Here is a 57,671-nt window from a genome sequence, read left to right on the forward strand (position 1 = left end):
CATGATTCATCTCTCCTTATCTTATGTGCCTATCAGTATACATAAGTCCAAGCAGCAAAGTCTACATTTGCGGTGCAGTGGAGAAATGAAAAAAGAGATACCTTTCTTCCAGGCATCTCTTTATCCTTACACCATAATTTTCGTGAGACGTTCGCGTAGCTCCAACATCCATTTTTCATCGCCAAGGGACTGCGCCAACAAAAACAGATCCAATAGCTCGTTGACTTTTTCACCAAGTAATTCTCTTACGGTCGAATTCACCTTCTCATTAGCAATCAATACCAATAAGTTGGATAACTCTGACATTTCTTCGAATTCGACTGCCTTGCGCTGCGGATGTTGGCCCAGTTCCTCCATGAGTGACTTCAAATCATCCTTAATCACATCTACCACTTGGGAATGGTCACAGTCTTCGTCCACGCAGACGTGTACAGGTACATTCATAATTTTAACCCGTTTCCGGTACACGACGTTGCGCAGCTCGATCTCCATTTCGTTCCCGCAGCGGCTGCATCTCTTTTGCACGGTGTTCACCCCTATATCTACTTATGTATGCCTCTCATACTATTCGAGAAGCCTCCTTTCAATCCTGCTAAAGAACAGGTGGTACTTGGTGGATATAGAGTCAGATATAGACTAGAGTCAACATAGTGGAGGAGAAGAAAAAGCACAGTTCTCTTCGACTCTGACACGCCAGCATGGGGGGAACTGTCCGTCTACACTTAAAAAAGGGGACCGTCGAGCCAAAGCCACCCTACGGGCGGAAGATTCTCAAGGAAGAAGTGTTCGACAAGCGTGGTCCCCTTTTTTAAGTTCCGACTGGGTAGGCGTTGTCAAGGTCTACGAGCCCTGTGCTTTTTCTTCTCCACCAGCTTTGTGCGTTCATCGGTACCTTTGAAAACTAGCAACAACTTAAACATACTAAAAAAGACGATGCTAGCAAGCAGCATCGTCTTTCCTTTGCGATCAAACTTCAATCTCACGCGTAGATAGCGTTTACTTTTTCACAATGCGGACAAACAGCGACTTTCCCTGCTTTTCCGTCTTCATCTTCTACACGATAGCCAGTAATTTGCTCGGAAAAACAAAACAGACATTCTGTATTGAAGTCCATATCGTACTGCGCTTTCCACACAATGGATTTAAAGTCTTCGCCAACATTAATCGTAATTTGGACCAACTCATGCTGCAGGCTCGATAATGATCTTTGCATCACATAAACATCCTTTCATACTTGCAAAGTCTTTTGGTATCCTCTAGCTTTTCCTGCTTTTCAGAATAATAAACATCGAGAACTGCAAGAGTATGAAAAAGAGAGATTCCCCAAACAATTTTCTTAAAAATGGGCGGATGCCCGGTTCGGTCCTATGCGATCACCCATATGTTGTAGATGTAAGCACAAGAGGCTTAACACACATATGAGGAGGATGTTTATTCGATGAGCGGCATCTTTAATGGAGAATTCGACGGCTTCACTCTGGTTTTGATTCTTTTCATCCTGCTGGTTATTATCGGGTGCAGCTGCGACTAATCTTTCTTCCCCGAAGATATAGCCATATTCAGCAGGTCCTTGCATATACATGAAATACCGAATCCTTCAAGCGCGTTTCCTCCGCAAGCTACCCTCGCCAGTGGGTAGCTTTTTTCTGTTTGAGTTGTGTACAATGGATATGAATGATATGGAAAGCGAGGGATCCCCTTCCTATGAAAGATCCACGAATTGAAAAACTGGCTGACGTCCTCGTCAATTATTCAGTGACTGTCAAGCCTGGTGAAAACGTTTTAATTTACTCCATTGGCAACGTTACCGATTTGACAAAAGCCGTGATTGCCAAGGTATACGAAGCTGGGGGAAATCCGTTTGTTCAACTGATCGACCAATCCGTTCAGCGTGAACTTTTGATGGGTGCCAACGAAACACAATTGGGTATCATGCGTGAAGCAGATGTGGCTTTCATGAAGCAAATGGATTGCTACATTGGCATCCGCGGCGGCGACAACATCAGCGAGCTCTCTGATGTGCCTGGAGACAAAATGCAGCTGCACTCCAAGCTGCTAGCGCGTCCTGTACTGGATATTCGCGTACCGCATACCAAATGGGTCGTGCTTCGCTATCCAAATGCATCTATGGCTCAGTTGGCTAACATGAGCACCGCTGCTTTCGAAGATTTCTATTTCAAAGTGTGCACGCTTGATTACGGCAAGATGGATAATGCCATGGACAGCCTGGTCGAGCTGATGGAGAAAACCGACAAGGTACGTATCGTAGGGCCAGGCACCGATCTGACCTTCTCCATCAAAGATATTCCTGCAATCAAATGTGCAGGCGAAGCCAACATCCCTGATGGAGAAGTATTCACTGCTCCTGTCCGTGATTCTGTCAACGGTACGATCGCGTACAACACGCCATCTCCTTACCAAGGCTTTACATACGACAATATCAAGCTGACCTTCAAGGATGGCAAAATCATCGAAGCAACTGCCAACGATACAGAAAAGATTAATGAAATCTTTGATACCGATGAAGGTGCCAGATTCGTTGGGGAGTTTGCGATTGGTGTGAATCCGTACATCCAAAACCCGATGAAAGACATCCTCTTCGACGAAAAAATCGATGGAAGCTTCCACTTTACACCAGGCCAGTCATACGATGAAGCGTTTAACGGAAACAAATCCTCCGTACACTGGGACTTGGTCATGATTCAACGCCCTGAGTGGGGCGGAGGAGAAATTTGGTTTGACGATCGCCTGATCCGCAAAGACGGACGTTTCGTTGTACCAGAGCTTGAATGCCTCAATCCAGAAAACCTTAAATAAATGAAAATAAGCGAAGGGCTCATTGTTCACAAGACATGAGCCCTTCGCTTTATGTGGCTAAACGGAATAAGCTGGTTGTTTCATCAAGGAAGTCATTTTTTGTTCCATAAAAGAAATCGTTGACTCCAGATGATGAATGGTATACTCCCAGCAAAAACGTTGATATTCGTCAAAATTCACTTCCAGCTTTTTATAAGAGGCCTTACTTTGTTGGAGCAATTGACGTTGCGTATCCAAACAGCCCTCTAGCAAATCCTTTTGTTCGTCGATCGTGCGGCTCTTGCCGAAGAAAATCTTAACCAGCATGTCTGAGCGCAATACTGGCGGCAAGATAGGCGTCTGGATTTCTTGACGGAAAGATTGTTTTCCGGCTTCTGTAATACGGTACAAAATCTTGTTCGGCTTGCCAGACTGAATGATTTCTTGCTTCGTCACGAAGCCTTCTTCCTCCAGTTTGCGCAATGCTGGATAAATAGCACCAAAGCTAGCGTCATAAAAGAATCCAATGCTGTTTGTAAACGCTTGCTTAATATCGTAGCCACTCATTTCCCCATAGCTTAAGAAACCCAGTATGATCGTTTTAACATCCATCTCTTCGCATCCTCCGTTACCGTTCTTTTTCTCTCTCTAGCGGCTAGGACTTAGCCTTTATGTTCAAAATATTCTTTAACTACATGTTATTATAAATGGATTTAAATAATTATACCAATGCTATTTCTTTATTATATCAATCAAAATTAATGATATATCCTTCACGTGACTAGAAATTGGGCGTCCCTTCCCACTCCACTCCCCATAAGATGATACATACCTATCTGCTGTAGGGGGAGAGATCGGTGAAAAGTAAAAAATGGTCCCAATATACGCGGGTAAAGTACCCTGTGAGCAGCAGTAGTCTGCACCCATTCAATTTCTTCGTTCCCATTGTCGAGCGAGTTCAAGAAGGAGTAGTCTCCATCGTGACCGAGGATGCTCCCCATTCCAAAGACGTGGATTCGTTAATTCGCAGCCTTATTGATCAAGAGGATAATTCTCCACCCACGGAACGAAGCTTTGGCTCCGGATTTCTTTTTCATCCGAAAGGGTATATCTTGACGAGCGAGCATGTCATCGGTAAATCCAAAAACATTTTCGTGAAGCTATATAACGGTAGAGTGTTTGAAGCCAAACGCATTATAGCTGATCGAGTCCGGGATTACGCCGTCATCAAAATTGATGCAGACTGCAAGCTATATCCACTGCCACTAGGCAACTCCTCTCATACAAAAGTAGGAGAATGGGTCATCAGCGTCGGTTCACCATTTGTGTTCAAAGAGACAAAAAACGAGCCTGGTTCCGGGCCAAATACAGCGCAAATTGAACGGGACGAGCGATCGCCTTTTTGTATAATCCCATGTTACCCATCTGGCGAAAAACCTCTCTCCCCGGCTTGGGGTTCACTTCGATTAACCACGAACGTCCGTCCACATCCACCCCAATATCCAGACCGAATTCCATCATGCGACCGAAATAATCCTCGAGCGTGTTTGCTACTTCGAAAGCAAGCTGATAACATTCCTGCTTGATCAGCTCTCCCCGCTCCTCTCCAAATCGCTTGAACATAAACCATTCAAAGGGAATCGCTCTGCCTCCCCCATGCAAATTGGAAGTAGCACTGCCGTTCTCCCCCATACGTACTGCGCAGCCTGTCACCACCCACTCCCCACGCTCGTCCTTTTGAATCAATAACCGTACATCGGCGACATGCTTGCGTAGCAGCCCCAGGTTCAAACCTTGCTGCACCAGGAAATTGCCATCGCGAATACGCTGTTCCGCCACCCACGTTTTGACCCATTTTTCCACGCCTTCCACCGTATCAATCCGAGCTACATGATGGTTATGTTTTTTGTCACGTCCGGAGAGGCTATAGTCCTTGCCGCTGCTCTTCACTCTGAGGATACTTCTTCCCCCTGTGCCATTGCCTGGCTTGACATAGACGAGCCCATGACGTGCGAGCATGTTTCGGACCAAGCCTTTTTCGTAAATATGTGTCTCCGGAATCCAGCGTTTGACACGATCATCGGAAGCGAGTAGATTCGTCACTCTCCATTTCTTACTGAACGGACTGTTTGCAAAGAAAAACAGATCGCTATTCCGCAGCCGGATATACTCTTTTACCCTGCGTCGGTACCGATCGATTACAACTTGTGGCCAAGGGAAAGATTTACTTATCCAGCCCCCGTTCGGTTTGGGGATGAAGCCCTTGATCTTTCTTGCGGAAACATTGACGTCCTGATGCGAAAACAGGTAGATTACTGCGCCTAGCTTTTGCCCTGTTTGAACCAACCTTCGCAAATAATCTGGTTCCTCAAAGCGTACACCCTCCCGCCAGGTTAAAATACCGATTACCCGTTTAGAAAGCATCGTAACACCCTCTTCGCTTCTTATTTCGCGATTAGTGTATGTGTGGACACCTTATAGGGAAACATTTGTCCATGAAAACGGGCTTGACTACTCAACCATTGACAAAGTGTCATTCCAACTTTTCGTTACTTACTTTTTTCAAGCTAATCTGTTAGAATAAAGGGCAACAATAATGCTGCTAGATAGAGGTGACGCCGATATGAGTCAAGATTTTTCTGGCGAACACATGTGTCCAAAATATGAATGTGCAATAAACGTCCTTGGAAAGCGCTGGACCGGCCTGATTATTCATGTGTTGCTACGTGGTACTGTACGATTCAAAGATATCCGCGAAATGGTTCCGCATATGAGCGATAAAATGCTCTCTGAAAGGCTGAAAGAGCTGGAGGAGCTGGAAATTTTGGAGCGAAAAGTGTACCCAGAGATCCCGGTTCGCATTGAATACGAATTGACCGAAAAAGGAAAAGATCTGCGTCCTGTCATTGATTCCATTCACGAATGGGGCCAAAAATGGATGTAGCATAACCCCACTTGTCCAAGACGGATAAGCGGGTTTTTTTATGTGCGGTCAGGCATAAGCTCCTCCCTTTTGCTGTACACTCTAGCAACCCAAGGTGAAGGGAGGGCGGGCGATGCGAACGGCCGTCTACATTCGTGTCAGTACAGAGGATCAGGCACGTGAAGGATTTTCGATTCCCGCTCAAAGGGAAAAGCTGCTCTCGTACGTTCACTCTCAAGGTTGGGAAGTCCATGCCGTCTACGCAGATGAAGGCGTGAGTGCCAAAGATACGAATCGCCCCGCACTCGGTCAGCTCCTGCAGGATATCCGAACGGGTGAAATCGATGTCGTCCTCGTCTATCGACTCGATCGACTCACTCGCTCTGTCCTTGATCTGTATCAGCTCCTGCAGGAGTTCGATCGACATGCGGTACACTTTAAAAGCTGCACCGAGGTATACGATACGACTACGGCAATTGGGCGACTGTTTATTACCTTAGTGGCTGCCCTCGCACAATGGGAACGAGAAAACTTGGCAGAACGGGTCAAGCTGGGAATGAGCCAGATGGCAAGAGAACGAAAACGACCAGGAGGACCTGCACCGTATGGATACAATCTGGTGCGAGGAACGCTGGTCGTGAATCAAAGGGAAGCAGCTGGCGTACGCAGCATGTTCGAGCGCTATGATCGAGGCGAGTCCCCGCGCCAAATCGCTGAATGGGCGAATCATTCCGGATTGCGCGGGAAAAATGGCGCTTCATGGAGTGCAAGTGCCGTACTTCGACTGTTAAAAAATCCCGTCTATCATGGTGCGTTGCGTTGGAATTACACCGACGCCGATCAACAACGCAATGACCCGGAGGAATGGATTATCGAAGAGGCGACTCACCCAGCCATTATCGATCAGCCATGTTTCTCGCGAGTGCAGGAGCGGATGAGTGCTCGCGGAACAAGCCATCCCCGCGTTCTCAGCTCCCGCTACCTCTTTTCCGGATTGCTGTACTGCTCGCGTTGCGGCTCCTCTATGCGCGGGAAAACAACCACGATTACGGGAAAAGGAGAAAAACGTTACACGCACCGCTACTATTTATGTAAAAACAAGCTGGCTGGTACGTGTGATGCTCCTGCTATACGTGAGGATCGCTTGGAAAAAGCCATTGTGCACGAGCTGATGCAGCATTCGCCAGAATCAATCGCTGCGTTGAAGGAAGTGTATCAGATTGTGTTACAGACGAATTCCCGCGCTCCCGCGAAAGAAACCGAGCAACAGCTGCAAATTCGGAGGCAGCGCTGGGAACAAGCTTATGAAGATGGATTCCTTACTCTCCCTGCCTTACGAGAGAAAATCAGTGCGTTGGAGAGAGCTGCAAAAGAACAGGAACGCGCTTACTCCTCTTTTTCAAAAGGACAACGGCTGGATCTAGATGCGCTTTCCAATTGGAAACTGATTTGGACGTATGCAAATGAAAAAGAACGGCGAATGCTCGTTTGCACACTCATCCAACGTGTTGATGTGGAAGCAACAGACACTGCCTCTGGTCATAAAAATCGAGAGGTCTGCCTGCATCTATTGTCTTTTCACTAAAATTGCCCCTGATTTTGCCTGTATGGCGACAGGTGGTTCCCCACTTGGTTTGGAAAATTCTGTGACAGCGGGAATCATCAGTGCCAAAAACCGCCGCTTACAGGTTGCGAAGCGAATGTACGAAGAAATTTTTCAGACGGATGCTGCCATTAACCCAGGGAATAGCGGAGGTCCACTCATTAATTTGAATGGGGAAGTCGTTGGCCTCAATGCATTCATCATTCAATCCAGCCAATGCTTGGGCTTCGCCATCGGGATTGACGCCCTCAAAATGCAACTGGAGCAATACGTATTCAAGTGAGAAGCAAACGATTCAACAAAAAAACCCCGTCTAGGAGGACGGGGATTGCTTCTCTAATGCAATAAGATATACATTTGGACCTTCTGTGTTGATTTGTTCTTCTGCCTGTTTTAATTGTTGCAGCTGAGCGGCCGTAAGCTGTGCGATAGGCAGTTCACTCAAACGATTCTGTTCCATGCGTCATTCCTCCGTTGGTGTCAGACTCACGAACGTAGTCTGCCCGTTCTGGAGAGTATGTATTTACGCAGTGAGATCAAAGGCTTTGGCAATCGCAGAACACGAACGCTTGCAGAATACGATGGGCAGCTCGCGATCTTTGGCTTGGTTTTTCACCGTTTTGGCTAAGTTGTGATTGACGAAATCAGTCAACACCAAAATCATGTGGATACCAGCTGGAATTTTCACCCCGGTTTGCGAGCTTTTCCGTCCAGTTACGTGGTGAATATCCTTGAAGCCTTGCCCTTGCAAAAGTTCGATAATATTGCCCAGGCGATCTCCGCCTATTACTAAAATGGATGACATAACTTGTTACCTCCTTAAATTTAGGTAATGTAGGATTTATGTTTTCTTCTCAGAATGCTAATTGATAATGAATATCACTCTTATTGATAAATATTATCATTCCCAATTGACTTTGACAATACTCTCCATGATAACTTTTTTGTCAAAAAACAAAACTAGAAACGAAGCCTCTAGGCAAAGCCACGGCGCTCTAGTGCTCCCGCCCTCTTTTCCAAATTACACCGCACCATATTCTTCGTAATCATAAGAAAATGTACATAGGTGTTGCCCGGGTGTTTTTTCCAACGGTATAATGAAAAAATAGATTGTAATGAGGAGGTGGCGTAGGGTGCAAGAAATTACACAGCTGCACGCCATTTTTGATCGCACCAGAGGTTATATCAACAGCTTCATGGGCGTTATCCAGCCGATTATCGACGCGGCAACGGACGAGCATACTCGTCTTTACTACCATCATATTTTGGAAGAAGAAGAACAGCGCATGGGTCGCTTGCAGGAATTGGTTCCCTACCTGGAGAAGGTCTCCTCAGGAAAAAGCCTGGATCAGCTAAGTGATCGCGACCTCTCGCAAATGCTGTCCGATGTGAATCTGGAACGTTTTGGACTGCACAATTTCCGCGAGCATCTGGAGCTCTCTCTGTATGAATTCAAGGATGACGAAACACGTCAGCTTCTGGATGGCATGCGTGAAAAGACGCATACAGACTATTTGACAGTCAAAGAGATCATGGCGAACATGAGCCAACGATTCTCTGATGCGGCTCATCCTGATCTCACTGATCACGATGAGGGGCACGACATTCACCAGGTAGATCATTTGAAAGCTTCGGCTTCCGCTCCTCACGGTGTTGCTTCCGTGGTCAAGCATTCCGCTCCTGCAGTTTCTGGCAAAAAAGGACTGACAGTTGGCAGCTTGAAAGGAATGTAAAGAATCGGAAATCCTGAAATAACATGGAGGTTACACTATGGACAAGCTTCGTAAATACCCAGACTCTCCCTTGACGACTGAAGAATGGAACCAGTTGGATGCAACTGTCGTTGACATGGCTCGCCGCCAGCTGGTAGGACGTCGTTTTATCGATATTTATGGACCATTAGGTGAAGGTATCCAAACCATTACCAACGATGTATATGAGGAATCCCGTTTTGGCGGTCTCTCCCTGCGCGGAGAATCACTGGAAATGACACAGCCTAGCCGCCGTGTCAGCATGACGATTCCAATCCTGTACAAAGATTTCATGCTCTACTGGCGTGATGTTGCCCAAGCACGCACACTGGGCATGCCTTTGGACATGAGCGCGGCTGCCAATGCAGCTGCTGGTGGTGCACTGATGGAAGACGATCTGATCTTCAACGGTGCTGCTGAATTCGACCTCCCAGGTCTGATGAACGTAAAAGGCCGTCTCACTCATCTGAAGAGCGATTGGATGGAATCTGGCAATGCGTTTGCTGATATCGTGGAAGCACGCAACAAGCTGTTGAAAATGGGCCACAGCGGTCCGTATGCACTGGTTGTTTCTCCTGAGCTCTACTCACTCTTGCATCGCGTGCACAAAGGCACCAACGTGCTTGAGATCGAGCATGTTCGCAATCTCGTTACAGATGGTGTCTTCCAATCTCCTACCATTAAGGGCCGTTCCGGCGTATTGGTAGCGACTGGCCGCCATAATCTCGACCTGGCGATTGCAGAAGACTTCGACTCCGCATTCCTCGGAGACGAGCAAATGAACAGTCTGTTCCGTGTTTACGAGTGCGTTGTATTGCGGATCAAGCGTCCAAGCGCAATTTGCACGTTGGAAGAAACAGAAGAATAGGAAGCCCTTTGGCACACCCATTGACGATTCTCGTTGTGGGTGTGTTTTTTCATCCTTGAAATATGTAACAGATCCCTTATAATAAGAACGTACGTTCCAAACTTTCGAAACAATCTGACACAAATGTCGTTGGGGGGATTTATATGAGATGCGAGGTCAATGGGGTTAACCTTTATTATGAGGAGATCGGAAGCGGTTTTCCTGTCGTGATGATTCACGGTTTTTCACTTGATCACCGCTGCATGACTGGTTGTCTGGAACCAATTTTTGAGAAACGCTCAGGATACCGACGACTTTACATAGACCTGCCTGGAATGGGACAAACGGAAAACTACGAACATATCCACACCACGGACGATATTCTGGAGGTTGTCCTTGCGTTCATCGATCAGCTCATTCCAGGTGAACCCTTTTTCATTGCGGGTGAATCATACGGCGGATATCTTACACGAGCAGTTATCGAGAAGCGCCGGGATCGAGTGAAGGGCGCCCTGTTCATCTGCCCGAACGTCATTCCTGAAAAAGCAAAGCGCACACTGCCGGATAAACCCGTCTTAATAGAGGAGCCTTCTCTCTGGGAGAAGTTGAGTGAGACGGAACGAGCAGAGTTTGAGTCGATGGCGGTAGTAGCTACCAATTATACGTGGAACCGCTATAAAAAAGAGATTGTCGACGGCTACATGCTGTCTGACCCTTCTTTCCTCAGTAAAATCAGACAGTCATACGGCGTGTCCTTCCCATTGGATACGGCTCCCTTCCCTCACCCGAGTCTTTTTGTTGTGGGCAAACAAGATCATTCTGTCGGCTATCGCGATATTTGGGATATTATTGAGGGCTATCCCCGCTCTTCTTTTGCCGCACTCGATTGTGCGGGACACAACTTGCAGATTGAGCAGCCACTTTTGTTTACGGAGCTTGTGAATGAATGGCTGGATCGGGCGCAAAGGGAGCTTTCCCTGTAAATATGCATCAAAAAAGACAACCAGCTCCAATGGCAATGGTTGTCTTTTTGCTTCTATTAAACATTTGTCACGAGAGATTCACTGTAGGCGTGGAATGCTTTGCCCAATCTCGAAATCGCAAGCTCCGTGTCTTCCCGGTTCAAGAGTGTATAATTCAAGCGCATCGTATTAACTTGAGGCTCAGCTGCATAAAACGGCTTCCCTGGTACGAATGCGACGCCTTCCTGTACGGAACGGGCCAGCAGCTTCTCCGCATCGATATGCTCCGGCAGATTCACCCAGAGGAACATCCCGCCTCTTGGTTTTTCCCACTGTACGCCCTCCCAGTTTTGCGCAACCAAGAGCTCATGCATCCATTCCATGCGCGCTTTGTAAGACTCGCGAATCTTCTCAATGTGGCGCTCCAGATCAAAGCGGGACAAAAGCTCATACAGAGCGTACTGGTCGATTGTGCTTGACTGCAAATCAACTGCTTGCTTCGCCTTCACCATCATTTGAATCACACGTGTATCTCCGATGGCCCATCCGGTACGCAAGCCTGGCGCGACAATTTTGGAAAAGGTACTGGTGTACACCACACAGGAATCAGTCGGATGCTCATCCAGTGAGAAAATCGAGCGGTACGGTGCTTCCCCATCGAATTGGATCTCTCCATATGGATCGTCTTCCAGGATGAGAATGTTTTGTGCCTTACATTGACGAAGCAAGCCGAGACGGCGTTCGAGACTCCATACCTTTCCTGTCGGATTGGCAAAGGTAGGAATGACGTACACCATTTTGGGGCGGTACTGGGCAATTTTTTTCGCCAGATCGTCCAAATCCATCCCATCGGCGTCACCGTCTACAGGGATCGCTTTGATTCCCCGGAATTGAAATAACTGAACAGCTGCCAAATAAGTAGGGTTTTCAACGAGAACGACATCGCCTTCGTCTAAATATACACGACACAACAAGTCTACTGCTTGCTGAGAGCCCGTTGTGATGATCATATTATCTACACCGACGTTCATATGCTTTTGCTTCATGCGGGATGCAATCCACTCACGAAGCGGCAAGTATCCATCAGTTAATCCGTACTGAAGAGCTTTTGCTCCTTGTTCAAATGCGCGGTTGAACGCTTCACGCATCTCTGCGATTGGAAAAGAATCCTCTGCTGGCAGTCCACCTGCGAGCGAGAGCACTTGATTGCCTTGGGTCAGCTTCAAGATTTCCCGGACTGCCGAGGAGGATAATGCTTCGACAGATTTTGAAAATGAGTACTCCATGTTCCGTTCCCCCTTGATTTTGCTTATCCTTGTTTTATCACTCTCCCTCTCGTAAGTCCAATCCTTGGTAGCTATGAGTGGATAGGTTTTGACTATGTCGAGCGGTTGTTCAATCGTTAGTCTTGACACACTGCATGCAAAAAACCCCTCTTCGTCTCAAACGAAAAGGGGTCCAATATGTATGGGCTATATCTTCCTAGGCGATGCGAAACACACGCGGTTTCTCTGTGTGTGGGAGGAAAGAGAGGTCTACGTGCGTGGACGCTTCTTCCATGCCAATATCGTTTGCCAACAGCAATGCCTCTTCCTGGAAGGTCGGCGTACAGCTGCCTTCATTCAGTTCACAGAGACGTTTCAATCGCTTCAGTCTCTCTGCGGATTTCTCCACTCTCATGCCTTCATTCGTCAGCTCACAAACGTTGACGTGACGAGCATCAGCGATCATACTGATATCATTCACATGGACAATCAGTCTTTTGCCTTCTTCCGTAACAAAACCGATCGAGCAAAAATGCGCACCTGACATTTCCAAACGAGTGAGAACAGCATTGGCGTAAACTTCTCCCGTCCGCAGGCGAATTTGGCCTGCTTCAATGGCTCCGCCGATTTTCCGCTCGTTGGCGATCACCGTATACATATCCGTGTAACCGTTAATCTGATAGCGCATGGTACCCTCCCGCTCTCGATGAGACTAATTATCATTAACAATGCCATCGTATAATGAAAATCATTATCTGTCAATAATGAGAATGATTTTTATTCTAGAATAAAAAAGCCACACTCCATTTGTATGGTAGTGTGACCCAATTACCTCGCCTTTATTTTGTTTTCGTAAATAACCCCAACCGCTCAATTCGCTGAACCGCTTCTGCGAGACGCTCTTCATTTGATAACAAAGCCGCTCGCACATAACCCTCACCTGTCGGACCAAAGCCATTTCCTGGCGCTACGACGACATGCGCTTTTTCCAAAAGCAGGTCAGAGAACTCCACGGATGTGAAGCCGCTTGGAACAGGAAGCCAAGCAAAAAACGACCCTTGAGATGGTGGCGCCTGCCAGCCAATCCGATGCAGATTGGAGTACAAGGCATTGCGGCGGCTTTCGTAGACAGCGACGAGATCGCGAACGCACTGCTGTGACTCCGTCATCGCTTTGGCTGCCGCCATCTGTACCGCTCCGAACAGACTGACGAAGTAATGGTCCTGAATGAGGTTAATCAGACGAACCAGCTCGCGATTTCCTACCATAGCACCAACACGCCAGCCTGCCATGTTGTACGTTTTGGACAAGGTATAAAATTCTACACCCACTTCTTTTGCACCCGGAACCTGCATGAAGCTGACTGGCTTTTTCCCGTCATAGCTGATCGCCCCGTAGGCGAAGTCGTGGCAAACAACGATTTCATGTTTTCGAGCAAAACGAATGGTTTCCTCATAAAACTCGAGTGGTGCATTAACTGCTGTCGGATTGTTCGGATAGTTGAGAAACATCAGTTTCGCGCGATCCAAATCAGCTTGGGAGAGCTGGCTGTAGTCTGGCAAGAAGTCATTTTCCGCCTTCAATGGCATCATGACCATTCGTCCATTTACGACTGCAACCCCCGACCAATAATCCGGATAGCCTGGGTCTGGAACCAGTGCAACATCGCCTGCATTCATAAGGACTTGGCAAATCTCTACGAGTCCGGTTTTGCTGCCGAACAATATCGCTACTTCTTCCTCCGGATCGAGGTCCACATCAAATTCTTGCTTATACCAATGAGCCACTGCCTGCTTCAGTTCCACGCGTCCCTGAAAAGGCGGATATTTGTGATGGAGTGGTTGTGCCGCTTGCGCCTGTAATTCTTCAATAATGTGTGGCGGTGTCGGCAAATCAGGATTGCCCTGCCCTAGGTTTATGACGTCATGGCCTTGCGCAATGACCTTGTTTACTTTTGCCACCAGGGTCGCAAAAAACTGGGTAGGGAGTCGATCAATCATGTCGGAGGGTTGAATGCGCATCTTTCTTCCATTCCTTTCTTGGGCCCAATACAGTAAAACCCCCTTTTTCCATACAGAAAAAGGGGGAGATCAGCTTGGTCACGTCCTTATCTGTCAGGAAAAAATCCTGCTGGAATTGGCACAGCATCTGTCCATCGCATAGAACAGATCCGCTGCCGGGCTTCATAGGGCCAGTCCCTCCACCTCTCTGAATAAGTCAAACACACGGAATATACTGTTTTTTCGTCTATATCATACTACTTGAGCACGTAAACCGTGTCAAGATGCTTGATTCTGTAAGGGTACCTGATGCCTTCTTTTTTGAAAAGATGTGTGGAAGGCAAAGAATGCGACAGACAACAGACACAAGCCCGCCATCACGAACAATAGTCCCTGCGCATGAATCGATTGGAAAATGAAGGCGCCAAGAAGTGGTCCGAGCATCCTCCCAGCAGATCCAGTCCCTGCAATCAGACCTTGAATGAAGCCTTCTCGTCCCTCTGGCGTAAACTGTGCCGCTACTGCCGGCACCGCTGGCCATACGAGCATTTCTCCCAGCGTCATGATGAACATGCCTGCAACAAAGCCTGCATAAACCGTTGATTGAGACAAAATCAACATCGACATGGCAAAAATATAAGCGCCCAAGAGCATTTGTGCTTTTAGCGTACGGGCAAAGCGTCGTATGACCCACGCAATCAATGGTTGACCAAACAGGATCAAACCGCCGTTCAGCGTCCACAACAGACTGTATTGACGGAGTGAAATGCCCAGGGATTGCATGTAGGTCGACAGCACCGTTGTCCATTGTACATAGACAATCCAGCTAATGAGCAATCCTCCGCATAAGAGCAGCAATGCTCCCCATACAACCTTGGTCTCTTGCTGTGGTTCTCGTATAAGTTCTCCCTCTGCTTGTTCGGGAGCAGTCGTCTGCAATTGACGTTTTTGCTCTGCCAGTTTTAACTGACGCGGCAAAATGAGCATAAACATCGTCAGCACAATTACTTGTGTGATCGCATTTCCGAAAAACGTCCAAGCAAACGAAACGCTTGCCAAGAAGCCGCCTAAAGCAGAGCCGGCAGCTACACCCACATTGAGGGCGACGTAAATCAGATTGATTCCTTTACGGCCTCCCTCCGGCCATAAAACCACTGCCAGCGCATTCATAACGGGAGAAAGGGATCCATAAAACAGACCATTCAATAATAACAGTAGGACATATACGGTAAAATCTTGTGTAACACCTAAACAGACCGAAATAATCATTCCACCGATGGAGCCTACAACAATGGTGCGCATTTTACCCCAGCGGTCAAACATCATCCCGCCGACAATACTCCCGATCAGGAATGCGCCTTGATTTAAAAGCAACAAGAAGCCGGCTACAGTCAGCGGCTTTCCGAGATGGTTGTGAATATAGATCGTGACCAGCGGCCAAATACACGCCATTCCGGTAGAAAAAATGACGGCAGCAATCGCCAATAAACGAATGCTGCTCGGATAGGATTCCCACTTTTGCCTCATGGCTTACTTCTCACCCCGATGGAAATCGCCGCTTTTTCCGCCTGTTTTGGATTGCAGACTGGTCGGACCGATTATCATTTCTTTATCCATGGCTTTGCACATGTCATACACCGTCAAAGCCGTTACACTGACAGCGGTCAACGCCTCCATCTCGACGCCTGTTTTCCCTGTCGTCTTCACGGTTCCTGTAATCGCAAGCGTCGTTTCATCTACAAAAGCAAATTGTATGTCGATGCCAGTCAATGGCAGCGGATGACACATCGGGATGATTTCCCACGTCTTTTTGGCAGCCATGACACCTGCTACCTGCGCAACTGCGAGTACATCGCCCTTTTCGATTCGACCTTCACGGATTCGGGCGAGTGTTTCGGGTTTCATGCTGATTTGGCTCTCGGCTACAGCCACCCGTTTTGTGACGTCCTTCTCAGACACGTCCACCATCCGCGCTCGATTTTGTTCATTAAAATGTGTTAATTGATCAGTCATACGAGTATCTTTCCTCCTCTATCTTCTCCTACCTTACTCCCGCAGCTGGATAAAAGCAATGGGAATGTAGAGGACATCGTTTCGTTATCTTGCTCATCCACTCCCAAAAACGTACGAAGAACAGGTGCTGGAGGTATACTGTGCGTACACAGCTCAAAGGAGGCGTATGGAAATGGAAACGATGAAGGATCAGACGGTACGTTGGTCAATGCTTGTGCATGGTGATTGGACTATTTATTTGGCTGCAACGGCTGCCGGACTTTGTTATGTCGGCTCAGTCAACCAGCCTTTTGCTGAATTGGAAGCGTGGGTTGAAAAGCATCGCCCACAAAGTGCACTGGTGCAAGACGACCCATGGCTAAAGCCTTTTGCAACAGAACTGATGGAATATATGCAAGGAACGCGCGAGCATTTTTCCATGAATTGCGACCTCTCTGGAACGCCTTTTCAGCTCGCTGTCTGGGAAGCACTCCGTCAAATCCCATACGGTCAAACGGCATCGTACACCGACATTGCAAACATCATTGAAAAGCCTGCTGCTGTTCGTGCAGTCGGTGCAGCAATCGGTGCCAATCCGGTTCTCATTACAGTCCCCTGCCACCGCGTTGTCGGTAAAAACGGTTCACTGACTGGCTATCGTGGAGGACTGCCCATGAAGACAACTCTGCTTGATCTGGAGCAAAAGTCGAATCGGGGTGTGAAGCATGGCTAGTTCACTGACAGAAAGGATCGCTGCACTTGACTGGCATTCCCTGCAACAGAAGTTGGACGAACAAGGGTATGCAGCTTTTCCTTCCTTAATAGGCTCGAATGCGTGCGAAGAATTAATCGCTTCGTATGGACAGGATGATCTTTTTCGCAATACGATCCAGATGGCACGGTACCGTTTCGGTGAAGGGGAGTATCGTTATTATCAGGCTCCCCTTCCCTCACTTTTGCAGGAGCTTCGCGAAGGCTTTTATCCGATGCTTGCGCAGACTGCGAATCGGTGGCTCGAAATGCTTGGACGTGAAGCTATTTATCCTGCTACCCTCCCTGATTTTTTGGCGCAATGTCACGACCAGGGGCAGCTGCGCTCTACTCCATTGATTTTGAAATACGAAACGGGTGGCTACAATTGTTTACATCAGGATATGTACGGCGAGGTGTTCTTCCCGTTTCAAGTCGTGTTTGCCTTGAATCAGAAGGAGAAGGACTACACTGGCGGAGAATTTCTGCTGATGGAGCAACGGCCGCGCGCGCAGAGCCGGGGACATGTGATAACCTTGGACCAAGGCGCTGGACTGATTTTCCCGACATCCTATCGTCCTGTACAGGGAACGCGAGGCTTCTATAAAAACACGCTGCGCCACGGTGTCAGCACGATTACCTCAGGAAAGCGCTACAGCCTCGGAATTATTTTTCATGATGCAAAGTGAGGAACGCACAATATGAAGAGCATCCTTTCCTATAAAATGCCGAAAACCCTCCTCAATAAAGGAAGCGGATTTCTTGCGGATTACACCCACTCGCTCAATCCGTATACGGGCTGTTCTTTCGCCTGCTCTTATTGCTATGTTCGGCAAATGCCTGTCTCTTTGTTTCGCAACGAGCAATGGGGCACATGGGTTGACATTAAGCAGCAAGCTGCCGATTTATTGCGCAAGGAGTTAATACGGGCTAAGAAAAAAGGAAAGGTGACCATCTTCATGTCTTCGAGTACAGACCCGTACCAGCCCATCGAACAAACGGAAAAGGTAACGAGGTCTTTACTCGAAGTCATGGTAGAGCATCCACCCGATTTTTTGCTGGTGCAGACGAGAAGTCCCTTGGTTTGGCGGGATGCCGATTTGTTACTCCTGCTGGGTGATCGCGTCCGCGTCAGCATGACCGTCGAGACCGATTTGGAGGAGATTCGCAGGCACTTTAGCCCACAAGCTCCCCCCATTCAAGCGCGGCTTAAAACACTCCAGCGTTTGGCGGAAGCAGGCATCCCTACACAAGCAACCATTGCCCCTGTTTTGCCTAGCAGTGAGTCATTTCCGGAGATTTTGCGCCCCTTGGTAACACGTGTCTGTGTCGACGACTTTTATATGGGAGATGGCAGCGGCGGTAAACGAACGAAAAGAAACGGCATTCCCGCTCTCTATGAACAGCTTGGACTGGAAGAATGGTATGATCCTACCGCCTATCGGATCGTCTATGATCGGCTATTACGTATTTTTCCCCCGAACCAGATCTATTTGAGTCAGGAAGGCTTCGCCCCTTAGAATCAACCGCTGATTGAAACACCCCATTCATTGGCAACTTTGATCGGTTTATGATATCGTCTAGCCTAGAGTGTAGTATCATCCAGGGAAATGAGGAATTGTCTTGACCATTACGATCTTGTTATTTGCCGGACTCGCTGAACGTGCGAATGCCCGGGAAGTACAGTTGACCCTATCTGAAGGCGCGACCGTTAGCGACCTACTGCAAGCAGTGGAAAGAGAATATCCTGCGCTCTCTGCGCTTTTGGGCAGTTGCTTTGTCTCCATCAATCATGAATATGCGGCGAAAAATCAGGTCATTTCAGCCGACGACGAGATTGCCCTCTTACCTCCTGTAAGCGGCGGAGAAGAAGACCCGCGCTTCGCCATTACCGAGGAGCCCATTTCTGCGGACAAGTTGGTTCGTCTGGTGAGCAACCCGCATGCAGGCGCAATCCTTACTTTTGTCGGAACTGTTCGGGAATTTACCCATGGTCAGCGCACCGTGTATTTGTCCTATGAAGCATATGCCCCTATGGCTGTTGAAAAAATGAAGCAGGTCGCAGCAGAGATCGAGGAACGCTGGCCGGGAGCGCAAGTCGCGATGCACCATCGTATCGGTAACTTGGCTGTAGAAGAAATTGCGGTTGTTTGTGCCGTTGCAACAGCGCATCGAAATGAATCGTTTGAAGCAGGCCGTTACGCCATTGAGCGACTCAAAGAGATCGTTCCCATTTGGAAAAAAGAAATGTGGGAAGATGGAAGCGAATGGAAGGGACATCAGCAAGGACCGTGGAATCCGCTTGCGATGCCAGAAGGAAAGGTGGAGTAACGCCTTGGATACTCGCTATTCCCGTCAGACATTGTTTCATCCGATCGGGCGCAGTGGACAGGAAAAATTGGGGCAAAGCCGCGTAGCGATCGTCGGCATGGGAGCACTTGGAACTGTTCTCTCCAATCATATGGTCCGTGCTGGAGTAGGTTTTGTCCGCATCATTGACCGCGACTTCGTCGAGCCGAGCAACCTGCAGCGTCAAATGCTCTACGACGAATCCGATGCAGCCGAGCATTTGCCAAAAGCAATCGCCGCTCACGCCAAGCTGACAAAGATCAATTCAGCTGTCACGATCGAACCGATTGTCGCAGACCTTACCGCTTATAATGCGGAGGAATTGCTGGCAGATGTCGATCTCGTTCTGGATGCGACGGATAATTTTCAGGTGAGATATCTCGTGAACGATGTTTGCGTTAAGCATAGTATTCCGTGGGTGTACGGTGGCGCTGTGAGTGCGACTGGAACATTTACCGCGATTCGTCCAGGGATCACGCCTTGCTTACGCTGCCTTTTCCCTGAAGCACCAAACCCGGGTGAGATGCCTACCTGTGACACGGCTGGCGTCATCGGACCAATCATTCACATCGTCGCCTCCTATCAGGCAACAGAAGCATTCAAGCTGTTAGTTGATGCAACGGATGAGCTTAATCCGAATTTGGAGCACTTTGAGATTTGGCATAACCGCCATCAGCAAATCAAGGTGGTCAATGCCCGCCGAGACGACTGTCCGACATGTGGGCACAAGCAATTTTCGTTTTTGCAGCCGGATACCCAGGATGGACAAGCCGTTTCGCTTTGCGGTCGAGACACCGTACAAATCTCGCCCGCCGCTGCCTTGACACTTGATCTGAACGCATTGGCTGATAGACTCTCGCCTTTGGGACAAATCGAGCAAAACAAATTTTTGCTGCGTTTCCGTGTCGATACATACACGCTCGTCATTTTCCCGGATGGTCGTGTCCTCGTGCAAGGCACAGATGACATCAGCCTAGCACGTTCGCTCCATGCCAAGTATATCGGCGCGTAACTGGTACCCGTAATGAAAATAAGCTGTCCCAGACCGTCATCCGGACGAAGGGGCAGCTTTTTTATCTGTTTGAACAAATGTAATCGTAAACGTGGTACCAATCCCTACTTCACTCTCAACGACGATCGTGGCATGATGCAAATCGATTATTTTTTTCACGATTGCCAGTCCCAGGCCACTGCCCGAATTGGCTCGGTTCCGCGATGGGTCCGCCTTGAAAAACCTTTCGAAAATGCGCTCCTGATTTTCCTTGGATATCCCGATTCCCGAGTCGATTATTTTCACGAGTACGTCTCCGTTTACCCTCTCCAGCTTTACGTTAATTTTCCCGCCTGCCTCCGTGAATTTGATGCTGTTGCCAAGCAAGTTAGTCCAGACTTGGTTCAGCATATCTTCGTCGGCGACGATTTCGACTTTTTCCAAGTCTATGTCCATTTCAATCTCTTTCGCCATCCATTGCGGCTCGCATGCGAGGATGATTGCGCGTAGTTGCGTGTCCAGCCGATACCGCTTCCGCTCTAAATCATGCTGGATGCCCTCTAGCGCAGTGAGTTTAAGCAGGTTGTCACTGATCTTGGACAGGCGCTTGCTTTCCGACTCGATAATCTCCAAGTAACGTTTACGATCTTCTGGGCTCAGTCTTTCATTATGCAGGGCGCGAGCAAACCCGCTGATCGACGTCAAGGGCGATTGAATTTCGTGGGAAACATTGGAGATGAACTCCTGCCGCAGCTTCTCCATCTCGTTTAATTGCTCCGCCACGTGGTTGATGCCCTCCACCAACTCCCCCCATTCATGCGCCAGCTTGATATCGAGATTGACCCGAAAATCCCCCATGGCGATCCGTCTGAGCGCATCAATCAATGGTTGAAACCTGCCCCGATGTCTTGGCATGGTGAAGAAAGAAATGATCATGCCTACCCCAATAAACAGGATGCAGCTCAAAACTGAATTGACCAACGTTTTTACAAGATCATGGGGATCATAGTCCATATAGCCATAAAAGAGAGAGGTAATCCCGTATGCACCTAGCCCGCACAAAGCAAAAACAGCACATAAGCCCACTACGCCTGCGATTTTCAGCAAAACATGGGGACGTTCTGGCCTCCTCTTTTTCATACGACGATCTCCAAACGATAACCAAGTCCCCGGACTGTCCGGATCAAAAAGCCGTACATCGCTTCCGGAAATCGCTCCCGCAATCGGTTGATGTGCACGTCTACCGTACGCTCATTGCCTTCAAAATCATAGCCCCATATTTGTTCGATCAGCTGCTCGCGGGAGATGGTCTGCCCGGGATAGCTGGCCAGTTTGAACAGCAGCTCGAACTCCTTTAGTGGAATGCTCCATGTTTTCGTGCCACTGGCGACTGCAAACGTTTTACGATCAAGCAGCAGTTTTCCTGCTTGAACCTGATGCGAAGCGGCAATCCGGTAACGCTTGAGCAGCGCTTTTACCCGGACGACCAGCTCCTGCGGATCAAACGGCTTCACCAAATAATCGTCTGTCCCTAGCTCGAAGCCTTTGATTTTTTGTGATGTCTCTCCCTTGGCAGTCAGCATGAGTAAGGGAAAATCGTAATGCTTGCGAAGCTTTCGGCACAGCTCCCAGCCATCCATGTTCGGCATCATAATGTCAAGAATCACCAGTTGTGCCTGAACCGACTCTAGTTTGTCCAGTGCCTCCTGTCCGTCTGCGGCTTCCACTATCGTAAAGCCTTCATTGCGCAAAAAGACGCTGACGAGCTCGCGAATATGCGGATCGTCGTCGACTACCATAATTGTGGTCACGTTCTACACCCTCTCTTTTACGAGCAATTGCTGACTAGCCAATTCGCGGTACATCGCATGGGTTTGAAAAAGCTCTTCATGTGTACCCATCCCTGTGATTTTTCCCTTTTCCAAAAAGATGATTTGATCTGCTTCCACCACAGTCGACAAGCGATGGGCTATCACGAGGGTGGTACGTCCCTTCATCAAATTTTGCAACGCCTTCTGGACGATCATCTCGGAATTGCTGTCCAAGCTAGAGGTCGCTTCATCCAGCATCAAGATTTGCGGGTCACGAAGCAGTGCACGGGCAATGCCGATTCGTTGGCGCTGTCCACCCGATAGCTTCATGCCTCGCTCCCCTACTTCTGTTTCATAGCCATTCGGCAATTCCTCAATAAATTGATCCGCATAGGCCATCTTTGCCGCCTCCTTCAGTTCCTCCTCGCTAATCGTCCGTGAAATCCCGTAGCAAATATTTTCTCGGATGGTTCCGGCGATCAAAGGACTTTCCTGGGATACGTAGCCGATTTGACTTCTCCATGACTTCAAGGAAAAATCCGTGATGGGATCATTGCCCAGCCTGATTTCTCCATTCAGTGGCTGATAATACCTTTCGACCATTGAAAACAACGTCGTTTTGCCGCTGCCGCTCGGCCCGACAATCGCATTTACTTTTCCGGCCCCAATCGTAAAGCTGACATCGTCAAGAATCGTTTCCCCGTTCTCATACGCGAAGCTAACATGATTCACATGAATCGGCAGCCCTGCGTTATCAAGGGTCCGTCCTGCCAGAAGATCTTCTTCCTCTGCTTCCAGTGTCGCAATGATTCTCTCTGTTGCCCCCATGGCCTTTTGCAAGGAGGTGAAAAACTGTGTGAATTGCCCCAGCGGTATGACAATTTGCACCAGATACAAAATAAACGCGACCAGCTCACCAGCTGTCAATGCTCCCGAGGACACCCGCATGCCGCCATAGCCGATGACAACCACGAGCAGCACCATCAGGATAAAGGACATTAACGGTCCAATGATGGCTTGGACTCTTCCTTCTCTCAACCCGAATCGGAACAGGTTTCCGATTGCCTTTGTCCCCATCCCCAATTCGTACACCTCGGCATTGGAGGATTTTACGAGCCGCATCTCCTGAAGCACCTGATTCATGATCGTTGTAAAGCTCGCAGTCTCATCTTGCAATCCTTTTGAAATTTTGTACATTTGGCTGCCAAGCGGCAGGAGAATCCCCATGCACAACGGAACAGCAACGAGCATCGTTAAGGTCATTTGCCAATCGAGGTATAGCAACGTCACGACGGAACCAACAATCGTGATCAATCCGGTGAAAAAACTGGATAATTGATCACTGATCAGGCTTTTCACGACGCCCGTATCGTTGGTCATTCGACTGATCGTCTCACCTGTCCGGTTGTTGTCATAATAAGAGATCGGCAGGACGAGAAGCTTTTTCCAGAGTCGTTCACGGAGCGAAGCTACCACACTTTCGCCAACATGGTTTAATAAGTAGATGGACAGCCCTCCCGCAATGGCTTGTGCAACAAAAGCGACGACCAAAAGCACAATTTGTCCTGTCGTGATCGTAGCTAAGGAAAAGCTGTCGACCAAGTCTTTTGTAAAGAGCGGAATCACTAAAGTAACCAGTGTGGTGGCGATGCTCATGAACAATGCGACACCGATTTTTAGCTTGGATGGTTTTGTTTCCTTAATTAATCGAAAGAAAGGCCTCCAGTTTCCCCATTTCGCTACGCGATTGGTCTGTTCCATTCGTTATTTCTCCCCTTTTTCTCCACTCATTTCTCTTGCAAGAGATAAGATACTGCATGAATGTAAACGAAATATAAACGGGATAATAATTGAAGTGCGTGCAATTTTCTTCTTTATAATAAGAAGACGTTCGTGATCCAATTTTCTTTACCTATGATTTTTGTATAATAATGATGAATTTGGGGTAGAAGCCGGGAAACAAATCGTATATAATAGGTTCGTAATGAAGAAACGAAACAACGTTTCACCTGGTGAAACTCCAAGTTATTATAGGGAGGTTGTATACATTGGCTAACAAAGATGCTTACAAAGTAAAGTCATCCCTGCAAGTAGGCGACAAGTCTTTTGCTTACTATCGCCTGCAAGGGTTGGAAGAACAAGGTTTGGGCGATGTTTCCAAACTGCCGTTCTCCATTAAAGTTCTGCTCGAGGCTGCTGTTCGTCAGTTCGACGGCCGTGCAATCACGAAAGAACACGTACAACAATTGGCGACCTGGACAAAAGGCCGCGACGAAAACCAAGAAGTACCTCTCATGCCTGCTCGTATCGTACTGCAAGACTTCACTGGTGTACCAGCTGTAGTTGACTTGGCAGCAATGCGCATCGCGATGAAACGCGCTGGTGGAGATCCAAAACGAATCAACCCATTGGTTCCAGTTGACCTCGTTATCGACCACTCCGTCATGGTTGACGATTTCGGTAACGCGTCCGCTCTGGACAACAACATGAAATTGGAATTCGAACGCAACCAAGAGCGCTACCGCTTCCTGCGTTGGGCACAAACTGCGTTTGACAATTTCCGTGCGGTTCCTCCAGCTACTGGTATCGTTCACCAAGTAAACTTGGAGTACCTCGCTACTGTAATCGCTACTCGCGAAGTTGATGGCGAATTGGTTGCTTTCCCTGACTCTCTGGTAGGTACTGACTCCCACACCACTATGATCAACGGTCTTGGTGTTCTTGGATGGGGTGTTGGTGGTATCGAGGCAGAAGCAGGAATGCTCGGCCAACCTCTGTATTTCGTAACGCCAGAAGTAGTTGGTTTCAAACTGACTGGCACACTGAATGCTGGTGCAACTGCAACTGACCTCGCTCTGACTGTTACGCAAATGCTGCGTAAAAAAGGCGTTGTAGGTAAATTCGTGGAGTTCTACGGACCAGGCCTGTCCAACATCTCGCTGGCTGACCGCGCTACCGTAGCGAACATGGCACCTGAGTACGGCGCTACAATGGGCTTCTTCCCAGTAGATGCTGAGACACTCAACTACATGCGTCAAACTGGTCGTGAAGAAGACCTCATCTCCTTGGTTGAAACTTACACCAAAGCACAAGGCCTCTTCCGTACTGACGAGACTGTTGACCCAGTATTCTCCGAAACATTGGAACTGGATCTGTCCACTGTCGTACCTAGCTTGGCTGGTCCAAAACGTCCTCAAGACCGCGTAGAACTGACTGCTATGAAGGAATCCTTCAATAACAGCTTGCGTACGCCGATCGACAAAGGCGGATTTGGTCTCTCTGAAGAGAAAATCGCAGCTAGCGCACCAGTTGCTTATGCAAACGGTGAAACAGCTACGCTGAAAACAGGTGCAGTTGTTATCGCAGCGATCACTTCCTGTACCAATACATCAAATCCTAGCGTAATGCTGGGTGCAGGTATCCTGGCGAAAAAAGCTGTAGAAAAAGGCCTGAAAAAGCCTGCTTTCGTAAAAAGCTCCCTGGCTCCAGGTTCCCGCGTAGTTACGCAATACCTGACTGACGCTGGTCTGATCGACTCCTTGGATGCTATCGGATTCAACGTAGTAGGTTATGGTTGCACCACTTGCATCGGTAACTCCGGTCCATTGCCAGAGGAAACCAGCAAAGCAATCGCTGACGAAGATCTGACAGTTGCAGCGGTACTCTCCGGTAACCGTAACTTCGAAGGCCGTATCCATGCACAGGTAAAAGCGAACTACCTCGCTTCTCCTCCATTGGTTATCGCCTATGCACTGGCAGGTACTGTAGATATCGACCTGACTACAGAGCCAATCGGTACTGGCAAAGACGGTCAACCTGTATTCTTGAAAGACATCTGGCCTTCTCCACAAGAGATCGCAGCTGCAATGGACAAAGCTATGAATCCTGCTCTGTTCCGCGCTGAGTACGGCCAAGTGTTCACGCAAAACGAAGCTTGGAACAAAATCGACGTTCCAACTGGCGACCTGTACGAGTGGGATGAAAAATCCACGTACATCCAAGAGCCGCCATTCTTCCAAAACCTGGCTGGAGAAATCGCTAAAATCGCAGACATCAAAGCAGCGAACACGATCGCACTCTTCGGTGATTCTGTGACAACTGACCATATCTCCCCAGCTGGTAACATCTCGCCAACTAGCCCAGCAGGTCTGTATCTGCAAGCAAACGGCGTAGAGCGCAAAGACTTCAACTCCTACGGTGCTCGTCGTGGTAGCCACGATGTAATGATGCGCGGTACATTTGCAAACATCCGTATCCGCAACCAAGTAGCTCCTGGAACTGAGGGCGGCGTAACCAAATACTTGCCAACTGACGAAGTAATGTCCATCTACGATGCTTCCATGAAGTATCAAGCAGACGGTACTCCACTCGTTGTACTGGCTGGTAAAGAGTACGGTACTGGTTCTTCCCGTGACTGGGCAGCAAAAGGTACATTCCTCTTGGGTATCAAAGCGGTTATCGCTGAGAGCTTCGAGCGTATCCACCGTGCTAACCTGGTTGGTATGGGCGTTCTGCCTCTGCAATTCGCTGGTGACCAAAGCTGGAAGTCCCTCGGCATCGACGGTACTGAGTCCTTCAACATTGTAGGCCTCTCCGATGATGTTCAACCTGGCCAACGCGTAAAAGTAGAAGCTACTAAGAAAGACGGCAGCACTTTCGAATTCGAAGCAATCGTGCGCCTCGATTCCATGGTAGACGTAGACTACTACCGCAATGGTGGTATCCTGCAAACGGTTCTGCGTCAATTGCTGGATGAAGGTAAACCAGTAACTGCGTAAGCAAACGATTAAAATAAGTTCGTATCAGCACCCACCCAACGAAAAGGGCAGACTCCGAGTATTCGGCAGTCTGCTCTTTTTACGTTTCCAGCCAGACACATGGTTGTCGTTTGCAGGCCACTCTACACATGGCCTGCTTTTTGTTATCTCTTCCCGGTAGGCCACGCTTAAGTGGAAGATACGGTGAATACGCATGGAAGAGGGAACCGTTTCCCAGAAAAAGGGAGGGATTCGTGATGAAACAGTTGTTTCGCGAAACCTGGATTGAGGTAAATCTCGATGCCATCAAGAAAAACATTCGAGCGATACGTCGGCATATTCCTAAACAGACGAAAATCATGGCGGTTGTAAAAGCGAATGCCTATGGCCATGGTTCTGTTGGAGTAGCCCGCCATGCCCTCGAATACGGGGCTACTTCCCTCGCTGTCGCCATTCTGGAAGAAGGTATCGTCTTACGAAAGGCAGGAATTGTAGCCCCTATACTCGTGCTGGGATTCACTCCTCTTTCACGTGTCAAAGAGGCGGTCGCCTGGAATATTGAGCTGTCTGCCTTCCAGACTGATTGGATCAAAAAAGCCGATAAAATTGTCAAATCAACAGCTTTCTCCAATCGTCTGAACATCCATATCAACATCGATACAGGTATGGGACGTTTGGGCGTACGGACAAGATCTGGGTTGCTTTCAGTCGTGAAGGCCTTAACGTCAAGCTCTTCCCTTGCATGGACCGGAATCTTCACTCATTTTTCCACTGCGGATGAACCCGATCACACATTGACCAAAGCGCAACACGAGTTGTTTGTTCAGTATCTTCGTTATCTGAAGGAAAAAGGGTTCGAGCTTCCGACCGTACACATGTGCAACACCGCTGCTACCATTGCTTTTCCCGCATACAGCGCCGATATGATCCGCCTCGGAATCGGCATGTATGGGCTGTATCCATCCGCTTATATCCGACAACTCAATCGCGTCAAGCTCGTTCCGGCACTCAGCTTGAAATCGCGCTTCTCCTATGTAAAGACCATGCTGACGCCACCGTATACGATCAGTTATGGTGCTACATACATAGCAAAGCGCGGAGAGGTCATCGGGACGATTCCAATCGGTTATGCCGATGGTTATTCGCGCGCACTCTCTAACCGGGGATTTGTTCTGTATCGAGGCAAACGGTTGCCGATCGCAGGGCGAGTGACGATGGATCAGATGATGGTCAGCTTGGGAGAAGGCAGCGGAAAGCAAGGCGATGAGGTCGTGATTTACGGCAAGCAAGGAAACCGCGAGATTACTGTCGATGAGATTGCCGAAATGCTCGGGACGATCAACTATGAAGTCGTTGCCACCCTCAGTAATCGCATCCCTCGCTTGTTTTTGGAAAAAGGGGTGGTTGTCGAGATCTCTCATCTGTTGCCGGAAGGTTAAATGAGGCAGGCTTGGTGAATAATTTTTCCGCGAAAACAAAAAATAGGGAAAACCAAATTCACAAAAAAGGAATGGAAACATGAAGTCGCGATTCACATACGCCATCCTTCTCCTGTTGGCGCTGAGTCTGACTGTGATCAGCTGCAAGCCAGACTCAGCCTCTCAAATCCGTCAGCATAGCCTTAAGGCTCAACCCTCAGCTGAGAGAAATGAATCGCAAAAGCCTGTCCTGCTCATTCTCATTGATTCCTTAATGGACAAACCACTTCAAGAAGCGATCCGGCAAGGTCGCGCTCCTGCTTTAGGTTATTTGCTTGCAAACGGGCGCTATTACCCGCAAGTTGTGAGTTCTTTTCCCACCATGTCGGTAACTATCGACAGCACGCTCCTTACAGGAACGTATGCCAATGAGCATCATGTACCGGGATTATCCTGGTTCAGCAACAAGGAAAAGCGGATGATTTATTACGGGTATGGTCCTAAAGAAGGTCTGAAGATCGATCAGCCACAAGTGCTGCTAGATATCCTTCATCAATTGAACCTGGTCCAGCTCAATCGAGATACGAAAACCATCCATGAAGAGTTGGCGGAAAAAGGCAAGGATACGGCTTCCATCAATGCTATTCTATGGCGAGGCACAACGCCGCACGCCTTACAAATCCCCCGTCTCATTGATTTCGGCACGCGATTGCCTGGCGAACTGAATGTGACCGGACCAAAACTGATGTCGTATGCAGCATTTGCCCAGCTGGATCCGAATCAAAAGAGTGAAAAGCGCATTTGGCGAAAATACGGGATGAATGATGAGTTTTCCGCGCAGGAGGCTGCCTATCTCATCGCCAACAAGAAGCTCCCCCCTCTTACCATCGCCTACTTGCCGGAAAATGATATGGAAGTACATAAGAAGGGCCCCGCTACGATCGAAGGGATTGAAAAAGCGGATAAAGCGCTTCAAGCCGTACTCAATGCATTTGGATCTTGGGACAAGGCAATCAAAGAAGCGCGGTGGATCGTCATGGGAGACAGTGCCCAGAGTGCTGTTCTGGATGATCGCAAGGCCGCTACCATTGACTTGCGCAGCTTACTGACCGACTATCAAATAGCCAAAATCAGTCAGCCTGTCACCCCTTCTGACCAAATCGTGATTTCGGCCAACGAACGGATGGCCTATATTTATGCCCTGGACTCACGTATTCCGTTATCCGATATCGTAAAACGTTTGCAGCGTGAACCAAAGCTGGACATCCTTGCAAGAAAGGAAGACAAAAAGATTATCGTTACAGCAGGCAAAATCAACCGAGAGTTTAGCTATCAACCAAACGGTCCCTTTACCGATCCATATGGGCAAACATGGACCTTCAGCGGCGATCCGCGTCTGCTCGATATGACCATGAACAAGAACCGGATCACGTATGGGAAATATCCGGACGTTTTGGCGAGGCTCTACGGTGCGTTGAATTCGCATGAAGGCAGATATGTGGTCGTTACTGTTCAGCCAGGGCATGAGCTCATTACCGAAAGTTCTCCCACCCATATCGGCGGAGCGGCACACGGTTCCTTGCACGAGGTGGATTCACTCGTTCCCCTGCTGGTAACCGGGATCGCCACAGGACCCCAAACTTTGCGTATCGTCGACTTGAAAGATTGGCTGCTGCGCCTGACAACCGAATGAGCGAATCAGCTTTTAGAGAAAGGGCAGTATCGGCAAATCTGCCCTCTTCTCTTTTTATTTCGCCGTCTCCAGCAATGTTGTAAAATTAGGAAAATAAAGGAGCTGAGAAGATGTCATTAAAAGAAACCTTGCTCGCGATTCGGGCGAATAGCTTTCTGGCGCCGCCACATGCTTTTGAACTCGCGCTCGAAATGGTTACGCACATCGGTTCAGCCGATCCCCAACTGCGTGATGAGCTCATCTATTCTACGTTTTCTCATTGGATAGAGGAAGGTGTGCTCTCCCCTGAACAGCTACAAGAGCTGCTAGCGATTGCACTCGACGACCAGCATTTATTTTATCGCATAGGTGAAAATGGGACTGACTCGGTATTCACGCGCTCCTTTTCCGTTTTATTGCTCCCCCTTATCCTGATCCTGCATCGGAATCATCCTTTTCTCGCCAAAGAAGCGATCCTTTACGTGAAGGACAAACTTTTCGCTTACATACGGCAAGAAACAGACCTGCGAGGCTATGTGGAAGAAAAGGGCTGGGCACATGCTACCGCTCATGCTGCTGACGCTCTCGATGACCTGGCCCAATGCAGTGAACTGGATCAGACTGACCTGAAGCAAATTCTCGGAGTCATCCGCGAAACAATCATAGGGGCGAAATCAGTTTATGCGCACGAAGAAGATGAGCGCCTGGTGACTGCTGTCCTTTCTGTCTGGAATCGTGATGAACTCTCCTTGGATGATATCGATGGATGGGTTCGGAGTTTTGCGAATCGTTTAGATAGTAGCTATTCAATCGAAGCGTACACGGGGCGAATCAATGCGAAAAACTTTTTGCGGAGCCTGTACTATCGCATCCACGACCAGGAAAAATATAAGCGGATAGCAGCGACCTTACTTCCTCTTAGTGCACAGCGAGCATAGTCCCCGAAAGCAAAAAACGAATGCATGTTCTCCTTTGTTTTAGGCACCCTACTGATGAGGAGGGATGATGCATGGATCAACGGAGCTTTGAACAAATTTATGAGGCCTACAAAAATGCTGGAGAACAACAGGCGATCCAGGAAAATGGAGATAACAGCCCACTGACGAATACAGGAAAAGAGCAAATCGTGGCTGTCAGGAAAAACGACGATGGAGACTTGATCGCCTTTAAAACAGACACAGGCCGTGAGCTCGACTATATCACCGCACTCAACGATGCAAAGGCTGGCAAGCTGGCTCATGTAGACGTGTTTCACAAGTATGGGAGAGACATTCTGCGGAGTGAGCCAGACGGAATCAAGGAAAACAATTTGGATCGTCTACCTGACTTTTGACGAAAAAAGGTCGCCCACAGCAGAATCGGGGCGACCTTTTTGTATCGACGCGTATTGGATTAGTGGATAAACTTTCCGGTAATCGACTCTTTCGTGGCCGCCACTTCTTTTGGTGTCCCGCTCGCAACCACGTTCCCTCCAGAACTACCACCTCCAGGTCCCATATCAATCACCCAGTCAGAAGCGGCGATCAATTCTGTGTTGTGCTCGACCATAAATACGGTATTTCCGGCGTCGACCAATTTGCTCAAGAGGACATGGAGCTTCTCGACGTCAATTGGATGCAGTCCTGTCGATGGCTCATCCAGTAAGTACAGCGTATGCCCTGTAGAAGATGCACTCAGCTCCCTAGCCAGCTTCAACCGTTGTCCTTCACCACCGGACAAGGTCGTCACAGACTGCCCCCATTGCAAGTAGCCGAGTCCTACCTCACACAGCAGGGTCAGCAATTGCGTCATCTTCTTTTGCTCGCTGAACAGGGAGAGGCTCTCCTCAATACTAAGCATCAATATATCGGAAATGGAATAGCCTTGGTACGATACCTCCAAGACCTCTGAACGAAATCTTTTTCCGCGACAATCCGGGCAGACGACCTGTAAGTTGGATAGAAAGTGCATGTCCACTTCCACTCGCCCCAGTCCCTCGCATCGCTCACATCTTCCGCCCGGCGTATTGAATGAAAAGTGTTTGGCATCCAAACCACGCTTTTTGGCTGCGGGCAAGGCAGCGTATATTTTGCGTAAGAGCGTGTACAAGTCGACGTACGTGGAGACATTGGAGCGCTGCATGCGTGATAGCGGCGACTGATCCACTGTTATGACGCTTTGAATGGCTTCGAGTCCTGTAATTGCGCGGCATCCTGCTGCTTTTCCCGTTCGCTTCTCGGCAGCGGCTGCCAGCAAATCGTAGACGAGTGTCGATTTACCCGAGCCAGAGACACCCGAAACTGCTACCAGCCTTCCCAGTGGGAACGATACCGTCACATCCCGCAAATTGTGCAACGTGGCCCCTTCAATCGTAATCCACTCGCCTGTTCCCTTGCGCTCTTTGGACGACAGCACTCTCTGTTCTTTCAAGTAGCGACCTGTGACAGAATGCGGTTGGTTCAGCAATTCTTTCAGCGAACCTTGCCCGACGATTTCGCCGCCAAAACGTCCTGCTCCTGGCCCTACATCGATCACGTGATCCGCTTCTTGAATGACTCGTTGGTCATGCTCGATGAGCAGCACAGTGTTGCCCAAATCACGCAGCTCCTTCATGACCTTCACGAGTCCATCCGTGTCCTTTGGATGTAATCCCGAGGTTGGTTCATCCAGCAAATAAAGTACACCAGTCAAGCCAGAGCCGAGAATGGAAGCGAGCCGCAATCGCTGTGCTTCACCGCCAGAAAGAGAGATGGCCTGTCGATCGAGGGTCAAGTAGCCCAGCCCCACATGGATGACGCGCCTGATCTTGATGAGCAAATCATGAAGGACAGCCTCCAAAATCGTGTCTTCTTCACGGACAGCTCGTACAAGCACACTCTCCACCCAATCCCCCAGCTCCTCCAATGAGCTCTTGGATAGGCTCGGCAGCGTCCTCCCTTCGACTGTAACGAGGCGACTCTCCTCCTTTAACCTCTCACCATGGCAGTCGTGACAAGGCTGGGTCAGAAAGTAAGCAGCTTCACCCGATTGTCCGTCTTTTTCCTTATAGCGTTGCCACATCCCTGTGATCACACCTTTAAACCTTCCCTTTCCTACCGTTTTCGGAGGCTGAACAGAAGGGAAGTGTCGAGAAAACTCCTCGCTCTCCACGCCATATTTGAGCAAATCCCACTGCGCTTCGTTGTACTCGTTCAAAGGCAGATTCATCGACAAGCCGTAATGTTTTCCTGCCGCCTCCATCACGCTGGCCTGATATTCATTAATCGCCTCGTACCAAAAGGTAACAGCTCCTTCCCGAATGCTCTTTGTTTCATCAAACACGGCTTCCACATCAATATCGACGACCGTCCCCAATCCACTGCAAGTCGGGCAAGCACCTTGGGGCGTATTAAACGAAAAATCTGCTTTGGTCAGAGGGAAATGAATATAGGCACATACCGGACACGTAACGGCTTCTGTTTCTTTGCCATTGGCAGCAGGTGCTATTGGTGTGTGGCACTTCTGGCAGTGTCTCTCCCCCTTCTTTTCATAGACTGTCCGCAGATAGGTATACATGTCTGTAACGGTTCCCACTGTTGATCGAGGATTACGGTTGGTCACATGTTGACTGATTGCAATGGAGGGAGACAGTCCCTCGATCGAATCCACACGAGGCTTCGCTAGTGATTCAGATGACATTCCACTGGACTCCATATATTGTCGTTGGCATTCTCGTTGCAGAATATCAAGTGCCAGTGTCGATTTACCCGATCCAGATGGTCCGGTTACCACCACGAGACGATGCTTGGGAATCTCAAGAGAAATGTTTTTCAAGTTGTTTTCTCTTGCTCCCCGAATGCGAATCAAGTCTTTCATGCAAAAAACCTCCTTCATGATTGAAATGTCAGTCCCTTTCGCTGACGAAGACCGACCTGCTTGATCTACTATACAACATTCATGCAAGTGCCAAGGTTACTGCAAAAACGACCCTTTGATTACTGCTAGAAAGACGAAGCATCACGTCATGGAGCTTTAATGTTTTTCTCGAACAAAACGACCCTCTCTTCCTTAGACCTTGCAGCAGTTGGACAATCAGTCCAATGCTGCATCGCTCTAAAAAGAAGAAAGGGCCGCTTGTTTGCGACAAGCTATTATAGTGTAGGAGAAGGAACCGCTGGCTCGTTCTCACCGCCCAAACGCCGGCGTGCCGTCTCCCTTTTTCCCACTGCCGGTAGATGCTCCCCTGCCTTGGCCAATCCCCAGACAGGCATATTTCCATAAAGGCATTCGTATTTTCCAGCATCAACCAAGTACGTCTCGTGAAAAATCCCAACCGTTCCATCCGTTCCTACCGCTTGGTTGAACTTCTTCCACGCGCTCAAATGATTGTGGCTTTTTCTCGCGTAATTTTCCAAGTGCTCATAGGATCGCCAGTACTGGATTTGGGTGATTTCACGCAGATTAAAATGCGAAGTGTGACCCAACAGTCCGAGCTCCGGGTGCTGATACAACTCTCGCATCATGCCTCCCATGGCGTTGGCTACTGGCATCCATTTGTGAACCGCAAGCCTACGATTGATTCGCATCCCGATGATAAATACGACGAAAGGTCCTTCCATTTGTGCTGTAAAACGCCCCGGAACTACTTTTGCCATCCGACTCCCCTACCTTATCAAAGATTTGAGGTGCAACTCGTAAAACGCCATATAATCAGACACATGAAACAAATGTGCAGTCAGATAGGCTCCGTAAAAGATCGAGAATAGCAAAATAACAGCCTCTTCCTCCGACAAGTGAAGGGCAAGCTGTCCATCTTCGGCTGCTTCTTGCACGCACGTTTGCAACATTTCATGCAGATCAGTAGCTCGAATGGCTTCTCTCTCTTCTTCCTCGGGGAAGCGCAAATACAATTCAGCATCAGATAAAAGTGGGACACACGGGTGCATTTTTTGCTCGGCTAAAAAGCTGATAAGGCTAAGCATGATCCCAGGTTGCTTCTCACTATCGCATGTAACCTTGGCAAAAATATGCCGAACGGCTTCCCATCCCCTCTTACCTGTACTCCGCAACTCAACAAAGCACTCTGCTTGCCATATGCTCATGTAATAAATCAAGAGCTCTTCCTTTTGCGGGAAAAATTTAAAGAATGTGACCTTCGACACCTCTGCTCGTTCGCAAATGTCATCCACTAGGACATTTCGGAAGCTCCCGTCGCCTATCAGCTCCAAGGCAGCGTCCAGAAGGGCGAATTTAGTTTTGGCTTTCTTTTTCTCGCGTAGCGATAATGCTTCTGCCATCTTGAACTCCTTTTTCCATATTTCCACTTTACATTTATAATAGTATATAAATTAACCTGAGTAAAGTTTTTTATTCAAGTAAGCAAAAAAATCAGCTCTCCTATTCAAAAAAATGAAAACTTTAATCAAATGACTCCGTATAAAATAGGAAAACAACCAAGGCTAATTGGAGGGCGAAGAGATGAAAGCGATCGTATACGAGCAATATGGGCCGCCCAATGTCCTACAGCTCCGGGATGTCGCCAAACCGGTACCCAAGGACGACGAGGTATTAATCAAAGTCTATGCTGCAACTGCCGCAGCGGGGGATTGGCGTTTACGCAAGGCAGATCCTTTCCTGGCACGTCTGTTCAATGGTCTGTGGAAGCCGAGGAAAATCAAGATTCTCGGCTTCGAATTAGCCGGAGTGGTCGAATCAACGGGCAGTGGCGTTTCTCAGTTTAAACCGGGGGATGCCGTCTATGCTGCCTGCGGAATCGGCTTCGGCGCGTATGCCGAATACAAATGCTTACCTGAGAACGGTTGTATTACACTGAAGCCTGCGAACATGACGTTTGAGGAAGCAGCCGCGGTTCCGGTCGGTGCCTATACTGCCTTGCAATTTCTCCGGAAGGGCAATATCCAGCACGGCAGGCGTGTGCTCATATACGGTGCTTCTGGCAGTGTCGGGACGTATGCGGTACAGCTCGCCAAGTATTTCGGTGCGGAAGTGACCGGAGTATGCAGCACATCGAATGTGGAGCTGGTAAGATCGTTGGGGGCCGACCGAATCATCGATTATACAAAAGAAAACTTCGAGGACGAGACTGCGGTCTACGATATCATTTTCGATACGGTCGGAAAGAGTCCGTTTCAGGCATGCGTCGAGCGACTGACACCGAACGGTTACTACCTGCGAGCGGTCCATTTCAGCCCTTTGCCAATCGTTCGCGGGTTATGGACGAACATGACGAGTGGTAAGAAGGTGATTGGTGGAACCGCGAACGAAAACGCGGACGACTTGAGGTATGTAAAGGAGCTAATCGAGGCCGGCAAGCTGCGTGCCGTCATCGATCGCATTTATCCGCTAGAGCAAGCAGCGGAGGCCCACTCTTATGTGGAGCTGGGGCATAAGAAAGGCAACGTGGTGTTAACCGTGCGCCAATGATTACGCATCGATCGTTCAATAAATAAAGCCAATCAAAACACATTCTCTTTGTGTTTTGATTGGCTTCTTCGTTATTTCATCATTTTCCCCATCCGATAGGCTGCTTCCATGATATAAGGCGCATATTGGCTCATTTTTTCAGGAGTCAAGCGGTTGGAAGGACCCGACGCCGCAATAGACGCTACCAATTGTCCGTTGCGGTTGAATATCGGGACGGCTACGGCTGCTGTCCCCAGCTCCCGTTCCTCCACGCTAGTCGCGAAGCCTTGCTTCCTGATTTGATCCAATTGCTCAATAAAAGACTCCTTGTTCACATAGTCAGGCCAATTCGGGTCGCTGATGACTTCCTGCAAAATAAAAGGCTCTGCATATGCCACAAGTACTTTGCTGGATGCCCCCACCGTGAGTGGCATACGCGCTCCGATTGGCGCCACCCTGCGAATCGGCTGCTTGCTTTGGACTGCCTGTACGCGTATCCGCTCGTTTCCATCCCGCACGTACAGACTGATTGTTTCCTCCACCAAATCCCGCAATCGCTCCATCTCCGGCAGCAGCAAAATCGCTGGATCATCGTTTTGCGACAAATTGGCGGATAACTCCCAAACCCGAAACCCAAGTCGATACTTCTCCGTCTGAACATCACGTATCAGAAATCCTTTGTTCTCCAGCGTTGCCAGCAAACGATGCACGGTACTTTTATGCAAGGAGAGTCGACTCGCTATCTCACTCAGGCCCAGGTCCGTAGCGTCTGTAAAACAGAGCAGGATATCCAAAGCCCGATCGACTGCCCGAACGTTTGCTTTTTGTTCTTCTTCCATAAGTGTTTGACACCTGCTTCCTACTTTGTTCCGATCGTTTCGTCTGATGAAACGAATATGCTACTTTTCAGTATACGAAAAAATAAAGCATAGTAAAGAGCGAATCCAAGGTCCACTCCAAGACAGGAATGAAAAAAGGGTAGCCGACCTGTTGCGGCTCCCCTTTTATGCCTTATCGTTGTCCCTTTAAAAATCAAAGTTATCTGGGTCTGGCCCAAACCGCTTGTTGTCATTTACGGCAGTGATTTTTTCTACATCCTCTGCACTGAGGGAGAAGTCAAAAACATCTGCGTTCTGGCGAATCCGCTCTGGTGTGATCGACTTCGGAATCGTGACCACTTGGTTTTCCAAATCCCAGCGAAGCACAATTTGTGCAGGAGACTTGCCATATTTTTGTCCCAATTCCACCAAGAGAGGATGATCGAGGTTTCCTTGCATCAACGGGCTCCATGCTTCTAGTTGAATATGGTGCTCTTTGCAATACGCATGCAATTCTTTTTGGGTAAGCAATGGATGATACTCGACTTGGTTGACAACCGGAATGATCTCGCTATGTTGGCGTAAATCCTCGAGGTGGTGGCTATGAAAATTACTGACGCCAATCGCACGTACATATCCATCGCGGTACAGCTTTTCCAAAGCCCTCCATGTATCTACGTACTTGCCTTTTACGGGCCAGTGAATCAGGTACAAATCCAGCGTATCGATACCCAATTTTTTCATACTTTCATCAAAAGCCTTCAGCGTTGACTCGTAGCCTTGATCCGCATTCCACACCTTGGTCGTGATGAACAATTGATCGCGATCAATCCCGGCTTGACGGATTCCTTCGCCTACGCCGGCTTCGTTACCGTAGATGGCTGCTGTGTCTATACTGCGATAGCCCGCCTCAATCGCGGAACGGACGGCCAACGTTTCGTTTCCGTCTTTTGCCTTCCAGACACCCAGACCCAGCCAGGGCATCTTCACCCCGTTGTTCAAAACGGAATGATCTGTGATATGTGTTGCCATTGGATCTCCTCCCGTCTAACGCTGATATGTACTTACATTAAGAAAGTGTAGCATAAATACAGAATGAAGCAAACCTTGCTACTCTTGTGAATCTTGATGCGCCACGTCCTCTGTCCCAGCTGCCTGCGGTTTGATCGCCCACCACCTGATCCTTGCCCGATCTGTCTGAACAGCTCCCTTTACCTGAACACCGATCCGAAACGTTCCTTTCTGCGGATAAACGATGACCCCTACGGCAAAATGGGCTGCATCTGTCGCATACTCTGAATCATCAAAAACACTACTATGCCCGTACATCACTTGCTCATGTTGGGAAAGCAACTCATCGATCACATCTGCATGAAAATCCTCGACTCCTGCACTGACATACACGTTCCCTTTTCCGAGGGAGTGCTTGATCTCGTCAGAAAAATATCGATTGCCGATCCTGACTCCAAACGGCCAGTTGGACGAATATGGCTCAATCGGTATTTCCACCACGCCAGTTGCTACTTGTTGATTGGCCTTTCCGGGTCGGGGCAGACCAAGCTCAAACTGGTAGACGGACGCCAGATGATCGTAGCTCACATCAAACTGCGGCTTATCGCCTGCTGCGATTTCTTTCACACGCGTGGTCACCCGGAAGGAATCCGCATGGGACCCTTGCTCGACTTGCTTCCCCTTCTGCGCACGCAACGCAAGCTTTTGCAAAAGCGCTGGGGTATACACGTACTCACCAAACGGAACAGGAACAACCTTCTCAATGACATAGGTCGCATTCATTTGCAGCAAGCATACTTTTGCCAAATAAAGAAAAGGTTGTTCGTTTGCATGTGTCACCTGATCCAGCTTGCGATTGTAGTAATCGGACACGAGCCGCTCTACCAGATCGTCTGGCGTGATTTCGATTTTTCCTACAGAAACGAGATCAGTATGCACCAAGCGATCGCCGAGTTGTACCTCTGCCTTGCCCCCCAGCACTGCCAGCTCCACCGTTCCACGATCCCAGCCAGCCTTGATCGGAATGGAGATGACGTAATCCGTCTCTTTCGCGTCAACAGGCTCTAAGAAGGATACACTACCGTCACTGCTCTCCAAGACTGTCAGCCCTGGTGCATCCAGCTTGTATTGGAAGTGCACGCGTGACGTTTGTACCGTCTTCTCGATGTGCAACTGCAAGGTAAATACTTCACCTGGATTGACGTATCGTGGGGTCGCCTGCCAGATGCGCACCTGTGGATCTGCATATAGTAGCACTCTTTGCTCTACCAGTTGCACCCCTTCGATGGAAGCAGGATGTGGTGCCTCCTCTTTGATAAAAAGCCGATATCCTTCTGCCACTCGGTTGTATTCAGCCATTTCCTGCTCGACCGTTTCGGAGACGGAGAAGACCTGTTCTTTGCCTTTTTCATCATAGGACAAGCAGACGTACACATTTTTCGCGTAATCGTTGTTGCTAAAACCTTCCATCATGGACAGCTTCAGCTTCACAGGCTCAGGAAGTACGATTTCCCTCCCGAGATAATCGAGAGCGACTCCAGCCTCGACCGAAATCTGCTTTTCGTCCACAGCGATCACTTGCAAACCGCATACCACTCCACCCCCGTGAAGCAAGCGATTGGTGAGTCGACGTTTGTCATTGAAATAGCGCTGTTCTGATTCGAAATCTCTGACGGTCAACAGCTTCCCTTTGAAATACACATTCCGTTCATGTGGAAAATAACGCAGATTCTTCATCTCGAACACCTCACTTTGCGTAAAAATCTCGGCTTCTTACTCCAGCTCTGCATCCAGGCCAATCCTCGTGTCATAATCGATTCGTCTGCTGCGGTCCTTCCCGCTTAGTACCGTGTTGTATGGTATGGATAAATTTTGATCAAGCGTAAGGAACGACGGCTCTGTCAAATAAGAATTAATCCCCACGTAGCTATGGAGGTCCGCGTAGATGCCCGGGCGCAGAACGATGAGCTTCGCCTCTGTAAAAGCAGGCTTTTGATCTTCCAAAATCTTTTGCAGAACCGACTGCTCCCGCTCTGTTTTCGCGCATTCCTGTGAAACGATCAGGCAAAATTGATAGGGATGATCCATGTACAAGGAAGAGATCAGCTCGTGCAGCTCCGGGATCGCCTTCATGTCCCTAATTTGAAAATACTCTACGATCATCGGGCGCTCGCCGGTATACAGCTCCACCATCTTTTCCAAGCCCGCACGAGTGCCCCGCTCTGCGTACAGCTCTGGCGCACGACGAATCAACTCTCGTCGCTGCGCCTCTGTCCAATGCTCTTCCCTGCCCATCCCTAACCAGGAAGCGAGCCAAGGGACAAATTCGCTAGGTGTCGTATCTGGATCGAACAACCGCGAAATGGTATCAATCTGTTCCTCCAGCTCCAAGTAAAACGTCCCGAAAAGGGAGAGGAAGCGCTCCAAAAAATCAGCACTGGCAGGTTCACTTTGATAAGTCGCTGGTAGATACCGCAAAAATGTGTCGCGCGGCGAGTAAATCCGCAATTGCCTGAGCAACGGGGAGTGACGGTCAGTACCGAGCCATTCGATTTTAATCCATAAGTAACGACCTTTGGCTGAATGAAACAACGCATCTGAGGCGTTGATTACCGGCTCCGACCATAGATTGGCCGACCTTTGCAGCTTGGTTTTCCAGTCCATGTCGGGTGCCAGCAAAAAATCATCCAGGTTGTGTACGGCTCCATGAATCACATGCTCTTTTCGATCAGAAGAAAACGTCGAGATGAGTAATTGCGTTTCTTCCGGTATGTCTGCATCCAGCGTAAATTTATGCCACACCGTTTCAAATTCCGCGCTATCCAATGCACGAGAGAAGTAGATGCCCGTGGGTATTCCGGTCGCATCCAAGGTGGACGTCCGCGAGACGAGCCGCAACATGGTCAGAACATTTTTCTGTGCGTCCCAAACATACAAACGTTGCTGATTGTCAAAAACGAGCTTGTCTGCTCGTCCATGGTAGTTGGTTAGTGGCGTGAGTGCTTCTCCCGTTGGTTGAAACCGCAAAATGAATCGGGTATGATCATGAGCCGAATCGATGGAACGACTATCACCCACGTAGAGAATGGGACCTGGACCCACTGCAAATCCCGCGGGCTTGGTGCCTGACGGGATCGCCAGGTTACACACATCGGAGCCTTCCGAAGAGAATCGAAACACTTGATTCGTCTGTGCCCAAAATAGATAGGCCTCGCCCGCTTCGGCAACAGACAGGCGAAACAACCTTCTTCGCCTGATCTCACGGAGTGTAGCTGTCTCTGTTACTTTCAATTCCGCATGCGCGTATGTAGCGTCTATTTTGCCTGCCCGATTCAGCCGAAGGACGACGACTTGTGTTCCCGCCGCGATTTCCTTCCGTTCGTTGTCTCGATCTACGACCACGGGTGTCGTGATGTAAAGACGCCCTTCTTCATCCAGCCCTGCATCCAAAGGAAAAAGCCGCTGTCCGTCCCCATCTTCCCAACTCCAAACGCATTGGCCGTTGGCTATGGAATAAGCTCCGACTTTTCGCCTCGCTTCGGGGTCGATAATGTACACGTATTCATCGTCAGCGACGAGAAACGAGTCTTTGGAAAACAACCCCCGTCCAGCGCGAAACACCGTCTCCTTGAAGTTGTTGCTGTCATCGTAATGCGTGATATGCCCGCCCTCATCCAGCCAAAGCAACGAACCGACGCGTGCAATGGAAAAATCCAAGAGTCGAGAGTGATGTGTCGTCCCAGCTTGATGCACATGATCGATCACATATTCGGGCGATTTGTTCAGCGCGATCCCCTCATTGGAGACGTGAAGGTTATACCAAGCCCCCCGCTGCCAATCGGACGGATTGTTCAGGGAAAAGAAACGATTCATTGTATCCACGCCCACTCCTCCGTTTGTTCCCGTCTATCTTTCTCTATCCACAACGAGCTCCAGAACATGTTCTCCTGAGTACACCAGTGCATGGAGCGGAATCTGAATATCTCCCCCTTCATCCCTGATGATGCCTGTACCCTCTGTGGAAACCCACAAATCCGTCACGTATAGCACACCCTCGATCTGGTTTAACACCTCGTAAAGATCGCTTTTATAAACAGGTCGACCAAATTCCCATCCTTTTCCTTGATGAGTCGAAGAATCTTGGACATTCAATGGCGTCAAATACCGCTTCAGTGCCTGTAGCACGATCTGCTTTTTGTCTGCAAACGCAGGCTCCACCACGATTGTCGATAAAACGGTCACTTTGATATAGGCTGGAGCAGTCACATGGACTTCTGTCGTCAGCAGCCTTCGCTGTTCCAATTGGTGGCGAACGGTCCGCAGGAAGCCTTCACTTGGCAGTGGTGTCGGCTGGTCGCTGAACGGGACGATGACGACGGTCATTTGAGCGGCTTCGTTTTGCTCGGAAGCCCCCATTTCCCCTACTTTATACAGGGGGATGGCCTTCGCGCGGGCCACTCGCAATCCGGGAGTCGACAGCGCGATGGCCTCATAATCTTCTGCTGTAACGGCCCGCTGCGGTTTCTTCCATTCCATTCTCATCCTGCGTTTGGCTTGATCGATCGTTTCGCGCTCGCTTCCCCCACTGGCTGGACGGGGATTCGTCACCTGCGCGGTAGTTCGCTGCCTGGCGAGTGGAAGGAACCGGGTAATTTGGCCACCCTGTACATTCCCCTTCGCGCCTTGGCCTGTCTGACACGATATGATCCGAATGCCCGCCATGCCTTCCAGCCTTTCGGGAATGGCTCCGTGCTCATTGTTGCCAAACGCGATTTCTGCCCCGTCCGAATCATTCAACATAAAATGGCGGTCCTGTGGTCCCGATCGATCAAAATCAGTGACCAGCGACCAGTCTTCCCAGACGGGAAACGGACTGCCTTCGACCTGACGCGCCACCTGAATGACAAACGTTTCTGGCAAGATCGATTGGACATTCAATCGGAACATTTGATGTGGCAATCCACTGCTTTCTCCAATGAATCGCTGCCCTGCAAAGTCACTCCGATAGGCGATGACCCGAATATTTTTGCGGCCCTCAGGTATTGCACTCCCAAACCGAATCATCGTAGCTCCCTGTTCTGAGTCGCGCGAAACGCGAAAAGAGAATGCACCTGTATTGGCTTGATCTGGTTCATCTTGATCCCATCCACTTTGCCAATAACGCCCCTTTTTGCATTGAACCTCTACTGTGCCTTCATACGATAGCGAGCTTGCAAGCACGATCGTCTGATCCACTTGACCCGTTCCATCGTACTCCCACACTTGACTGAAGGTTTCACGTTGGATGGCGTTCACGGTGTTCAGCTCTATTTTTTCCATGCGTGGAGCCAATTCGAATCGACCTGCACGCAATGTCGCACAGAGCCAAAATCGAGGCCGATCATTGGCGGGGTAAAGCATGATTGGCTTCATTGCCCCTTCAAGCTCGATCAGGACTCGTCCCGAAAAGGAGAGATGCAGCGTTTCATCCGAGACTGGTAACGGACTCCATCCCATTTCTTGCGTGCGCTCGTTCTGTCCATAGTACTCCCAAACTAGACTCGCCGATGGAACGAAAAGGGACGTGGGTGTAAGCGAGACCAGTGGGACAGGATAGTCTTCAAACAGACGCAAACCGATGGAGACTGTATTCCCCACTGGCAGCGGCCGATCAAAGCCTAAGTAAATCTTGTTCCCTATCCTTGGTTCCTGGCCAAATGCGTAGTAGGAAACACCGTTATGCGCATTAGATGAACTCACATCCGCCGTCCCGCTTTCTGTATGAACCAGAACACGCTCCAGACTGGCGGGTACCAGAACAAGCGAATGTTCCGTCTCGAAAGGAAGATTCCCCGCGAACAATCTCGTCTTCTCCGGAAGAATCGCTTCTTCTGACACGTCGAAAAACGTAACATCAGTCGTCGCACATGACTGATGTTGTGGGTGTACACCCATGAGCTGCAAAAATTTCCGTTCGTTCTTTTCCGTTATCCGATTGAGATAGTATTGCTGCATTTCCATCAACCACGCGAACATCTCCAAAAGCGTAATGCCCGGATCGTGATGACGGTGATCACCCCACTCTGGCTGCAGCTTGGGGATCGCGTTTTTTGCTTGTTCTAGGATCTCTTCAAAGTGGCGATCATCCAGATTCTTGGATGGAAGCATAGCGCACACTTCCTTTTTCAATGTTTGGTTGGGAAGAAAGCCTGGCTGTCGTGAACGCGGACGCTGATTCGATGCGCACCCTCTGTGACGATCCCATGTATGATCGTTTCGTATTCAGAAGCGAGTATTTCCTTTCGTTGCCCACTTTCCGTTCGAAATACAGCCAAGGTCAGATGATCCACAAAGCGGACGCCCTTTACAGATTTCAACAAGGCAAACAAGAGCGACGGGTGCACACGTTGTCCTATTTCCCAGCCTCCACCATGCAGATTTCCCGATATCGGGTCAAGGAATCGCGCGAGCTTGCTGAGTGTCTCCAGCTCCACCTCAACGATTTCCTCCAAAGACCCCACTGCTAGCTCTGCTGTCACCGCAATTTCCAAGTAGACAGGCTCCCTAACATGAATCCGTTCGGGAGAGGCTACCGTCGCTGCCGCATGTGTAAGCAAGGAGTTCGTGACAGAACGCCGAAGCTCCAAAAATTGTGTGCCGAAGCATCCCGCTGCGGGTAATACGATCACAGTGACATGCCCTGCTTCTCTTTGCAGGCGGCTGTTCCGATTCGGTAAACACTTCACCTTGGCTATCCCCGGATGCGCTTCACGGACGAGCCATTCGAAATCCTCAGCCGTCACCGCTCGATAGCGATGCTTGATGGTTTGAGGACCTCGTTGCAAGGCTTCCGCCAGCAATTCCCGATCACTTCCCCCAAGTGCAGGCACCGGATTGCTGACAGCTTGGACAAACGGAATCGATTGTTCCAGTTGATTCAACTGCCCAGCTGGAAGATTCCCTGCTGTTCCCCCTCCGACCTTATACGTCACCCTCACGGAACCGAGTCCGGTTTGTGGAAGCTCCCTACCGTGTCTGCCATCGCCAAACAAAATGATTCCGGTAGCGCTCTCCAAGCAGTAATGGCGATCATCCGGGCCCGAATCGTGCAGATGCTCTACTCGCTTCCACAGAACCCAGCATTTTTGCTCGTTCCCTTCCGAATCATAGAGAAGTTCCACCCGATTTTCTGGATGTTCCAGCCAGTTCTTTCGTTCACTCGGCAAAAAGAAGCCTGTTTCATCTACCCATACCTCTTCGCCCATGACGGGATGTCGGATGAGTCTGTACTCGGCTTGTGGCCCCTCTGCTATCCGCTCTGCCATTTCATTGCGAATCGTCTCCTGTTGAATGGCCCGTATCGTATTCGGATAAAAGCCGCTTAGCACGGGATGTCGTGCATCCAAAGCGCCTCCTCCCAGACGATTGTCTACGTTGACGGCGCGAATCCAATAACGCTCCCGCTCAAACAGTTTGCTTTTTTCCATATCAAAGGGACCAGCGAAACGGACGGTACCACTTTCCGTAAAACCAGCGGTCTGATCAATTGTCTGCAGCTTGGCCCAAGACGTTGTTCCTGTTTCTTTGCGCTTGTATTCCCATTGCACAACCGGAGCAGGCCCTGGGGATTCTTCCATCGGTAGAAAAGAAAAGTAGAAAGAGAGCGGTCCTTGTAATGGCGGCTGTTCAAATCCAAAGTAGACGGCGGGATGCAAGCATTCGGACGGCAAAAACGGCTGGAAGCTAGCCTGATGATTACCTGTACGGACAGGGTGCTGCCAATCCAAGTCGTTCTGTGTGAGAATCGCTTCCGGCTCATGTAGCGACTCTTGGTACGAGTAGGTCAGGCGCATGTCTTCCAGCCACGGCGCCATGTATACAGGATTCGGGCCATATAAACCTTCCACCTGAAGAATTCTCACACGGATCCAATAACCTAGCTGTGATTGGACGGTTGTCGGCTGCAAATCATCTGGACACGTAAAAATAACCACAATCTCTTCATCCGAATCGGTGCCAGCAAACAGCTTCTCCCGATCCTCTCCTGCCAGGAGCACCATCCATCCACTGCCGTTCCAGTATTCCCATACCACCTTGCTGACCGTGACGGGTGTCGTCGCAGGAGGATCAAAGGAAGATTCCTTCATGATCCATTTCCATTTCGGTTCCGGTTGTGACAGATGCGTAGCGGGATAAGCCACCGTCTTCATCCGAAAACGAAGGGCAACCGTACCTCCAGGCTTCGTCAGCGCCTCTTCACAGGACAAAAAAAACATGCCATACGGTGCGAGCTGCTCGCCAAACGCAAGACAACCGCTCCCAGAAACCTGTACATCATTGGAGAAAAGCATGTCGGGTGAAAGGCCCACCAGGTCATCCGTTGGCAAATAATCCGTCTTCATCTGGATGTGGGTCAGAGAGGTGCTCCCGCCATTTTTCACCCATTCATGAATCATGCCTGGCTTCACTCTGCAACGGAGCCAACGATTTTCGATTCCTTGCACGTCACTAGACTCCCATTTTTTCCGCTGCTTTTTTTCCAAACGTAGCCGATTTTGATCAGCCTCGACTTTGTCGAACAAAACCCATTCGCCCTCTGACAGATACGTCCACTCGACCAGCTCTGGATTCGCCAGCTTCTCTGTTAGCAAGGATTCCAGATAGCGTTCCTGATTGGAAACCATCGTGAGCTGGATCGAAGCACGATCTCCTAAACAAAACAAGTCCTCATGCCCCAAATACCAGCAATGCTCCTGATGATTCGGTAAAGCCTTGCAGTCCAAGAGAGAGAGCGGTGCATTTGTTCCAAGCCACCCCGTTACATCTGTTAAAAAATCTCGACTGCCATTGGAAAACAACAGATCTGTCGGGAGAGAGGGGGTAGCCAGCATAGGCTGATCGGTTTCGAAAACCACTTCATCGCCTTCCTCAGACTTACCCGAAACTTTTGTGCCCGCCGGAATCCACACTGGCTTTTGCACACCTGTACTCAATTCAAATGTCAAAAAGGTTTCTGCCGATCTAGCCTGAGCCATTCCAACACCGAGCATATTGAGAAAAGCGATAAAATTCCGCTCGGGTACTTGATTCAACCGCTCACGATTATTCATCAGCATGTCTGCGAAAAGGAGAAATAAAGCCGTACCCGCATCAGGATCTTCTGGAGTGAAGCGCCACTCCGGGGTGTAGAATGGCACCATTTCGCGCATTTTTCGGATGACCGCCTGCATGTCCCCCGGATCGACCAAAGGTGGTTTCACGTTACCCACCTCCCTTCCTTTTTTCTTCACGCGACTGTGACTCTTGCGCTATCCACGTGGACCGTGACGATGGACAGGATACAACAGCTGATAGCTTTTGTTTGTCGCACGTACCGTATAGCTGATCGTAACGTTCACCGTTTCGGAATGAGTCTTGTCGACCTTGGCCTCCACCTGCACATCCCGCACACGTGGTTCCCAGATCATGATCGCTTCTGCGATGTCCGACTGGAGCAAAGCTAGACTCGTTCCGTCCGTGCCATCAAACATGAAGCCTTGCAATCCGCTCCCGAATTTCGGTCGCATCACACGCTCTCCCTTTGCCGTAGAAAGAATGATGCGAATCGCTTCAGCGATGTCATCCTCGTAGTTGGACAAACGAATCCGGCCTGTAGCCTGATCCACCTGAATAGGGAACTTCCATCCTTTTTCACCGAATGGCTGCTGCATGGAATCCTCCCATGAATTAATTCAATTTGATCACCGAACCGTTGACGGCAACCATTCCGTCAGATTTGATGTTCAGGGACGCTCCTGCTTTAATCGACATGGCTCCCTGCGCCTCCAGATTCAGCTGGGTGGACTTGATTGTCAGCGATGTGTCTGACTGTATGGTCACTTGCCCTTTTGCATTCAACGTAATCGTACTTGAACCGCTCTTCACCGTAACCTCGTTGGTGCTGCCGCCTTTGATGGAGATTTGGTTGTTTCCACTGCTCTCCGTAAGCACAATACTCTCATCCTTGTCCGACAGCTCCACCTGTTGTCCTTTTTTCGTAGCAATCGTGATCTTCCCGTCATTCGGATCATCACCAAAAATCACTTCGTGGCCTGCACGGGTCGTGATTTTTCGGATATTGTTTTTCTCCGCCATTTCCGGGCCTTTGTTTTCCTGATTCCAGAGCATCCCGATCACAAATGGTTCGCGTACATCTCCCCAGTGAAATGCGACTAGCACCTCGTCGCCTACCTCCGGAATGAATAAGCTGCCGCGATCTTTTCCTGCAAAAAGCGTGGCGATTCGCACCCAGTCCGTCTCCCGCTCATTATCAACCAGAGGCAGCTTCAGTTTTACCCGCGAGAGCTTTTCCGGGTCTTCGTTGTTCGTCACAATGCCGACAATGACACCGTGGATTTTCGCCCGTTCTTCTTCTGTGATTTCATCCTGGTAGAACCAATGATCAAAGCTCATATTGTATTTCCCTTCACATGAAACGTCGTGACGTAGCCAGATGCCACATCGATGGTGTGTGTGACGGATGTGATGTAATAAGGCTGACTCAGCTTTTTCCCTAGGCCCTCTAGCTTGATATAGCGGCCAGCCCGAATTTCTGGTAGACCCACTGCCTCACAGTTGCCGTCGAGAAGGTTCATGGCGAGTTGATTCAAGCGTGCTTTGGCAACCGCTTTTATCTCCTCAGGTGAGTCCAGTTTTTTCGTTGACTCGTATTTATCAAAATAATCACCGATTGCTTTCAACAGATCAGCACTTGTCTTCGAATTGGTCCCGAGCTTCCCGATATCTGTGCTCGTTGCTTTTGCTTCTTGGAGCACCGTTGATTTGTCCTTGTCTACCCATCGCACCGTATAGGAGGAAGCTTGGGATGCGATGTTGACATCGACGGAAAAGCTGCGTAAGGAAACTCCCCAGATCAAGGTGAGGACCGGCGTCATGTTGCTCAGTGGCTTACGGAAATATAAATTCTTCCCGACGATAAAAAAATCGTAGTTACAAATTTTAGCGAGACGATTTAAAAATTGAAAGTCAGTCTCGGAGACCGTCTTTGTAATGGTCTCGATTGTCTGAACTGTATCATCCACATGCGTCGACAAGCCGTATTTTTGTCCCAACTCTTTCACGACATCGCTGTATTTCTTTTTATTCCAGGAGGTAGACTTGTTATCCACCATAAGCAGGAACGATTTGTCCATCCCTTTTACCGTAATGGTAGGCGTCTCCTCGCATGCAAACGAAACGGCTGTAATATGCCCGTAAAAGAGACTGGAAAGCTCAGTTCCGTAGCCCAACTGAATTTCGATTTCATTTCCAGGAACCAAATGATCATCTGCCCAGCGAAATTCCCACTTTGCCGTATCAAAAGCATTGGTTACCGAAAACGAAAACGTATCGGCTTTGCCGTCCAAGCTGGAGTTGATCGTTGCTTTGGTAATGGCGACACCTACCTGGCTGATCAGCTTTTTCCCTCCAACGAGTATTTCCAAGGCTGGGGAATGAAAGTTATTGTACGTTTGGCGCAGGTCATCGAAGGAGTGGCGGTCTGTCGTCAATTTCAATTCGCTCATTCCTTCGTCACCTCACAAGTGGCACATGCAGGGTAGTAGCCGGTTTTAGAAGTCTGGGATTGTCGATCCGATTGGCGTTCGCAATGTTTCGCCATTTCGATGCATCACTGTACGAGCGATACGCCATCAAGTACAGCTGGTCTCCTTGGTTGACCGTTTGTTGTGCGACTTTTTCTCTTGCGGCTCCGATATCTTCCGCGGACTTTTTCACACTCGTGCCTTTAAACGTGACGCCTAACGTGGCTCGTACTGGTGTCCCTTGATCGAGAAACATCGTAAACCGTTGCGAAACCTTTTCGATAACACCGGTGAATTGAAAGCTGTCCCAGACGAATTTGCATAGGGGTGGTGTACTGATTTTCTTTTCTACGGCCATCAGCCCCAGCACCTGATTCGTGAATGCACGCACATCCACTCCAGCCTCGTATGTATCAAAAAACAAGTCGACCGATAATGTCTCGATATCTCCGCTCGTGAACATCCCCACTGGTACCGATTGTCCCAATATCTTTTGCCACGAGTAGTTATTGGAAGCATCCACCTTGTATTCGGAAGGGTTAAAGAGAACGGAAATACTCTCCTTGAAGTCTCCTTGCCCGTTGCGATCCACTAAAATTTTGGCCTTTTTCTCCTGACCCATCATTGGCTTTTGCCTCTCTTTACCGAAGAAATAGTCGTCTGTGAATGCGGCAGTTCCTGCTTATAAACCTCGTCGCTGCCGCTCTTGAATGAGGCGCTTGTCCAGCTCCTTCATCATTTTATCCATCAATCGATCCACCTCTTGTGGGGATAACGACGTCTGATTGCCAGCCCTCTCTTGCACGTCTAGATCGAGTTGTCGTTGGAGTGGAATTGTTGTCGTCTGCTGCACTGCGGTTTCTTGAGGCGGAATGCTTTTTCTCAGAAACTCCATGGACGGCGGGGACTGAACGGTAGCAGCAGGGCTTGCATAGCTGTCTGCTGTGCGTAACGATTGTCGATGAGTATGGGTTGCGTTTTCGGACAGGGAGCGCTGCTCGGATTCTCCGGGCGCTCTTTGAGCTTGCTGCAAAGCTTGCAGGAGTGGTGACTGCTTCTCCATCGCAAGCATTGGCTTTAGCAAAAGTGCCAGGGATGTGTTTTCTTTCGCATGCTCCACTTTTTCCGCCGCCATTGGTGTTGTTGACGTCAGGTTGAATAGCCCTTGATTGACCGTCAGAATCTGCTCATGGTTCGTTTGTTGAAAACGGCTGTGGCGAGATAATGGCCCCAAGCTGTTGACGCGACCTTTTCGTGGTAGTCGCTCTGTTGCACGTCTGCTTCCACTCTCATGCATGAAACTGTCGGGCACCCCCACGCTTTGACCATGCACAAGGCTAGGGAGTCGTCCCCATTGTTTCTGAACAACCATTTGTGCATCGTGACGATTCAGAACAGTCGCGAGTAAGTGATGGTTTTGGACATATGCTTCCGTTCGGAAATCAGTCTGGATAGCCTTTCTGATTTGCTCCATGACTTGAAGATAGAGTCGAGCACGCAGGGCAATGGAGCTTGTCCACAAGCTGGCTGTCTGGCGCAAGAAACGGGAGTGGTAGCTTTCACGGGATGGACGGCTTTCTCGTAATGGATTGCTTTTGCCCTGGCGAGACCTTGGCTGATCATTCGATTGCTTTTCACTGCTCGGGGGAGCTTTCCCACTTGTGCTAATTTTGCCTACCTTTGCAAACTCGCTCATCGCAGCCAGCTTCGCGCTTTTTTGCAAGAGGATCGTGAGTCCTAGTTCTGCACTCCATCCAGCAGCGATCCGTTGCAATGAGTTCCTGTCAGAGACATCCTCTCTGATAGAAAACGACTTCGCAGACGTGTTGTACAATCGCTGATGTTCTGTTCTTTCAAGTCCAATCCACTCTGTGACACGAAGCATTGCAGAACCAAAGCCGTTCAACCTGAGGGAAACGGCATCCCGATCATGACGATGAGTATGCAAGAATGCTCGACTTGTACTCTGTTCATTTTTTAGGAAGAAGGTGTGCCGTATTGGTCTATGCTCATGCTCGTGTACCATCGAGATCGTCGCTTTTCGTCCCGGTAGGCTGAACTTTTCTTGATTCTTGAAGAAAGCAACATCTGCCCGCTTGTTTTTCCTACCCTGGAACGACAGTAGCTGACGTATCGTCTCGTATGGCAACTGATACACGTGTTTATTTCCCGGAAAATGAATAGGTGACTGAAAAAACGGTTGGGAGATGCCTTCAGGATACGGAGATTGATTCCCCGGCTCATACGGAAGGTGCCTTGGCGCATGCGTTCTAGTTGCAAGGAATTCCCTTTCGCTGAGCTGTTTTGCCACTCTCTGTTGAAGATGCACCCACGCCATCACAGACTTCCTGTTCGTCTCCTGATGGGTAGAACTGACGATTTGATTCTGTAGCGTTTGCCAGAGTTGGCGATTCACATGGAAGACAGGTACGAAGCGATTCCATGCAAATCGTGCAGCACTAGCTATACCAGCAGGCCCGCGCTCTATTTCGTTATGCGTTTCAAGATATTCCTTGATCCAAGGCTGGTTCAACCATCCTCGTTTTTCAAAGAAAACAGGAGCATTGGCGGACTGGAAGCTCTGTATCCAATAAGCAGCGATCGACTTCCTGACAATTGGCTGCGAGAGAAGCGGAGCTGTTTGGGAGCTATCTGTGATACGCGTCATACGCAATGGGAACAGTAGCCCCTGCACGGGGTGTAAAACGCGTAACGACAAACCCGTCCACCACTCATGCTGTAGCACGTCGAGCTGCTGATACGATGCATGAGAGACAACCGGGATCATGCTCGTTTTGCCTGGATGAGTTTGCTCATGGCTTGATCGCAAGCGAATGGACTGCTCCCGGACAATCTCGTTCAACCTAGCTTCCTGAAATATCAGTTGTTGAAGGAACGAGTATGTCTGCTGATTCCTTGTTCCGATGGATTCGAAAGGAAGCAGCAGTTGTGAAGAGTGAAATGTAATGCTACTCGGCTGCTCCTGCTCCACCCTAGATGCAAGCACGGTTGCTTGTCGCACTCGACTTATGACAAGGTGACGCAACCAATGCGCCAAGGCACTCGACTGTTCTTCCCGCCTGCTTTCTATCTGCTTCAACCTCTGTCGAGAAACAAGCACTGCTTGCCCATGTTCACTTTCTACCCTCGAAAACTGTTGAGCTAAATGGAACAGCTGTTTGAACCGTTCCCTTACAGCCTGCTGTTTGGTCCGACCAGCATCAGCTCGATGAAGTATGCTAGGCAATACGGACGAGAACATCTTCGAAAGCTCATTGCTCTGAAATATCTTCCGTTCCAATGGGGACAGCGTTACTAGCATCCATGCGCTTTTCGCTTGCGGATGTTGACGGCTTTTCGGGAAAACAATCGGCTGTAAAACACGTAGACGTGGATGCACAGTCATCGTCCTTGGCAGCCATGTTGCTCTACTTTTCTGCCAGTACAGACTCAGGTTTTCCCACCAGCGCCCCCAAAGCTCAGTCTGCTGAGAAGCTACGGACCAACGTGTACTTTCACTTTCATGAACGATTCGTCTAGTGATATCTTTGCCGTCAATTCCGACTTTCTCTGTCCACACCGCGCGATCCAAAAAAGAGCTCGCAGCCCGTCCTTCTGCTCGTTTTAGCAAAACAGGAAAAGACCACGTCCCAATCTCTGGTTCCCTTCCTCTACCGATCAACTGCCAAAAATTGCGAACCCCAAACCGTTCGAAGCGCCCTGTTTCAGAACGCGTCGCTCTGACACGTGAATTCGAGATCGCGTCTATTCTTGTCGCTGATTCGAGCCGTATCCGCTCACGTGCATTTTGCATGCCCTTGCGTCCACCAGGATCACCCATTCGCGCCATGTGTACCAAAAATTCCGGTGAACCATAGGAAGTATCAGACGTCCTGAATCTTTCCCGTACGGTTTCTTTGCTGTCTGAAACGATTGCTTTCCAAAGAGGCGAGGTAATATCGACCGGGTCTATCTGCTCTTTGAATCGACCCAGCGGCAGCCATTTTTCAAGTGAGCTTGCTCGCTGAACTAAAGACTGAACATAACTGGGCCAGCGATATCTATCTCTCCCATTTGAGACAACCGTGATCCGAGGCAGGTAAACCTTCTCGATTAATTTGGATGACTCCCACTTCCGAAAAAGCTCATGTATCAAAGTAGCTGGTTGTACTTTTCGTCCTGATCCCGATGCTTGCGTTATCACCGCACGCTCTTTTGGCCATGGGAAACCAGCCTGTCCGTTCGGCAACATTTCTCGATTCAATCCGAGGTAGGATTCCACTTGTACTTGCATGCGTACATGAATGAAGGTTTGATGAAAGTGGTTTTCCTGCCCTCCGATACTCGGCGAAAAATCACGATGGATCAAAGCGAGGTAGCCGGGATCGCGCCCTTCCTCGTGCCGATACTTCTGCATGATGCTTTGTGCAAAGCCTTGGCTGGACGCCCTTGGCAGCAGTGATGGACCACGCGAAGGTGGGAGCGCCTTGATCGTTATCATCGTTTCTTTTGCTCCTTGCAGACGGGATAAGGCTTAAAAATACGCTTTTAAGCCATGGTGCACGATTTCCAATGTCTCGATGGCCACTTCTCCATGCGTGGCCCGGAACTCAGGTCCAACCCACTTGACCGGATAAGCCCCTTCAAATGCCCAAGCCCCCACGTCATTTCCGTTTGGGTCCATCAGAATGATCGCTCCCTGCTTGCGCTTGCGCTTTTCTGGCGGGCCAAAGTGGAAGTCCTCATACCATCTCCACAGCTCGTTTGATCTCACAAACCCTCGTTTGAAGACGAGATTGGGAAACTTGCTGCGTTTCGGCAGCTTGTGGACGAAATGATTCACGCCGCCCTCTTGGTACTCCTCCAGCTCTGTTTCTACGGCCAATCCGGACACTTCACTAAATCCAGCGACCCAGATGCCATCCATCTCCAATCCAAACGGAAGAAAGTCCACACGAAATCGGAGGTTGGTGTAATATGGATTCTCATTGGCTAACACCAGAATCACCTCCGCTTGAACACATCAAAAACGTTTTCGGGTTCGTCATTTTGCTTGCGGTTAATCGCGGATATCTCTTCACACCAGCGCCGCCGTTCCTTGTGTTCCATCGACATGATCTCGTCATGTGGCCAGTGAAAATAGTAGGCGATGAAGGCGGCTTCTTCATAAATCTTGTCGATGGGATACCCACTCATACTCCCTCCAGCGCCCCTGAAAAAGCCATGTCTACCTGGAATTCATGCTCGCATTTCGGGCAAGATGTCTTGAACATCGAGCTGTCCAACTCATTAATCTGTCTGTACAGGTTTTGCAGGTACGCGAGATCAGCGGTAAACAGCCTTTCCACCACTCTTGTGTCAATTCCCCGTACATCTCCCAGCTTGGTAATCACTCTCGTCAGCAAAATAATCGTCAAGTAACCGGGATTTTGCTGGACACGTGGATCACGCATCGGCAAAATTTCGTCGGCAGCCGTCGCCAAGCGCATGACACCTCGTTTGTGCAGGTTTCCTTCTTCATCAACATAGCCGCGCGGGAGCTCGAATTCGTATTCCGTTTTAAATGCCATGGTATCATCCTCCTCATCACCCTAGGCCAGCAAGAATGACAAAGAAAAGTCATTTCCTTGCCATTCTTTGGCGTCGGGATCTTCTATTATTTCGTGCGTGTCATTCCTTCGTGGGCGATTTCCAGCTGCTCAATCGCTACCTCTGAGGACGTACCGTTAAAATCAGGCGCCGTGTATTTGGTCGGCCATGCTTCAATGACCTTCCATGTAGCGACATCATCCCCAGCTTCATTGATGGCGATGATCGTTACCGTTTTGCGTGCGACCTTGCCCTGGATGGTGTCCTGCATCCAGTTGTACAAATCCATCGAATCCGTCACGCCCCATTTCAGCGTGATATTCCCGTACTTCGCCAAGCCCGGGAGCTTGCGCGGAGTAATTACCTCATTGCCTTCGCGATACTCGACTACGTCCACAGACGCATCAAAACCCGAAACCTCACTGAAGCCAGCCTGCTGAATCCCATCCATCTCTACCCGATACCGAAACTTGCGGTATGGATCCTTGCGATCTGCCATACTGTACCCCTTTCCTCACACCGTTTTCCGTCGTGAATTATTGCTGATCAGATGTTTTTTGCGTAATACGGAAGATGACGAACTCTGCTGGTTTGACAGGTGCTATACCAATCACGCAGATCAATCTGCCATTGTCGATATCATCCTGTGTCATCGTGCTTCTGCCGATTTGAATGTAAAAGGCTTCCTGCGGGCTTGAGCCCATCAACGCGCCATCTCGCCAAACACGCGTCAGGAAAGAATCAATCGTGCGTTGGACGCGGGCCCACAGCCTCTCGTCATTCGGCTCAAATACCACCCAGTTTGTCCCGTTTTTGATCGATTGTTCGAGGAAAATGAACAGGCGGCGTACGTTTATGTACTTCCATAGCCCATTCGATGACATCGTCCGCGCACCCCAGACGCGAATTCCTTGACCTGTAAACGCGCGAATCAGGTTGACTCCCTTCGGATTCAAAATATCCTGTTCGCCCGTATTGTACTGGCAATCCAGTCCTGTGCAGCCGCGCACGACCTCGTTTGCCGGAGCCTTATGCACGCCTCGGGTATTGTCCGAGCGTGCGTAAATACCAGCCATGGAGCCTGATGGCGGAATGTAGATGTTGCGCTTGTCTAGCGGATCAAACACTTGCAGCCAAGGATTGTAGATAGCCGCGTATTGCGTATCGAAAATATTGCGATGCGTCAACACATCGCTTACTTTTTTCTTGTCACGTGGGATATCGAGGATGGCGAAGCGGCTTTTCAAGTTTTCACAATGAGCCACAAGCGCGAGCTGCACATTTGGGTCTGTCACGCCAGGAATGGCCATAATACTCACTTCGTCATTATCGATGAAGGCTTGGATTCCCGTACGTTTCCCCGGTCCGTGATCCTCCCCCATGTATTCGCCCGCTGACAGATTGGCGACAGAACCGTCGCTACCTCCTGCCAAAGAGATTTGATACAGACCGAATTCCGTCTTTCCGCCCTCGGATTGAGTTTCTTCTGCCATCCCTGAAATGACGGTAAAAGGAGGAATGACTTCAGGGCTTGCTGGAGCAGCACCCGCTTCGACCTCAACGATATTGCTCTTGGACAGCAGCTTGCTTACATGATTGGCAGCAGAGACATTGAGCGAGCATTTGTCGAACTCTTCAGCCTCATCGTTGTAGAAGACTTGCACCGTGAATTCGCATGTGGACAAAATTTTGACTGGCAGCAAATTGTTATCGACGACGTCTCCTGTGAGCACAGCTGACAGCTCGATCACATTGTCTTGGGACGAAACCACTTCCCTGTACTGTTTGGTTTCACCGTCATAGAAAGAGACGACATCACCTGGTTGAAAGCCTGCACTATTTTTCACACGGTACTTGGGAGCCTCGCCTAGTTGCTCGTAAATCTGCGTTTTTGCCTTGCTCGACGGAATCAAATTTACGCGGATCTGATTTCCCCATGCCCCTGGGTTTTTAGCAGCAATCCGAAGGACAGCTCCTTCGCTGTTGCCTTCATTGGAAGCTGGCTTCGCATCTGCTGGCGCTACTCGCATCACATAGCAACGGGAGCCTCCATTCAGAAAGAAGTGATCCACCGCATAGGCGAGATAGCGGTATTCGCCAAACGCGTTCTCAGACAAATAGGAACCGAACAACTTGCGGAAATCATTGACACCTGTAATCAGCTCAGGCAATCCCGCAACGGGTCCTTTTTGGGCCAACCCGATAAAGCCGGCCGTGCTCGTACTCGCTCCCTCCATGGGAACGGGGCCACTATCAAACTCCTCGACATACACCCCTGGTGATAAGTACTCTGGCATCGTATCCTGATTGGAGAGTTCCGCATGTATTAGCAGCAGAAACCTGCAATCAGTCCCTCCCTCCGATTAATTTCATCACTTGCTTTACCACTTACGAAAAAAGCCGTTTTGATACATGAGTCTTGCT

General features: G+C 49.3%; 53 protein-coding genes, 1 pseudogene and 1 riboswitch (1 of these 55 only partly in view). Of the genes and pseudogenes, 20 read left to right on the plus strand and 34 right to left on the minus strand.

The annotated features are described in order from the left end of the window. The 3 genes from ytxJ to HP398_RS22460 all read right to left on the minus strand — a co-directional run. Positions 1 to 3, minus strand: partial view of a bacillithiol system redox-active protein YtxJ gene (gene ytxJ, locus HP398_RS22450; protein WP_017250451.1) — the start only. 324 nt of this gene lie to the left of the window's left edge; only the first 3 of its 327 coding nucleotides appear in the window; it begins with the start codon at positions 1 to 3; the stop codon falls past the left edge of the window. A 123-nt stretch (positions 4 to 126) separates the two neighbouring features. Further along, on the minus strand, positions 127 to 525 hold the full coding sequence (locus HP398_RS22455) for a hypothetical protein (RefSeq protein WP_017250452.1): 399 nt from the start codon (positions 523 to 525) through the stop codon (positions 127 to 129). A gap of 454 nt (positions 526 to 979) precedes the next feature. Continuing rightward, complete coding sequence (locus HP398_RS22460) at positions 980 to 1,213, minus strand: hypothetical protein (RefSeq protein ID WP_017250454.1); 234 nt, start codon at positions 1,211 to 1,213, stop codon at positions 980 to 982. Between the two features lie 225 nt (positions 1,214 to 1,438). Here HP398_RS22460 and HP398_RS22465 point away from each other — a divergent pair, with 225 nt between their 5' ends. Both HP398_RS22465 and HP398_RS22470 read left to right on the plus strand, forming a co-directional pair. After that, a complete protein-coding gene (locus tag HP398_RS22465; RefSeq protein ID WP_017250455.1) occupies positions 1,439 to 1,531 on the plus strand; it encodes a YjcZ family sporulation protein in 93 nt (30 codons plus the stop codon). A 173-nt stretch (positions 1,532 to 1,704) separates the two neighbouring features. Further along, positions 1,705 to 2,817 (plus strand): aminopeptidase, encoded by a 1,113-nt coding sequence (locus tag HP398_RS22470; protein WP_017250456.1) that lies wholly within the window; start codon positions 1,705 to 1,707, stop codon positions 2,815 to 2,817. 57 nt (positions 2,818 to 2,874) lie between these two features. On the opposite strand, the gene HP398_RS22475 is transcribed toward HP398_RS22470, so the two are convergent. Then, positions 2,875 to 3,408 carry a PadR family transcriptional regulator gene (locus tag HP398_RS22475; RefSeq protein WP_017250457.1) on the minus strand — a complete coding sequence of 178 codons (534 nt, stop codon included), beginning with the start codon at positions 3,406 to 3,408 and terminating at the stop codon, positions 2,875 to 2,877. A gap of 398 nt (positions 3,409 to 3,806) precedes the next feature. Between HP398_RS22475 and HP398_RS31440 the strand changes: the two are divergent. Further along, positions 3,807 to 4,061: pseudogene (locus tag HP398_RS31440) on the plus strand (trypsin-like peptidase domain-containing protein); the annotation flags it as partial. Between the two features lie 64 nt (positions 4,062 to 4,125). On the opposite strand, the gene HP398_RS22485 reads toward HP398_RS31440, so the two are convergent. Further along, a complete protein-coding gene (locus HP398_RS22485; protein ID WP_017250459.1) occupies positions 4,126 to 5,220 on the minus strand; it encodes a YheC/YheD family endospore coat-associated protein in 1,095 nt (364 codons plus the stop codon). Between the two features lie 199 nt (positions 5,221 to 5,419). On the opposite strand from HP398_RS22485, the gene HP398_RS22490 reads away from it, so the two are divergent. The 3 genes from HP398_RS22490 (at position 5,420) to HP398_RS22500 (ending at position 7,605) form a co-directional block, all read left to right on the plus strand. Further along, on the plus strand, positions 5,420 to 5,740 hold the full coding sequence (locus HP398_RS22490; RefSeq protein ID WP_017250460.1) for a winged helix-turn-helix transcriptional regulator: 321 nt from the start codon (positions 5,420 to 5,422) through the stop codon (positions 5,738 to 5,740). Positions 5,741 to 5,852: 112 nt separating this feature from the next. Continuing rightward, positions 5,853 to 7,304 (plus strand): recombinase family protein, encoded by a 1,452-nt coding sequence (locus HP398_RS22495; RefSeq protein ID WP_173623680.1) that lies wholly within the window; start codon positions 5,853 to 5,855, stop codon positions 7,302 to 7,304. A gap of 22 nt (positions 7,305 to 7,326) precedes the next feature. Next, positions 7,327 to 7,605: a S1C family serine protease gene (locus HP398_RS22500; protein ID WP_007721243.1), complete on the plus strand. Its 279-nt coding sequence runs from the start codon at positions 7,327 to 7,329 to the stop codon at positions 7,603 to 7,605. Positions 7,606 to 7,635: 30 nt separating this feature from the next. Here HP398_RS22500 and HP398_RS22505 read toward each other — a convergent pair whose 3' ends face one another. Both HP398_RS22505 and HP398_RS22510 read right to left on the minus strand, forming a co-directional pair. Next, complete coding sequence (locus tag HP398_RS22505) at positions 7,636 to 7,782, minus strand: hypothetical protein (RefSeq protein ID WP_017250462.1); 147 nt, start codon at positions 7,780 to 7,782, stop codon at positions 7,636 to 7,638. Between the two features lie 63 nt (positions 7,783 to 7,845). After that, entirely contained in the window at positions 7,846 to 8,127 is a 282-nt protein-coding gene (locus HP398_RS22510; RefSeq protein WP_016742090.1) for a DUF2325 domain-containing protein, read from the minus strand. Positions 8,128 to 8,455: 328 nt separating this feature from the next. Between HP398_RS22510 and HP398_RS22515 the strand changes: the two genes are divergently transcribed. The 3 genes from HP398_RS22515 (at position 8,456) to HP398_RS22525 (ending at position 10,903) form a co-directional block, all read left to right on the plus strand. Next, positions 8,456 to 9,055, plus strand: a complete 600-nt coding sequence (locus HP398_RS22515; RefSeq protein WP_017250463.1) for an IMEF encapsulin system ferritin-like cargo protein — start codon at positions 8,456 to 8,458, stop codon at positions 9,053 to 9,055. A 37-nt stretch (positions 9,056 to 9,092) separates the two neighbouring features. Continuing rightward, on the plus strand, positions 9,093 to 9,941 hold the full coding sequence (locus tag HP398_RS22520) for a family 1 encapsulin nanocompartment shell protein (RefSeq protein WP_007721249.1): 849 nt from the start codon (positions 9,093 to 9,095) through the stop codon (positions 9,939 to 9,941). 143 nt (positions 9,942 to 10,084) lie between these two features. Next, positions 10,085 to 10,903, plus strand: coding sequence for an alpha/beta fold hydrolase (locus HP398_RS22525; protein ID WP_173623681.1), 819 nt, complete (start codon positions 10,085 to 10,087; stop codon positions 10,901 to 10,903). A gap of 56 nt (positions 10,904 to 10,959) precedes the next feature. On the opposite strand, the gene HP398_RS22530 is transcribed toward HP398_RS22525, so the two are convergent. From HP398_RS22530 to moaC, 5 genes are all read right to left on the minus strand, one after another. Beyond that, entirely contained in the window at positions 10,960 to 12,168 is a 1,209-nt protein-coding gene (locus tag HP398_RS22530) for an aminotransferase-like domain-containing protein (protein ID WP_017250465.1), read from the minus strand. A gap of 196 nt (positions 12,169 to 12,364) precedes the next feature. Continuing rightward, positions 12,365 to 12,835: a hypothetical protein gene (locus tag HP398_RS22535; RefSeq protein WP_017250466.1), complete on the minus strand. Its 471-nt coding sequence runs from the start codon at positions 12,833 to 12,835 to the stop codon at positions 12,365 to 12,367. A gap of 151 nt (positions 12,836 to 12,986) precedes the next feature. Beyond that, positions 12,987 to 14,168 (minus strand): pyridoxal phosphate-dependent aminotransferase, encoded by a 1,182-nt coding sequence (locus tag HP398_RS22540; RefSeq protein WP_173623682.1) that lies wholly within the window; start codon positions 14,166 to 14,168, stop codon positions 12,987 to 12,989. Positions 14,169 to 14,251: 83 nt separating this feature from the next. Further along, positions 14,252 to 14,366: riboswitch (SAM riboswitch) on the minus strand. 60 nt (positions 14,367 to 14,426) lie between these two features. Next, positions 14,427 to 15,674 carry an MFS transporter gene (locus HP398_RS22545; protein ID WP_173623683.1) on the minus strand — a complete coding sequence of 416 codons (1,248 nt, stop codon included), beginning with the start codon at positions 15,672 to 15,674 and terminating at the stop codon, positions 14,427 to 14,429. A gap of 3 nt (positions 15,675 to 15,677) precedes the next feature. Then, positions 15,678 to 16,160, minus strand: a complete 483-nt coding sequence (gene moaC / locus HP398_RS22550; RefSeq protein WP_017250470.1) for a cyclic pyranopterin monophosphate synthase MoaC — start codon at positions 16,158 to 16,160, stop codon at positions 15,678 to 15,680. 172 nt (positions 16,161 to 16,332) lie between these two features. Here moaC and HP398_RS22555 point away from each other — a divergent pair, with 172 nt between their 5' ends. The 5 genes from HP398_RS22555 to HP398_RS22575 all read left to right on the plus strand — a co-directional run bounded on the left by HP398_RS22555 (position 16,333) and on the right by HP398_RS22575 (position 20,250). Further along, positions 16,333 to 16,872 carry a methylated-DNA--[protein]-cysteine S-methyltransferase gene (locus HP398_RS22555; RefSeq protein ID WP_173623684.1) on the plus strand — a complete coding sequence of 180 codons (540 nt, stop codon included), beginning with the start codon at positions 16,333 to 16,335 and terminating at the stop codon, positions 16,870 to 16,872. Further along, complete coding sequence (locus HP398_RS22560) at positions 16,865 to 17,578, plus strand: 2OG-Fe(II) oxygenase (protein WP_173623685.1); 714 nt, start codon at positions 16,865 to 16,867, stop codon at positions 17,576 to 17,578. Before HP398_RS22555 ends, HP398_RS22560 begins: the two co-directional genes overlap by 8 nt. 12 nt (positions 17,579 to 17,590) lie before the next feature. Next, positions 17,591 to 18,409, plus strand: a complete 819-nt coding sequence (locus tag HP398_RS22565; protein ID WP_017250473.1) for an SPL family radical SAM protein — start codon at positions 17,591 to 17,593, stop codon at positions 18,407 to 18,409. A gap of 103 nt (positions 18,410 to 18,512) precedes the next feature. After that, positions 18,513 to 19,220 (plus strand): molybdenum cofactor biosynthesis protein, encoded by a 708-nt coding sequence (locus HP398_RS22570; protein WP_017250474.1) that lies wholly within the window; start codon positions 18,513 to 18,515, stop codon positions 19,218 to 19,220. Between the two features lie 4 nt (positions 19,221 to 19,224). Then, positions 19,225 to 20,250: a ThiF family adenylyltransferase gene (locus tag HP398_RS22575; protein WP_017250475.1), complete on the plus strand. Its 1,026-nt coding sequence runs from the start codon at positions 19,225 to 19,227 to the stop codon at positions 20,248 to 20,250. A gap of 36 nt (positions 20,251 to 20,286) precedes the next feature. Here HP398_RS22575 and HP398_RS22580 read toward each other — a convergent pair whose 3' ends face one another. Genes HP398_RS22580 through HP398_RS22590 form a run of 3 tightly spaced genes read right to left on the minus strand, consistent with a single transcriptional unit; the run spans position 20,287 to position 23,801 of the window. After that, positions 20,287 to 21,369, minus strand: a complete 1,083-nt coding sequence (locus tag HP398_RS22580; protein ID WP_173623686.1) for a sensor histidine kinase — start codon at positions 21,367 to 21,369, stop codon at positions 20,287 to 20,289. Beyond that, entirely contained in the window at positions 21,366 to 22,040 is a 675-nt protein-coding gene (locus HP398_RS22585; protein ID WP_069847628.1) for a response regulator transcription factor, read from the minus strand. The genes HP398_RS22580 and HP398_RS22585 overlap by 4 nt, the downstream gene beginning before the upstream one ends. A 3-nt stretch (positions 22,041 to 22,043) precedes the next feature. Then, on the minus strand, positions 22,044 to 23,801 hold the full coding sequence (locus tag HP398_RS22590) for an ABC transporter ATP-binding protein (protein ID WP_017250478.1): 1,758 nt from the start codon (positions 23,799 to 23,801) through the stop codon (positions 22,044 to 22,046). A gap of 287 nt (positions 23,802 to 24,088) precedes the next feature. Between HP398_RS22590 and acnA the strand changes: the two genes are divergently transcribed. The 5 genes from acnA (at position 24,089) to HP398_RS22615 (ending at position 31,220) form a co-directional block, all read left to right on the plus strand. After that, a complete protein-coding gene (gene acnA, locus HP398_RS22595; RefSeq protein WP_017250479.1) occupies positions 24,089 to 26,818 on the plus strand; it encodes an aconitate hydratase AcnA in 2,730 nt (909 codons plus the stop codon). A 236-nt stretch (positions 26,819 to 27,054) separates the two neighbouring features. Next, the gene (gene alr, locus HP398_RS22600) at positions 27,055 to 28,236 is read left to right on the plus strand and encodes an alanine racemase (RefSeq protein WP_173623687.1); all 1,182 of its coding nucleotides are present in this window, start codon (positions 27,055 to 27,057) and stop codon (positions 28,234 to 28,236) included. Between the two features lie 79 nt (positions 28,237 to 28,315). Then, positions 28,316 to 29,908 (plus strand): alkaline phosphatase family protein, encoded by a 1,593-nt coding sequence (locus tag HP398_RS22605; protein ID WP_173623688.1) that lies wholly within the window; start codon positions 28,316 to 28,318, stop codon positions 29,906 to 29,908. Positions 29,909 to 30,018: 110 nt separating this feature from the next. Next, positions 30,019 to 30,825 (plus strand): DUF2785 domain-containing protein, encoded by an 807-nt coding sequence (locus HP398_RS22610; RefSeq protein ID WP_017250482.1) that lies wholly within the window; start codon positions 30,019 to 30,021, stop codon positions 30,823 to 30,825. A gap of 71 nt (positions 30,826 to 30,896) precedes the next feature. Further along, positions 30,897 to 31,220 (plus strand): DUF3892 domain-containing protein, encoded by a 324-nt coding sequence (locus tag HP398_RS22615; protein ID WP_017250483.1) that lies wholly within the window; start codon positions 30,897 to 30,899, stop codon positions 31,218 to 31,220. A 59-nt stretch (positions 31,221 to 31,279) separates the two neighbouring features. On the opposite strand, the gene uvrA is transcribed toward HP398_RS22615, so the two are convergent. From uvrA to HP398_RS22630, 3 genes are all read right to left on the minus strand, one after another. Continuing rightward, complete coding sequence (uvrA, locus tag HP398_RS22620; RefSeq protein ID WP_173623689.1) at positions 31,280 to 33,721, minus strand: excinuclease ABC subunit UvrA; 2,442 nt, start codon at positions 33,719 to 33,721, stop codon at positions 31,280 to 31,282. Between the two features lie 275 nt (positions 33,722 to 33,996). Continuing rightward, positions 33,997 to 34,500 (minus strand): DUF4188 domain-containing protein, encoded by a 504-nt coding sequence (locus HP398_RS22625; RefSeq protein ID WP_017250485.1) that lies wholly within the window; start codon positions 34,498 to 34,500, stop codon positions 33,997 to 33,999. Positions 34,501 to 34,509: 9 nt separating this feature from the next. Beyond that, positions 34,510 to 35,142: a TetR/AcrR family transcriptional regulator gene (locus HP398_RS22630; RefSeq protein ID WP_017250486.1), complete on the minus strand. Its 633-nt coding sequence runs from the start codon at positions 35,140 to 35,142 to the stop codon at positions 34,510 to 34,512. A gap of 181 nt (positions 35,143 to 35,323) precedes the next feature. Between HP398_RS22630 and HP398_RS22635 the strand changes: the two genes are divergently transcribed. Continuing rightward, a complete protein-coding gene (locus HP398_RS22635; protein ID WP_173623690.1) occupies positions 35,324 to 36,289 on the plus strand; it encodes an NAD(P)-dependent alcohol dehydrogenase in 966 nt (321 codons plus the stop codon). Positions 36,290 to 36,360: 71 nt separating this feature from the next. Here HP398_RS22635 and HP398_RS22640 read toward each other — a convergent pair whose 3' ends face one another. The 16 genes from HP398_RS22640 to HP398_RS22715 form a co-directional block, all read right to left on the minus strand. After that, the gene (locus HP398_RS22640) at positions 36,361 to 37,107 is read right to left on the minus strand and encodes an IclR family transcriptional regulator (RefSeq protein ID WP_017250488.1); all 747 of its coding nucleotides are present in this window, start codon (positions 37,105 to 37,107) and stop codon (positions 36,361 to 36,363) included. A 186-nt stretch (positions 37,108 to 37,293) separates the two neighbouring features. After that, positions 37,294 to 38,118 carry an aldo/keto reductase gene (locus HP398_RS22645; protein WP_017250489.1) on the minus strand — a complete coding sequence of 275 codons (825 nt, stop codon included), beginning with the start codon at positions 38,116 to 38,118 and terminating at the stop codon, positions 37,294 to 37,296. Positions 38,119 to 38,196: 78 nt separating this feature from the next. Continuing rightward, complete coding sequence (locus tag HP398_RS22650; RefSeq protein WP_173623691.1) at positions 38,197 to 39,834, minus strand: hypothetical protein; 1,638 nt, start codon at positions 39,832 to 39,834, stop codon at positions 38,197 to 38,199. 36 nt (positions 39,835 to 39,870) lie between these two features. Next, positions 39,871 to 41,970 carry a phage tail protein I gene (locus tag HP398_RS22655; RefSeq protein WP_217368838.1) on the minus strand — a complete coding sequence of 700 codons (2,100 nt, stop codon included), beginning with the start codon at positions 41,968 to 41,970 and terminating at the stop codon, positions 39,871 to 39,873. 33 nt (positions 41,971 to 42,003) lie between these two features. Continuing rightward, complete coding sequence (locus tag HP398_RS22660; RefSeq protein WP_173623693.1) at positions 42,004 to 44,244, minus strand: putative baseplate assembly protein; 2,241 nt, start codon at positions 44,242 to 44,244, stop codon at positions 42,004 to 42,006. Positions 44,245 to 44,261: 17 nt separating this feature from the next. Beyond that, positions 44,262 to 47,336, minus strand: a complete 3,075-nt coding sequence (locus HP398_RS22665; protein WP_173623694.1) for a putative baseplate assembly protein — start codon at positions 47,334 to 47,336, stop codon at positions 44,262 to 44,264. A 48-nt stretch (positions 47,337 to 47,384) separates the two neighbouring features. Beyond that, on the minus strand, positions 47,385 to 47,786 hold the full coding sequence (locus tag HP398_RS22670; protein ID WP_173623695.1) for a GPW/gp25 family protein: 402 nt from the start codon (positions 47,784 to 47,786) through the stop codon (positions 47,385 to 47,387). 16 nt (positions 47,787 to 47,802) lie between these two features. Next, positions 47,803 to 48,528 carry a phage baseplate assembly protein V gene (locus HP398_RS22675; protein ID WP_017250495.1) on the minus strand — a complete coding sequence of 242 codons (726 nt, stop codon included), beginning with the start codon at positions 48,526 to 48,528 and terminating at the stop codon, positions 47,803 to 47,805. Next, on the minus strand, positions 48,525 to 49,640 hold the full coding sequence (locus HP398_RS22680; protein ID WP_106836075.1) for a phage late control D family protein: 1,116 nt from the start codon (positions 49,638 to 49,640) through the stop codon (positions 48,525 to 48,527). Before HP398_RS22680 ends, HP398_RS22675 begins: the two co-directional genes overlap by 4 nt. A 7-nt stretch (positions 49,641 to 49,647) precedes the next feature. Beyond that, positions 49,648 to 50,283 (minus strand): CIS tube protein, encoded by a 636-nt coding sequence (locus HP398_RS22685; RefSeq protein WP_173623696.1) that lies wholly within the window; start codon positions 50,281 to 50,283, stop codon positions 49,648 to 49,650. A 57-nt stretch (positions 50,284 to 50,340) separates the two neighbouring features. Continuing rightward, on the minus strand, positions 50,341 to 54,159 hold the full coding sequence (locus HP398_RS22690) for a hypothetical protein (protein WP_173623697.1): 3,819 nt from the start codon (positions 54,157 to 54,159) through the stop codon (positions 50,341 to 50,343). A gap of 33 nt (positions 54,160 to 54,192) precedes the next feature. After that, a complete protein-coding gene (locus tag HP398_RS22695) occupies positions 54,193 to 54,657 on the minus strand; it encodes a phage tail protein (RefSeq protein WP_017250499.1) in 465 nt (154 codons plus the stop codon). Between the two features lie 5 nt (positions 54,658 to 54,662). Then, positions 54,663 to 54,854: a DUF6760 family protein gene (locus tag HP398_RS22700; protein ID WP_017250500.1), complete on the minus strand. Its 192-nt coding sequence runs from the start codon at positions 54,852 to 54,854 to the stop codon at positions 54,663 to 54,665. Next, a complete protein-coding gene (locus HP398_RS22705; RefSeq protein ID WP_007721338.1) occupies positions 54,851 to 55,228 on the minus strand; it encodes a hypothetical protein in 378 nt (125 codons plus the stop codon). Before HP398_RS22705 ends, HP398_RS22700 begins: the two co-directional genes overlap by 4 nt. Positions 55,229 to 55,314: 86 nt before the next feature. Next, entirely contained in the window at positions 55,315 to 55,746 is a 432-nt protein-coding gene (locus HP398_RS22710; protein WP_007721341.1) for a phage tail protein, read from the minus strand. A 37-nt stretch (positions 55,747 to 55,783) separates the two neighbouring features. Next, the gene (locus HP398_RS22715; RefSeq protein ID WP_173623698.1) at positions 55,784 to 57,544 is read right to left on the minus strand and encodes a phage tail sheath subtilisin-like domain-containing protein; all 1,761 of its coding nucleotides are present in this window, start codon (positions 57,542 to 57,544) and stop codon (positions 55,784 to 55,786) included. Between the last annotated feature and the right edge of the window lie 127 nt (positions 57,545 to 57,671).

The sequence above is a fragment of the Brevibacillus sp. HB1.4B genome (assembly GCF_013284285.1).
GTDB lineage: Bacteria > Bacillota > Bacilli > Brevibacillales > Brevibacillaceae > Brevibacillus > Brevibacillus porteri.

Bases quoted from the DNA above. Each gene is read 5' to 3' on its own strand.
- HP398_RS22460 (WP_017250454.1), bottom strand. From the start codon at position 1,213: ATGCAAAGATCATTATCGAGCCTGCAGCATGAGTTGGTCCAAATTACG.
- HP398_RS22465 (WP_017250455.1), top strand. From the start codon at position 1,439: ATGAGCGGCATCTTTAATGGAGAATTCGACGGCTTCACTCTGGTTTTG.
- HP398_RS22470 (WP_017250456.1), top strand. From the start codon at position 1,705: ATGAAAGATCCACGAATTGAAAAACTGGCTGACGTCCTCGTCAATTAT.
- HP398_RS22475 (WP_017250457.1), bottom strand. From the start codon at position 3,408: ATGGATGTTAAAACGATCATACTGGGTTTCTTAAGCTATGGGGAAATG.
- HP398_RS22485 (WP_017250459.1), bottom strand. From the start codon at position 5,220: ATGCTTTCTAAACGGGTAATCGGTATTTTAACCTGGCGGGAGGGTGTA.
- HP398_RS22490 (WP_017250460.1), top strand. From the start codon at position 5,420: ATGAGTCAAGATTTTTCTGGCGAACACATGTGTCCAAAATATGAATGT.
- HP398_RS22495 (WP_173623680.1), top strand. From the start codon at position 5,853: ATGCGAACGGCCGTCTACATTCGTGTCAGTACAGAGGATCAGGCACGT.
- HP398_RS22500 (WP_007721243.1), top strand. From the start codon at position 7,327: ATGGCGACAGGTGGTTCCCCACTTGGTTTGGAAAATTCTGTGACAGCG.
- HP398_RS22505 (WP_017250462.1), bottom strand. From the start codon at position 7,782: ATGGAACAGAATCGTTTGAGTGAACTGCCTATCGCACAGCTTACGGCC.
- HP398_RS22510 (WP_016742090.1), bottom strand. From the start codon at position 8,127: ATGTCATCCATTTTAGTAATAGGCGGAGATCGCCTGGGCAATATTATC.
- HP398_RS22520 (WP_007721249.1), top strand. From the start codon at position 9,093: ATGGACAAGCTTCGTAAATACCCAGACTCTCCCTTGACGACTGAAGAA.
- HP398_RS22525 (WP_173623681.1), top strand. From the start codon at position 10,085: ATGAGATGCGAGGTCAATGGGGTTAACCTTTATTATGAGGAGATCGGA.
- HP398_RS22530 (WP_017250465.1), bottom strand. From the start codon at position 12,168: ATGGAGTACTCATTTTCAAAATCTGTCGAAGCATTATCCTCCTCGGCA.
- HP398_RS22535 (WP_017250466.1), bottom strand. From the start codon at position 12,835: ATGCGCTATCAGATTAACGGTTACACGGATATGTATACGGTGATCGCC.
- HP398_RS22540 (WP_173623682.1), bottom strand. From the start codon at position 14,168: ATGCGCATTCAACCCTCCGACATGATTGATCGACTCCCTACCCAGTTT.
- HP398_RS22545 (WP_173623683.1), bottom strand. From the start codon at position 15,674: ATGAGGCAAAAGTGGGAATCCTATCCGAGCAGCATTCGTTTATTGGCG.
- moaC (WP_017250470.1), bottom strand. From the start codon at position 16,160: ATGACTGATCAATTAACACATTTTAATGAACAAAATCGAGCGCGGATG.
- HP398_RS22555 (WP_173623684.1), top strand. From the start codon at position 16,333: ATGGAAACGATGAAGGATCAGACGGTACGTTGGTCAATGCTTGTGCAT.
- HP398_RS22560 (WP_173623685.1), top strand. From the start codon at position 16,865: ATGGCTAGTTCACTGACAGAAAGGATCGCTGCACTTGACTGGCATTCC.
- HP398_RS22565 (WP_017250473.1), top strand. From the start codon at position 17,591: ATGAAGAGCATCCTTTCCTATAAAATGCCGAAAACCCTCCTCAATAAA.
- HP398_RS22580 (WP_173623686.1), bottom strand. From the start codon at position 21,369: ATGAAAAAGAGGAGGCCAGAACGTCCCCATGTTTTGCTGAAAATCGCA.
- HP398_RS22590 (WP_017250478.1), bottom strand. From the start codon at position 23,801: ATGGAACAGACCAATCGCGTAGCGAAATGGGGAAACTGGAGGCCTTTC.
- alr (WP_173623687.1), top strand. From the start codon at position 27,055: ATGAAACAGTTGTTTCGCGAAACCTGGATTGAGGTAAATCTCGATGCC.
- HP398_RS22605 (WP_173623688.1), top strand. From the start codon at position 28,316: ATGAAGTCGCGATTCACATACGCCATCCTTCTCCTGTTGGCGCTGAGT.
- HP398_RS22610 (WP_017250482.1), top strand. From the start codon at position 30,019: ATGTCATTAAAAGAAACCTTGCTCGCGATTCGGGCGAATAGCTTTCTG.
- HP398_RS22615 (WP_017250483.1), top strand. From the start codon at position 30,897: ATGGATCAACGGAGCTTTGAACAAATTTATGAGGCCTACAAAAATGCT.
- uvrA (WP_173623689.1), bottom strand. From the start codon at position 33,721: ATGAAAGACTTGATTCGCATTCGGGGAGCAAGAGAAAACAACTTGAAA.
- HP398_RS22625 (WP_017250485.1), bottom strand. From the start codon at position 34,500: ATGGCAAAAGTAGTTCCGGGGCGTTTTACAGCACAAATGGAAGGACCT.
- HP398_RS22630 (WP_017250486.1), bottom strand. From the start codon at position 35,142: ATGGCAGAAGCATTATCGCTACGCGAGAAAAAGAAAGCCAAAACTAAA.
- HP398_RS22635 (WP_173623690.1), top strand. From the start codon at position 35,324: ATGAAAGCGATCGTATACGAGCAATATGGGCCGCCCAATGTCCTACAG.
- HP398_RS22640 (WP_017250488.1), bottom strand. From the start codon at position 37,107: ATGGAAGAAGAACAAAAAGCAAACGTTCGGGCAGTCGATCGGGCTTTG.
- HP398_RS22645 (WP_017250489.1), bottom strand. From the start codon at position 38,118: ATGGCAACACATATCACAGATCATTCCGTTTTGAACAACGGGGTGAAG.
- HP398_RS22650 (WP_173623691.1), bottom strand. From the start codon at position 39,834: ATGAAGAATCTGCGTTATTTTCCACATGAACGGAATGTGTATTTCAAA.
- HP398_RS22655 (WP_217368838.1), bottom strand. From the start codon at position 41,970: ATGAATCGTTTCTTTTCCCTGAACAATCCGTCCGATTGGCAGCGGGGG.
- HP398_RS22660 (WP_173623693.1), bottom strand. From the start codon at position 44,244: ATGCTTCCATCCAAGAATCTGGATGATCGCCACTTTGAAGAGATCCTA.
- HP398_RS22670 (WP_173623695.1), bottom strand. From the start codon at position 47,786: ATGCAGCAGCCATTCGGTGAAAAAGGATGGAAGTTCCCTATTCAGGTG.
- HP398_RS22675 (WP_017250495.1), bottom strand. From the start codon at position 48,528: ATGAGCTTTGATCATTGGTTCTACCAGGATGAAATCACAGAAGAAGAA.
- HP398_RS22680 (WP_106836075.1), bottom strand. From the start codon at position 49,640: ATGAGCGAATTGAAATTGACGACAGACCGCCACTCCTTCGATGACCTG.
- HP398_RS22685 (WP_173623696.1), bottom strand. From the start codon at position 50,283: ATGATGGGTCAGGAGAAAAAGGCCAAAATTTTAGTGGATCGCAACGGG.
- HP398_RS22690 (WP_173623697.1), bottom strand. From the start codon at position 54,159: ATGATAACGATCAAGGCGCTCCCACCTTCGCGTGGTCCATCACTGCTG.
- HP398_RS22700 (WP_017250500.1), bottom strand. From the start codon at position 54,854: ATGAGTGGGTATCCCATCGACAAGATTTATGAAGAAGCCGCCTTCATC.
- HP398_RS22705 (WP_007721338.1), bottom strand. From the start codon at position 55,228: ATGGCATTTAAAACGGAATACGAATTCGAGCTCCCGCGCGGCTATGTT.
- HP398_RS22710 (WP_007721341.1), bottom strand. From the start codon at position 55,746: ATGGCAGATCGCAAGGATCCATACCGCAAGTTTCGGTATCGGGTAGAG.
- HP398_RS22715 (WP_173623698.1), bottom strand. From the start codon at position 57,544: ATGCCAGAGTACTTATCACCAGGGGTGTATGTCGAGGAGTTTGATAGT.